Origin of the sequence: Neoroseomonas terrae (assembly GCF_018129025.1) — a bacterium.
Lineage (GTDB): Bacteria > Pseudomonadota > Alphaproteobacteria > Acetobacterales > Acetobacteraceae > Neoroseomonas > Neoroseomonas terrae.
Map to the genome: position 1 here is coordinate 112034 of NZ_JAAEDI010000013.1, position 55064 is coordinate 167097.

Genomic DNA, 55064 nt, shown 5'->3' on the forward strand with positions numbered 1-55064 from the left:
CCAGGTGATGCAATCACGCTTCGGGCGCAAAGGCGGGTTTCGGCACCCATCCTGCCAGCAGCGCACCGCGCCAAATCGAGGTTTGCAAAGGCCTTTCGGCCTTTGCTGGGGTGGCTTGGAGGGGTGAAACCCCTCCAACGGCGGCCTTCCGCGTCGAACCGAGCGCCGCCGCGCTGATCACCCCGCCCCGTCCGGCCGGGGAAACCGCCGCGCCTGGATATCCGCGCTCGCCAGCAGCACCGCGCCCTGCGTCACCCGCCCGATCAGGCTGTAGACCAGTCCTGGGCGCGTCTCGACCTCGAAGCGGTGGATCACCGGCAGGCCGGCCGGTTCGTTGATCGTCAGCTCTGCTTCGGCGGCCAGCACCGCCTCCTCGAAGCCGGGGCGGGAGGCAAACAGCCGCAGCCCAACGCGGCCCGCACCCGCCATGTCCGGTGAGGGCACGAGGACCACCTGCATCGCCGCCTGCGCCGCGCCGAACTCGACGTTGCGCGTGGCGAGCAGCGGCTGCCCGGCGGCAACGGGCGCGCCGCCCCACAGATCGAGCGACAGCCGCGCCTGGGCCGGCCGGTGCCCGAAGGGGTTGAGGCGCACCCAATCCCCGTAGCGCCGGTTGCGCTGCTCCACACGCGCCCGCTCCATCGCGGCCGTGCTCGCCGCGAGGCCACGCACCGTCACGGGCTGCACGGCGCCGCCCGGCGCAGGACGCAGCAGGAACAGCACCGGCCCGGAAATGAAGCCCGCGAGGTCGCGCATGACCAGCGCCTGGAGCATCGGCTCGGCCGGATCGTCGTGCAGGATGGATTGCAGCGGGCGCGGGCTGTTGTCCTCGGCATCCGACAGCCGCATCTCGACCGTCGGCGCGGCCTGCAGCCCGGCCTCGGCGAACAGGCGCAGCAGGTGGTCCACGGTGAAGGCGTAGTTGCCGCGCGTCCGCCGTGTCTCGGGGCCGAGCAGCACCTCTGTCGTCAGCGCGTAGAGTCCGCCGGGCTTCAGTACCCGCCGCACCTCCCGCAGATGCGCCAGGAAATCGGGATCGTCGCCGATGTGCTCGAAGGAGGAGATCGAGTAGCAGAAGTCGAAGCTGGCATCCGGATAGGTGATCGCCCGCATGTCCATGTGATGGACGGCGAGGCGCTCCGCCGGGAAGCCGCGCGGCGCCGCGCCCATGACGAAGCCCAGCGGGTCGGACGTCCGCGCCACGTCCCAGGCCGTGCCGGCCTCGTACAGATCCGTCGCCGTCAGCTTCGCGACACGCGTCCCCACGGCATAGGTCAGCGGCTCCCGCCCGCTGCCGAAGGCGATGCCCTGCGCATCCCTACGCAGCACGCCGGCCTCGGCCAGGGCGAGGAACGCCGCCGCCTGCTCCCATTGCCGCGGATGGATGCGCGGCCGCCGCCCCAGCGCGCGGCGCACGACGAGGCGAAAGCGCGGATCGGTCCAGTCCTCGGCGTCGCAGACCTTCTGCAACGCGTTGCCGTAGCGGCCCAATGTCGCGAGCTGGGCCAGAACCTCGTCGTCAGCCATCGGCAAATCCAAACGTGATGCGCGATTATGCGATCGGGTTCCGAACCGCGGAAGCGCCCCCCGGACGCGCATGCTGGCCGGGTATGCTATGGGCCTTCGCATCCCGAGAACGGACCGCATCGCCCCGTGACCGACATCCTCTTCGCGCTTTCCAAGATCCTGTGGTTCCCCGCCCGTCCAGGCCACTTCGCGATCATCCTCGGCTTCATCGGACTGTTCATGGTCTGGCGCGGCCGCCGCTTCGGCCGCTGGCTGATCCTGATGAGCCTCGGCTTCTTCCTCCTGCTCGTCGTCACGCCGATCAACCAGTGGCTGCTGCTGCCGCTCGAGGACCGCTTCGCGCGCCCCGCCGAACCGCCCGCCCGTGTGGACGGCATCATCGTCCTCGGCGGCGCGGTCGAGCAGAACATCACCGAGGCGCGCGGCATCCCGTCATTGAACGGCGCCGCGGAGCGCATGACCGAAGGCGTCATCCTCGCCCGCCGCTACCCGGATGCGCGGCTCGTCTTCACGGGCGGCCAGGGCTCCTTCGTCCATGGCGGCCTGACCGAGGCCGATGTCGCCCGCCAGCTCTGGACCGCCATGGGCGTCCCGCCCGACCGTGTCCTGTATGAAGACCAGGCGCGCAACACGCATGAAAACGCGGTGCTGACCTATCGCGCCGTGCAGCCGCAGCCGGGCCAGGTCTGGCTGCTGGTCACCTCGGCCTCCCACATGCCGCGCTCGGTCGCCGTGTTCCGTGCCGCCGGCTTCCGCGACATCGTCCCCTGGCCCGTCAACTTCCGCACCGGCCACACATGGGCTGCCTGGTACGACGCACCCTTCCCCGAACGTCTCGGTCAGCTCGAGTGGGGCATCCGCGAATGGATGGGCCTCATCGCCTACCGCCTGATGGGGCGGACGGAGAGCGTGCTGCCGGCGCGGAACCCGTAGCGGCGCGCTCGATCTCCCGCCAGCGCGCGACGTTGCGGTTGTGTTCGTCCAACGTGCGGGCGAAGGCATGCCCGCCCGTCCCGTCGGCGACGAAATACAGGTAGTCCGTCGCCGCCGGCCGCAGCGTCGCGGCCAGCGCCGCCTTGCCGGGGCTCGCGATCGGCCCCGGCGGCAGGCTCCGCACGCGATAGGTGTTGAAGGGGTGGTCACGGTCGAGATCCGCCCGGCTGATCGGCCGGTCCATCGGCGCCCCGCCGGTCGCGGCATAGGCCACCGTCGGGTCGGATTGCAGCGGCATGCCGCGGCGCAGACGGTTGATGAACACCCCGGCGACGGTTTCGCGCTCCTCCGCCTGCCCCGTCTCCCGCTCGACGATGGACGCGAGGATCAGCGCTTCCCGCGGGTTCGCCAGCGGCAGGTCCGGTGCGCGGTTTGCCCAGGCCTCGGCCAGCGCCCGGTCCATCGCCGCATCGGCACGTCTTACGATGGCGCCCCGGGTGTCGCCCCACTCATAGGCATAGGTCTCGGGCAGCAGCGCCCCCTCGTCGATCGCAGGGGTCTCGCCGGTCAGACCCTCCGCACGGTCCAGCAGGGCGCGAATCTGGTGCGCGGTCAGCCCCTCGGCGATGGTGAGCCGCCGCTGCACCGCCCGCCCCTCGCGCAGGATGTGCAGCACCTCCGACAGCGGCGCGCCGGCCGGGAAGGCAAACTCCGCCGCCCGCAGCGGCCCCGCACTGCGCGTCAGCCAGGCGGCGGCGGCGAAGGCCCGCGCATCGCGGATCACCCCGCGCTCCTTCAGAGCGCCCGCGATCCGCTCGGTGCCACCGCGCGGAATGACCACCTGCGCCGGCTCGGCCAACGGCCCGGGACCCGTATACGCGCGCCAGGCCGCCGTCGCGGCAAGGCCGCCCGCGAGCAACAGGACCAGGGCGAGCACCAGGCCAAGCAGGGCGCCGCGTAGGCGACGGGGTGAGGTGCCGCTCATGGGGCGCCTTCGCATGCCATCATCCCGAGCAGAGCGCGGGATGAGACGCTTGGTTGCCGCAGGGGGGATTGGAGAGGGGCTCTGCCCCTCTCCAAGCCTCTCCCCGCCAAAGGCCGAAAGGCCTTTGGAAACCTCAAACTGGAGGGGGGCACGATGGTTCGGACCATAGGGGATAGGGCGCGCGGGCCGAGGGGCATGGCGGGCGCGCCGGAACGGCGACGCTCACGCACTGCCCAGCGCCGAAAACCGGTTTCCAAAGGCCTTTCGGCCTTTGGTGGGGTGAGGTCCGGAGAGGGGCAACGCCCCTCTCTGGTCGCCATCCCGCTCAGGGCGCCGCGCGGAACAGGATGCTCGCGTTGGTGCCGCCGAAGCCGAAGGAGTTCGACAGCGCCACCTCGATCTTCCGCGACTGCGCTTCCAGCGCGACGCGGTCGATCACGCTCTCCCGCGATGGCTTCTCCAGGTTCAGCGTCGGCGGCGCGACGTTGTCGCGGATGGCGAGGATCGAGAAGATACCCTCGACCGCGCCGGCCGCGCCGAGCAGGTGCCCGATCGCCGATTTGGTCGAGGACATCGCGACGCCCCGCGCATCGTCGCCGAACAGCCGCTCGACCGCCTCCAGCTCCAGATCGTCGCCGAGCGGCGTCGAGGTGCCGTGCGCATTGACGTACTGGATATCCGCCGGGGCCAGATTGGCCGAGGCAAGCGCCGCCTTCATCGCGCGGAAGGCGCCCTCATGCCCCTCGGCCGGGGCGGTGATGTGATAGGCATCGCCCGACATGCCGTAGCCGATGACCTCGGCATAGATCTTCGCGCCGCGCGCCTTGGCGTGCTCGTACTCCTCGAGCACGACGACGCCCGCGCCCTCACCCATGACGAAGCCGTCGCGGCCTTCATCCCAGGGGCGGGACGCCTTGGCGGGCGTATCGTTGAAGCCGGTGGACAGCGCGCGCGCGGCGCAGAAGCCGGCGACGCCGAGCTCGCACACCGCCGCTTCCGCACCGCCCGCGACCATGACATCGGCATCGCCGAGCGAAATCAGCCGCGCCGCGTCGCCCAGCGCATGGACGCCCGTTGCGCAGGCCGTCACCACCGCGTGGTTCGGGCCCTTGAAGCCGTACTTGATCGAGACCTGGCCGGAGGCGAGGTTGATCAGCGCCGAGGGAATGAAGAACGGCGAGATGCGCCGCGCCTTGCCGGCCGCCGCGACCCGCGCCGATTCGTCGATGGTCTCGAGCCCACCGATGCCCGAGCCGATCATCACGCCGGTGCGGCAGCGCGCCTCGTTATCCTCCGGCTTCCAGCCGGAATCCTCGACCGCCTCCTCCGCCGCGACGAGCGCGAGCTGGATGAAGCGGTCCATCTTCTTCTGATCCTTGATCGGGATCCATTCGCCGAGGTCGAGCCGGCCATCGGCCTTGGCGCCGGCCGGCACCTGGCCGGCGATCTTGGCCGGCAGGGCCGAGACGTCGAAGGACTGGATGCTGCCGATGCCGGATTCGCCGGCCAGCATCCGTTTCCATACATGCTCGACACCCAGTCCGAGCGGGCAAGCGATGCCCATGCCGGTCACGACGACCCGTCGCGGCGAGAAACCGTTCTGGAACACGCGCTCTACCCCCCAGCCAGTCTTAGGCTTTTACTCGCCCTTCTGCTTCTCGATGTAGTCGATGGCATCCTTCACGGTCGTGATCTTCTCGGCCGCGTCGTCCGGGATCTCGACGCCGAAGGCCTCCTCGAAGGCCATGACCAGCTCGACCGTGTCGAGGCTGTCCGCACCCAGGTCGTCGATGAAGGACGCCTCGGGGGTGACCTTCGCCTCCTCGACGCCGAGGTGTTCGACGACGATCTTCTTCACCTTGTCGGCGGTGTCGCTCATCGCGCTTACTCTCTCCGTTCTGCCGGGCCTGACCCGTGCGAAAATGCCGAATGCGTTCCGCCCGGTACCGGCCGGACTCGCGCCCCGGGCCCCCGCGGAGCCCGGCGCTTATCATGGAAGCGTCGCACGGCCTAGGTGGTCACGCCGGTCCGGGTCAAGGTCCGTCTGGCGCCGGCCCGCCGGCACACCGCGCAAATGGTGGCTGTGCCCGGGGCGCAACACCCCGCCAACGGGGGAATTGCAGCAGGCGCCCGACTCACCGTCCCGCCTTCGGATCGCGGCGACGCGGCGATCCGGGAACGCAAAGCGCGACTGCGCCCAAACCTCCTGCCGTCCCCAGCGCACCGGCGCACGGCGAGCCGGCGCCTGAAGCCGGCAAACCCTCAGTCCACCGTGATGCTCGCCTGCCGAATCACCGTCGCCCACCGCTCCCGCTCCCACCGGATCAGCTCGGCGAACCCCGCCCCGTCCATGCTCGACGGCTCCGCCCCTTCGTCGCGCAGGCGGCGGATCACGTCCTCATTGGTCAGCGCCTGACGCATCGCGCCGAACAGCTTTGCCTTCACCTCGGCCGGCGTGCCGCGCGGCACCAGCAGCCCGTACCACGCCGTCGCCTTGTAGCCGGGGATGGTGTCGGCCACCGGCGGCACGTTCGGCAGCACGGTGATGCGTCCCTCGCCGGTCACGGCCAGCGGACGCACCTGCCCGCCATTGATCAGCCCCACCACTGACGGCAGGGTCGTGATCATGAAGTCGAGCTGCCCCGCGACCACGTCGGTCAGCGCCGGCCCGGCGCCGCGATACGGCACGTGCTCGGCACGCAGCCCCGCCATCTGCAGCATCAGCGCCGCGGCGAGGTGGCTGGCCGACCCGTTGGACGCCGAGCCGTAGGTCGCCCCGCCATTGGCGGCGCGGACCTCGTTCAGCAGCTCCTGCAGGTTCTGCGCGCGCGACTTCGGCCCCACCACGACGACCAGCGGCGCGTCGGCGACGAGGCCGATCGGCTCCAGCGCCCGCTCCGGATCGATGCGCATGTTGGGGAACAGCGAGACGTTCACGCTCATCGGCCCGTGGTTGCCCATCAGGATCGTGTAGCCGTCGGGCCGCGCCGTCGCCGCCGCCTCGGTCGCGATGTTGCCGCCGGCGCCGGGCCGGTTCTCGACCACCACGGGCTGGCCGAGCACGCCCTGCATCGCCTGCGCGACGGTGCGCGCGATCAGGTCGGTGCCGCCGCCGGGTGCGAAGGCCAGCAGGATGCGCATCGGGCGATTGGGGAAGGGGCCATCCTGCGCTGCGGCGGGCAGGACGGCCAGGGCGGGGGTGGCGGCAAGCGCGCCGATCAGGGTCCGGCGGGTGGTCATGGGGGCGGGGCCTTCTCGAATGGTGCCGGACATGCCGCCGGCGTGCGTGCGTTCCTTGGGCGGCCGGCTTCCGCCCTCGCGGGCTGCCGGCGCGTCATTCGTTGTCGCGCGGCGTGCATCGGCAGGCCGCGCGTGGTCGTCAGGCTGGGCTGCGCCGTGCGCCTGCGGTGCGGCCGGGGCCACCATGCGGGGAAGGCGCCGCGGACGCCGGCGTATAGGCCCGGTCGTTCGGAAGGTGAAGCGGGTTGAAGTGACGGATATGCAAGAACCGCCCGGCGGGGATTGATCCCGGGCGGCGGTCGCGGTCCTCTGCGCAGGAATGACCGATGAGCCCCCTCCCCGCCCCGTGCCGACGCTGCTCGACCTGTTCCTCACCTACGGCAAGATCGGCCTGATCGGCTTCGGCGGCATCAATGCCTGGGCGCGCCGCGTTCTGGTCGAGGAAAAGCGCTGGCTGACCGACCAGGAATATGCCGAGACGCTCGGCCTCGGCCAGGTTCTGCCCGGCCCGAATGCGCTGAACGCCTCGATCATGGTCGGCGACCGCTTCCACGGCGCCGCCGGCGCGATCGTCGCGCCTGGAGCGATGTTCGGTGGCCCGCTGATCCTGCTCGCCGGCCTCGCGATGTTCTACGACGCCTATGGCGAGGTCCCGGTCGTCAAGGCCGTGCTCGCCGGCATCGCCGCGGCGGCCGCGGGCATGGTCATCGGCACGGCAGCGAAGATGACGCAGAAGATCCGGCCGCCGCCGTCGCTGCTCGCGGTGGGGCTCTGCGCCCTGGTGGCCGCGGGCCTGTTCCGCGTGCCGTTGCCTTATGTCGTGCTGGGCCTCGCCCCCTTCGGCATCCTCGCTGCCTATCGGGTGCTGCGCGCGAAATGACCGCCACGATCTTCTGGCAGCTCGTGTTCGGCTTCGGGGCCATCTCGCTCGTCTCCGTGGGCGGCGGCATCGCCGTGCTGCCCGAGATGCACCGCCTGGTCGTGGACGTGCACGGCTGGATGACTGACGCAGACTTCGCCCAGCGCTTCGCCCTGGCCCAGGCCGCGCCGGGGCCGAACATCCTGGTCGTCGGGCTGTTCGGCTGGCATGTCGGCGGCGTGCTCGGCATGCTGACGGCGGTGCTGGCGATGACGCTGCCCACCTCGATGCTCGCCTTCGGCTTCTCCCGGCTGCGCACGCGCCTCGCGGGCCGGTTCTGGCTCCGCGTGGTCGAGCGCGGGCTGGTGCCCATCGCCGTGGGGCTGATCGCCGCCTCGGGGCTCATCCTGGCGCAGGGCACGGCGACCGGCTGGATGCCGGCGCTGGTGACGGCGGCCTCGACGCTGTTCGTGTGGCGGACGGATTTCTCCCCGCTGTGGGTGCTCGTCGCGGGCGCGCTGCTGGGCATCGCGCTCTTCTGACGACCTCGCGATTGGCCCATCCATTTTGATACCAGTATAGTCGATCTGGATCGACGTGGCGCGGACCGTCCCGGGACGCCAGGGCACGGCGCGGTCGACCCGGCTTGGCGTCCCTCGAGGCTTCGCATCCCACGCGTGAGGGAGATGCGCCCGGGTGCATGCCGCTCGCCGCCCGTACCGAGCGTCCGAACCGCCGAGCGGCCCCATGCGGGCGGCGCGCAGGGAAGGGCCCGGCCCGGGCCGGCAGGGGGTGCCGGGCATGCGCGCGCTCGCGGCCTTCTGGGGGGTGGTCCTGGCTGGCGCGGGCGGCGGCGCGGCGGTGCTGGAATACCTCGGCCCACCGGAACGGCCGGCCGCGGCGATAGAAGGCGTCGCCTTCCGGCTCGCCGCTTTGCCGCCGGGAATCATGGTTCCGATCGACGACGCCAGCCCGCCGGAACCCATGCTTTCGGCGGAGCCCCACCCGGGCGCACCTGCAGCGCCCTCGGCCCGGGCGCCGCCCGAGGAGACCACCGCGGGGGCGAAGGACAGCACGGTGCCGTCCCCGGCCGAACCGGAGAGCCCCACCGCCGTCCCCGAAGCCGTCATTGCGGGCGTCGCACCTGACACGCCTCCTCCCCAGGATCCGCCCTCGACACCCGCGCCCGACCCATTCGGGACCACCGATCCCGCCCCGGACGCCGCGACCGCCCCCGCGAACCTCGAACCCCCCACGCCCGTCGATGGCGACGGCCCGGTGGCACCGCCCGTACCCGACCCCACACCCGTCGAGCAGGCTGCCCGCGCCGATCCCGCGCCGACCGAGCCCGTCCTACCCCCGCCGGCGGAGCCGCCCGCAACGGCCGAGGAACCGTCGACCGGCCCCGAGCAGGCACCCGCGACCACCGCATCGCCCGCGTCCATCCCCGCCAGTCCCCCGCCCATAGCGCAGCTTCCGCCCGATCCGGCCGCGCCCGAGACGACGCCGCCGCCGGCCCTGGCAGCGGACGTCCCACTGCCCGAACCGGCGGTCCGGGCAGAACCGATCGCTGCCCAGCCGCCCGCCGCGGCGTTTGAACCGGACCAACCGGCTGATTTGCAGCCGCAATTCGCGGCAGAGTTCCCCGACCAACGCCCCCCGGCGGATCTCGCAATGCTCCCGCCCGATTCGCCCGAGAGCACCGAGGCGACGCCGGCCGCCAGCGCCCAACCACCCACGCCGGTCCCGGACGAAGACACGATGGCGCAGTCCTATACCGAGCCGGCGCGCGTCGGGCAGGTCGCACCCGCCGATCCCGGTCCCGCGCCGAACGAGCCAGCCACGCCGCCGCCGGCCGATCCGCCCGCAGCCGCCGAGCCATCGCCGCCCCGTCCCGACCAGGCGCCGACAACGGCCGCATCACCCCCGCCGATCCCGGCCAAACCCCCGCCGCTCGCGGCGCTTCCCGCCGATCCGGCCACGCCCGGGACGACGCCGCCCGTCACCCCATCCGCGCCAGTCCTGGCCGAACCCGTCCCTGAGGACACGCCGCCCCGCCCGCCCGAGGTCGCGCCACCGGCGGAAGCGCCGGGCGTGGCCACGCTCACCGGCCCTGCCCCGCCCGCCGAGGCGCCGGCCTCCGAAGCCCCGGCCGCCGGCAGTCCCATGCCGGACGCCCCCGCATCGCCAGTCACCGAGGCGCCCCCGGTCTCGCCTGCCCCGCCAGAGAGCGCCCTTCTTCCCACCCCTCCACAGCCGGCCCCCGCCGACGCGCCCGGCCCGGAAGCCCCCGCCGTTGCCGACCGCGCGCCGTCCGCCGCCCAGGCAACCCCTGACCCGCCCGAGACCGCCGCTCCTCCTGCCGCTCCCCAGCCCGCCGGCACCGCCCCGTCCAACACCCCCGGCCCCGCTTCCCCGCCCGCTGCCAGCCCCGCGCCGCCCGCTGTCGAGGCAAGCCCTATCGCGCCCGAAACCACCGCCCGTCCCACCGCGCCACAGCCTGCCCGGCCCGCTCCTTCCCCCGCCATGACCGCCGCCCTGATGCAACGCGGCCAGGCCATGCTCTCGACGGGCGACATCTCCGCCGCGCGCCTGCTGTTCGAACGCGCCGCCCGGACCGGCAGCGCCGCCGCCGCCGTGGCGCTCGGCCGGACCTACGATCCGCGCTTCCTCGCCGCACTCGGCGCCCAGGGGATCCGGCCCGACATCGCCGCCGCCGCCGACTGGTACCGCCGCGGCGCAGCCCTCGGCGACGCCGAGGCCGCCGCCCTGCTGCGCACCCTGCCCGCGCGATGAGGAGAGACGAGACGATGGACCGCTTCACCCTGCCCCGCCGCGGCCTGCTGCCGCTCACGGCGGCTCTCGCCCTCGCCCCGCCACGCCGGGCTCACGCGCAGGACGGCAGCTTCGCCGGCATCAACGCCATGACCGCCCGCGCCAATGCCGGCACGGTCGGCGTCATCGCAGGCGGCGTCGACGGCACCTACATCCGCATCGCCACCGACCTCGCCGCCGTCCTCGACGATGGCGTTCGGCTGCGGATCATCCCCATCATCGGCAAGGGATCGCTGCAGAATCTTTCGGACATCATGTTCCTGCGCGGTATCGACATCGGCATCGTGCAGTCGGATGCCCTGGCGTTCGCGCGGCGCCAGCGCCTGTTCCCTGGCCTCGACCAGCGCGTGAACTACATCGCGAAGCTTTATGACGAGGAAGTGCACCTCCTCGCCGGCCCCGCCATCAGCCGCGTCGAGGACCTCGCAAACCGCCCCGTCAACGTCGACGTCCGCGGCAGCGGCACGGCGATGACCTCGGCGGTGCTGTTCGAAAGCCTCGGCATCCCCGTCCAGATCACGAACGACGTGCAGGACACGGCGCTGGACAAGCTGCGCCGCGGCGAGATCGCCGCCATGGTCTACGTCGCCGGCAAGCCGGCGCGGCTGTTCTCTGCCATCCCGCGGGAGTCGAACCTGCACTTCGTGCCGCTGCCGATGGCCCCGAGCCTGCTCGACACCTACCTGCCCGCCGAACTCACCGCCGCGCAGTACCCGGCCCTCGTCCCCGACGCCACGCCCGTCGAGACCATCGCCGTCGGTGCTGTCATGGCCGCCTATGCCTGGCAAGCCGGCACCGACCGCCACCGCAAGGTCGCCACCTTCGTCGACGCCTTCTTCGAGAACTTCGACGCCTTCCTCCGTCCGCCGCGCCACCCGAAATGGCGCGAGGTGAACCTCGCCGCGCGCGTGCCCGGCTGGACGCGGCTGCGCACGGCGGAGGAGGCGGAGGCGCGGCTGCGGATCGTCGCGCGATGACGCGCGCCCGTACCGTCGGCGGACACTATCGCAGCGGCAGGAAAAGTTCCGCGACGGCCTCATGCTCCGGCACCTCCGGGAAGAAGCTCAGCCGCTGGCAATAGATCGGGAAGTCGCGTGCTTCCTCGCCGCTGGCCGGAAGCCAGTCGCGATAGAGGAACAGCGCCGCCGCAGCGCCCCATTCGTTGCCTTTGGACATGCTGAAATGCATGCTGCCAGCATGACGAAGATGGATGACCATGGCGCTTATATAGCCGCCGCACCGGCGCATTTTCGCGCCATGTTGGGTCAACTGCGTGCGCAGCTATCGCGAGCACTACCCGACGCTGCAGAAGTCATGAAGTACGATATGCCCGGATTTCAGGTCGGAGAAGCGATCATCGCGGGCTATGCGGCCTTCAGTAAACAATGCGGTCTATACGTCGACCCGGCTGCCATTGCCGCCCATGCCGATGAGATCGCTTCTTTGAAACTTAAGGCAACCAAGACCGGGGTGACGTTCTCGGTGAGCCATCCCATTACCGCGGAACTGGTTCACAAACTGGCCGTCAGCTCACGCAGCAAAAAGGGGCTTTGACGCCTGTTTCCGGCGACCAGGAAACACACTGATCTGCCAACCACGCGAAGTCAGAGCGGCGTCATTTGGTCCTGAAGCGTGCTGTCGGCTTCACTGGGTCCTGACGCTAATTGACGAAGGTCATCGCCACCCGCCGCGATCGCCGGACGTAGAAGACCCACGCCACAGCCGCGACCACCCCGCCGATCCATTGCGGGATGTCCTCGCGCATCGCCTCGAACAGCGCCGGCAGCCCGACCTCCACGCCGTAGACGCCATGGAGCAGGAAGCGCGCCACGATGATCGACAACGGGAAGTTCAGCACGATCCAGCCCGCGGCGATGGGGAAGACCGTCCGGAACGCCGCCGCGCGGCGCAGCATCAGCACCAGGCAGGCGGCGGAGAGCAGGATCGTGACGGCGGTGATCGCGAGGTCCGCCCTGACCAGCCACGGGAAATGCTCCGCCGCTGCGCCGTCGGCGCCGAGCATCTGACCCATTTCCGCCAGGCCGCGCAGCGGCGTCAGCCATACCGCGACGGCCAGGATGAACAGCCAGCCCTTGAAGCCCGGCGTCATCACCCCGCCCTCGGCCTGCGCCCGCCGTACCGCGACGACGATCAACGCCGCCGGGATGGCGAGCACCGCCAGGACCACCAACCAATGCCAGAGCGAGAACGAACCCATCGACGCCGCGATTCCCTGAAAGCGCGGCCAATACGTCACGGATCGCCGCCCCCATCCAGGCGGTTTCGTCACACCGCGCCCGGCCGGCCATTGCCTTCGCCCGCCCCGCGGCCCATCACGCCCGGCACACACGCAAGGGATGCCGCAGATGGACAAGGATGCGCTGACCGCCTGGGCGCTCGCGAATGGCTGGACGATGATCGCGGGCAACCCCAGCCTGACCAAGCCCACGGCGCCGAAGGAGGCGATCGTGCGCATGCTGCTCAAGGCCACGGTCGTCACCATCGAGGCGAAGAAGCCCGCGGGGAAGTGGGAGAAGATCGCCTCCGAGCCCTACGCCAAGGTCGAGGCCGACCCCGATGGCGGCCTGCCGCAGGGCCTGGGCCTGCAGAAGATCCCGAGCCTGACGATGCTGATGCAGGAAAACCGCGACCGCCAGGTCTTCGCGCGGATGACCGGCAAGGGCTGAGAGCTCGCCGGGTGCGGCACAGGTCACGGCCTCGACCCGGCCACCCGTTCCGGCGCACTGACCTGGGCGGGCCTGCGGCTTGGTGCCGGACTTTCCGAACGGTCTCCCGGCAGCCGTCCTTCAGGATGATTGACCGCCGCGAGGACCCGGCGTTTTCTCCGCCGCATGCCTGACACCCTGACGCCCGACGGCCTGCTCGCCGAACTCGCCACCCTGCTCGGCCCCGCGGGCGTGCTGACCGCCGCCGAGGACATCGCCCCGGCCCTCGCCGACTGGCGCGGCTTGTACCAGGGCAAGGCCATGGCCGTACTGCGCCCCGCGAATACGCAGGAGGTCTCGGCCTGCGTGACGCTCTGCGCCGCGGCCGGCATCCCCATCGTGCCGCAGGGCGGCAACACCTCGATGGTCGGCGGCGCCACGCCGACGGAGGACGGCAACGCGGTCGTGCTCTCCCTCGCCCGCATGAACCGCATCCGCGCAATCGACCCCGTGGACATGACCATGACGGCCGAGGCCGGCGTCATCGTGAAGGCCGCGCAGGACGCGGCGGCGGATGCGAACTGCCTGTTCCCGCTCTCCTTCGGCGGCGAGGGCACCGCGACGATCGGCGGCGTGCTCTCGACCAACGCCGGCGGCAACACCACCGTCCGCTACGGCAATGCGCGCGAGCTGATGCTCGGCCTCGAGGTCGTGCTACCGGATGGCAAGGTCTGGAACGGCCTGCGCCGCCTGCGCAAGGACAACACCGGCTACGCGCTGCGCCATTTGTTCGTCGGCGCGGAAGGCACGCTGGGCATCGTCACCGCCGCCACGCTGCGCCTGTTCGCCCCGCCGCGCGCCAATGAGGTCCTGTTCTGCTCGGTGCGCGACGAGGACGCCGCCCTCGCCGTCTTCCGGCGCTTCCGCGCCGTGGACGAAACCGCGATCCGCGCCTTCGAATACATGTCCGGCCTCGGCGTCGACTTCGCGGCGAAGCACATCCCCGGCGTCACCTGGCCGCTCGCCGAGCGCGCCGACCACACCATCCTGGTCGACCTCGCCTCCACCCGTGCCGACGCCGACCTCCAGAGCCTTGCCGAGCAGGTGCTCGGCGACGCGATGGAAGCCGGGGAGGTGATCGATGCGGTGGTCGGCGGCAGCGAGGCGAGGCGCCAGGCTCTCTGGCGCATCCGCGAGGAACATCCCGAGGCTCAGCGCAAGGAAGGGGCGTCGGTGAAGAACGACGTCTCCGTGCCCGTCTCCAAGGTGCCGGAGCTGATCCGCCGCGCCTCCGCCGCCTGCGTCGCGCTGATCCCCGGCACCCGCCCCGTCCCCTTCGGTCACATGGGCGACGGCAACATCCACATGAACCTGGAACAGCCGGAGGGCATGGACGGCGACGCCTTCCTCGCCCGCAGCCACGACATCATGGACACGGTGAACGAGGTGGTGCGCGAGCTCGACGGATCCTTCAGCGCCGAGCACGGCATCGGCCGGCTGAAGACCGACATGATGGAAGCCTGGCGCGGCGGTGCGGAACTCGATGCGATGCAGCGCATCAAGGCGGCGCTGGACCCGCGTGGGATCATGAACCCGGGGAAGGTTCTGCCGTGAGGTAGCGTTGGAGAGGGGCCCTGCCCCTCTCCAAGCCTCTCCCCGCCAAAGGCCGAAGGGCCTTTGGAAACCTCGATTTGGCTCCGGGCTCGCAGAGCCAGCGGAATGTCGAGCGCACTTCGGGCAAGCGCCCCGGAATCATCTTAGGCGCCGTGCGCAACGCCACAGCCCCGCTGCCAGACGGCCTGTTTCGCCCAACGCCAGGTCGAGGTTTCCAAAGGCCCTTCGGCCTTTGGTGGGGAGGGGTCCGGGGAGGGGCAAAGCCCTTCCCCGGCCGTCACCGCAGCGACGCGATCATCGTCAGCGCCTCCGCCGGCAGCGGCCCTTTCTTCACTGCCGCCACCGCGTGGTCGAGTTCCGCGATGCTCGACGTCCCGACCAGCGCCACCGCGATCTCCTTCGGCGTGATCGCGAAGCGCAGCGCCAGTTCCACCAGGTCCGCGGAATACCCCGCCTCGACCACCGGCAGCAGCCGCTGCGCCGCCGCGACATCCGCGGCGTAGTCCGCCCCCGAGGCGATCGGCGCCACCACCGGCACGCCGACCGGGCTGCGCGCTTCCGACCCGCTCAGTGCGCCGCCCGCGAGGATGCGGATCGCCATCACTCCGACGTCGCGTGACGCCGCGTGAGCAATGGCGCCCCCCAGATCCGGCATCGTCGACGCTGACGGCAGCGCACTGATGCCGCTCGGGTTCAGCACATTGTAAGGCATCTGCGCCGTGCTGAAGCCGCCATCCTCCAGCACGCGCCGCAGCGCCATCGCGTCGCCCAGGCCGGTGATGCCGTAGAAGCGGAACTTGCCGTCCTGCCGCAGCCGCTGCAGCGCCGGCACCGCTTCCGACAGGATCTGGGCGGGCGTGAAGGCGGGATCCTTGCCTGCCATCGTGATCGGCTCATGCAGGTGCAGGATGTCGACGCTGTCGCGGCCAAGCCGCGCCAGGCTCGCCTCGACCGACTGCGCGATGTTGCGCGCGATGTCGGCGCGCTGTTCCCCGCGCGTGCGGACCTTGGTGCCGATGGTCACCGCAGGCGCGCCCAGGGCTTTCAGCGCCCGGCCGAGATTGCTCTCCGACGCGCCATCCCCATAGGCCGAGGCAGTATCGAAATAGGTGATGCCGTGGTCGATGGCGCGGCCGATGGCGCGTTCCTGCTCGCCGGCGGCCCCCTTCACCATGAGCCCGCCGATCGCCCCGCACCCATAGCCGAGGACCGAAACGGCAATGCCCGTACGGCCGAGGCGGCGCTGTTCCATGGTGGGGTCCTCCCGTTGTCGGGTCGGATGCTGGGGCCGGCGGCGTGACGGAGCAAGGTTGGAGGCGACGCCGACTCTCCAGGCTATCCCCAGCGGCTCCCACCGGGCGTTGCTTCGCAACATCGATCTGGTCCCACAAGGGCCGGCAGGCCCCTGCACCGCGGCTCCTTGGCTCCGGACGCCGCGGTGATGGCTTGATGCAGCCGCGGGCGGCGGCATCTATGGCATCATGCAATTCCCCTTCTTCGATCGCGCACCGCGCGTCGCCGTGGTTCGCCTGGCGGGGCTCATCGCCGCCTCCGCCGGCCCCTTCTCGCCGGCGTTGAATGCCACCGGCATCGGCCCGCTGCTCGACCGGGCTTTCTCGATCAAGCGCCTCTCGGCAGTGATTCTGGTCGTGAACTCGCCGGGCGGTTCGCCCGTGCAGTCTTCCCTGATCGCGCAGCGCATCCGGCGGCTGGCGGAGGAGAAGAAGGTCCCGACCATCGCCGTGGTCGAGGATGCGGCGGCCTCCGGCGGCTACTGGATCGCCTGCGCGGCGGATGAGATCATCGCCGACCCCGCCTCGATCGTCGGTTCGATCGGCGTGATCAGCGCCGGCTTCGGCCTGCACCAGGCGATGGCGAAGCTCGGCGTGGAACGCCGGCTGCACACGGCCGGAACGCAGAAATCCTTCCTCGACCCCTTCCGCCCCGAACAGGAACCGGATGTCGCGCGGCTGGAGGACCTGCTCGCGACGCTGCACGAGGAATTCAAGGCCTGGGTGCGCACCCGCCGCGGCGTGAAGCTCACGGCACCCGAGGACACGCTGTTCACCGGCCGCTTCTGGACGGGCCGGCAGGCATTGCCGCTCGGCCTCGCGGACGGGCTCGGCGACGTGGAAGGCGAAGCGAAGCGCCGCTTCGGCGACAAGGTGAAGATCATCCGCATCGGCCCGCGGAAGCGCGGCTTCCCCTGGCGCCTGATCCCTGGCGCGCGGGAAGGCGTGGAAGCCATCGCCACCGCCGTCGAGGAACGCGCGGCCTGGGCTCGGCTCGGGCTGTAGCCTCAGATCGTCCCGTCCGCATCCTTCGCGGGCATGCGGTTGAAGAACCAGGCGCGCGCGGCCACAGGCATGGCGCCCAGGAACCGCGCCCCCGCATAGGTCGGCCACGGATACGCGACGCGCGTCCGCCCCCGCGCGATGCCCTCCAGCGTCCGACGCGCCGCTTCCTCCGCATCCATCAGGAACGGCATGCGGAACTTGTTCCTCGCCGTCATCGGCGTGCGGACATAGCCCGGGCAGACCGCATGCAGCCGGATGCCGCGCCGCCGTTCCGTGGCATCCAGCGCTTCCGCCCAGCGCTGCACTGCCGCCTTCGCCGCGCAATAGGCCGGCGCCCCCGGCGCCGCGACGAAGGCCGCGACGGACGAGACCACCGCCACCCGCCCGCGCAGCCCATCCGCCCCCGGCGCCTGCGCCGCCATCACCCCGATCGCCGGCAGCGCCGTGTTCAGCACGCCCGTCACGTTGATGTCGAAGATGCGCCGCGTCTGCTCGGCCGGCTCCGTCGCCCCGCCCGTCCCCGCCGAGACGCCCGCATTGGCGATCACCAGGTCGAGCCGCCCCGCACCGGCGATCCATGCCGCCATCGCCGCCGCGTCGCACACATCCAGCACGACCGGCCGGATCTCCGCCCCACGCGCGCGGCACGCCGCCGCGGCCTCCTCCAACCGCGCCGCATCCCGCCCCGACAGATGCAGCACGGCGCCTGGTTGCGCGCAGGCCTCGGCCAGCGCCCGCCCCAGCCCGGACGACGCCCCGGTGATCAGCACATTCGCCCAGGCACCTTGCATCCCACGCCCCCCGGGGGGACAAGCGGCGCCATGGCCGCACACCCCCTCTCCTCGATGACCGGCTTCGCCCGCGACGGCGGCACGCTACCGGACGGCACTTCCTTCCTGTGGGAACTGCGCAGCGTCAATGGCCGCGGCCTCGATGTCCGCCTGCGCCTGCCGAACGGCTTCGACACGCTGGAAGCGCCGCTCAAGGAAGCGACCGGCAAGGCGCTGAAGCGCGGCAACGTCTCCGCCACGCTGATCATCAAGCGGGAGGAACGCACCCCGCCACGCCTCACCCCCGACCCCGTCGCACTCGACCAGGCGCTGCGCATCGCCCTCGACCTCGCCGCCCGCATCCCCGGCGCGCCCGCCCCGCGCGCGGAGGCGCTGCTCACCCTTCCTGGCGTACTGCGCGCCGAATCCACCGAGCCCGATGAGGCCGAGGAAGAAGCCAAGCGCGCCGCCATCGCCGCCGGCTACGCCAAGGCGCTGCAGGGCCTCGACGCCTCGCGCCGCGGTGAGGGCGCGAAACTCGCCGATATCCTCGCCGTTCTGCTCGACGAGGTCGCCGCCCTGCGCGACGCCGCCGCGACCGAGGCTGCCGACCAGCCCGCGCTTCATCTCGCCCGGCTGCGCGAAAGCCTCGCCGCGCTGCTGGAGGGAGAGCGCCGCGTGCCCGAGGAACGCCTGGCCCAGGAAGTCGCGATGCTCGCGACCAAATCCGATGTGCGCGAGGAGCTCGACCGCCTCTCCGCGCATATCGAGGAGGCCCGCCGCCTGCTGACCTCCGGCGACGCCATCGGCCGCAAGCTCGACTTCCTCACGCAGGAGTTCGTGCGCGAGGCCAACACGCTGTGCAGCAAGTCGTCCTCGATCCCGCTGACGCGCATCGGCCTCGACCTCAAGGCCGCGATCGAGCGGCTGAAGGAGCAGTCGGCGAATGTCGAATGACGCGATCGCCCGGCGCGGGCTCTGCCTCGTCCTCGCCGCCGCGCCCGGCGCGGGCAAGACCTCCGTCTCCCGCGCGCTGCTCGCGACCGAGCCCGACCTGTCGCTGTCGATCAGCGCCACCACCCGCGCCGCGCGCCCGGCCGAGCAGGAAGGCGTCCACTACTTCTTCAAGTCGGACACCGAATTCGACGGCATGGCCGAACGCGGCGAGTTCCTCGAACACGCCCGCTTCCTCGGCCGCGCCTACGGCACGCCGCGCGCCCCGGTCGAGGCCGCCCTCGCCTCGGGCCACGACGTGCTGTTCGACATCGAATGGCAGGGCCATCGGCAGATGAAGGCGGCGATGCCGCAGGACGTCGTCGGCATCTTCCTCCTGCCGCCCTCCCTGCCCGACCTCGAGGCCCGGCTGCGCGGCCGCGGCCAGGACAGCGAGGTCGAGATCGCCCGCCGCATGGCCGCGGCGCGCGAGGAGATCATCCACTGGGACGAGTTCGACCACATCGTGGTCAACCGCGACTTCGAGGCGACCGTCGCCCAGGTGCGCGCCATCCTGCACGCCGCCCGCAGCGAACGCCGCCGCCAGCCCGGCATGCCGGACTTCATCGCGACGCTGCTGGCGGTGTGAAAGCCTGCGCCTGGATGACCGGCGAGATGGTGTTTCGTTCCGGGATGCCGTCGGTCGGCGCCGGGCATGGCTGCACGCCGTCAGGCGCGTTTTCAACGGGGTGCCGGGTACGTCCGCTGTTGTCGTTGGAGGGGCTTTGCCCCTCCAAGCCACCCCAGCAAAGGCCGAAAGGCCTTTGCAAACCTCCACTTGGTATCGTGCGCCAGTGCCAGGAACGATGCCGAGACCCGCTCCTGTGCATGAAGCGCGCGCGGAGGGAGCGGCAGACCCGCCACGCCCAACACCAACCGATTGCGGTCCAGGTGCTCCAAGCACCTGGCGGGGTGGTTCGGAGGGGCAGCGCCCCTCCGCCCTCCGCCCCCGGCACGCGCCACGTCACCAGGAAGGAGCCCTGACGCGTGGGCATCATCCTCGACATCGTAGCACCCGTCTTCATCGTCATCGGGTTCGGCTACGTCGCGGCAACGCGTGGCTTCGTCGATGAGGCCGGCTTCCGCGGCCTGACCGGCTTCATCTTCAACCTCGCCATCCCCGCGCTGCTCTTCGTCGGCGGCACCTCCGGCACTGTCGGCGGCGGCCCGGCGGCCTTCGCCTATTTCGCGGCGGCGGTCGTGCTGTTCGGCCTGTCGCTCGCGCTCGGCATGGCGCGGATCGGCCTGTCGATGGCCGAGGCCGGGCTGTTCGCGCTGAACTGCAGCTACGGGAACGCGGTGATGATGGGCATCCCGCTGGTGGCTGCGATCTATGGGCAGGCGGGCCTGCCCATCCTGATCACGATCATCGGCCTGCATTCGATGATCATGCTGACGCTGGCGACCGTGGTCGCGGAGATCGGCCTGCATCGTCAGGCACCCTGGCGGCGCATCCTGTCCGCAACCCTCGCCGGCGTGGTGCGCAACCCCATCGTCGCGACCGTCTTCATCGCGCTGGCCTGGCGGCTGCTCGGCCTGCCCGTACCCGGCGTCGCGCGCCGCACCATGGAACTGCTTGGCGCCGCGACGCCCGCCGTCGCGCTGTTCTGCCTCGGCGGGTCGCTTGCCGGCTTCCGCATCGGCCGCGCCTGGGGCGAGGTCGCCTGGGCAACCGTGCTGAAGCTCGCCGTCCTGCCGCTGATGGTCTGGGGCGCGTGCCTGCTGTTCCACCTGTCGCCGACGGAAACCGGCATCGCCGTGATGACCGCCGCGCTGCCGACCGGCGCCAACGCCTTCATGCTCGCGCGGCGCTACGCCGTCGGCACGGACGGGTCCGGCGCCACCGTGCTGGTCTCCACCATGCTGTCGGTCTTCACCCTGGCCGCCGTGCTGGCCTGGGCGCATCCCTGAGGCGGATGGCGCTCGCCATCCGCTCAGGCCGTCGCCCCGGCGAGCATCGTCACGCGCCCGAGGGTCCGGCCTGGAAAGTCCGGCACTACCGGCCCGCACCCTTACCCCGCCACCCACGTCAGTATCCTGGAATAGGTGGCCCGGCTGGGTGCGGGGCGGTGCCGGACACGGAAATCCGCCATCAGGCGCGCCCTTCCGTAATGCTGGCAAGCCAGAGCCAAGTTCATCAGATGAACAGAACGCTCAGGAACGTCGCCGCTATCTGCTATTCCGGCAACATCTGACAAACGGCGCGACATCTTCACGGTTCGTTGAGGTCGGAACTCCGCGCCCGATATCCGGGGACTCCGAAGGTATTCACGGGATTCTACCCCCCTGACAGGAGATCGCCCCGAAAAACTTCATTGATTATCGGCGTGACAGTTTCCCATGCTCTTCCATGCAATGGGAGACAACGACGATGTCAGATACGTCCTACGAGCCCTGGACCGCTGGCTGCCTGATGACCAACCGCAACAACGCGGTCTTCCTGTCGGTGGTTGAGGTGGAAGGCGTCGCACGGCGCTGCATCATCACCGTCGTCGGAGAGTCCGGCTGCGAATGGGGGCGCGACCCCGTCACCACGATCCTGCTGCCCGGGATCGACCTGAATGCCGTCATGGCCGCGGTGCAGAATCCCACGGGGAAGCACACCACCTTCAGCAGCTCGGGCAATCGCTATTCCCGCATCGCCCGCCTGGTGCAGCTCGGATACGAACGCGCGACGGGCAACACCATCTCAAGCGGCGTGCGCTTCCGGTGGACCTCCAACGACCTGATCCGCTACGCGCAGCGCTGGGTCGAGCGGGCACCCGACACCGCGGGCGTCCATGTCGGCCGGAATGTCGAGGAATCCATTCGCTTCCGCTTCGCGATGCCCGGCGTGGACGAGGTCTTCTACGAATTCGTCTCCGACGACAGGGTCGTGGTCATGACCGGCGTGCAGGCCAAGGCAGAGCGTGAGCGCCTGCGCGCGGCGGAGATGGAAGGCAAGATGGTTAATTTCTGACGCCGGATCCGCATTGACGTTCCCGGAGCGACCCGCCGACGATCCATAGCGGCGCGGCCTGCACGATCTGCAAGGCGCGTCTCGGTGTTCACACTGGCCTCGGTGCCCGCACCGATCAGGGTATAGGCTCCCCGCCCATGCTGACGCTGTTCCTCGCGCCCGGGTCCAGTTCGATGGCGCCGCACATCATGCTGCATGAGGTCGGCGCGCCCTTTGACATTCGCCCGATCTCCTTCAGGCGGCGCGAGCACCGCGACCCGGCCTTCCTGGCGCTCAATCCGGAGGGCAAGGTGCCCGTCCTGCTGCTGGACGGACATCCGCTGACCGAGGTCGCAGCCATCCTGTTCTACCTCGCACGATGCTTCCCCACGGCGGGCCTGTTGCCGCAAGGCGATGCGGGGGTGGCGCGGGTCGTCTCCTGGATGTCCTTCCTCGCCTCGACGGTCCATCCGGCGCGACGACAGGGCATCGGTCACGCCCGCGCGGCCTGGACGCTGGCCGAAGCGCGCCTCGCCGGCCGCGCCTGGGCCGAGGGCAGCGCGATGACGATCGCCGACATCCACCTGTTCCGCCTGTTCTGGCGGTTCCGGGGCTCCGCTGCATTGGCGCCGGGCGACTACCCGGCCCTGGAGGACCACCACGACCGCATGATGGCGCGTCCGGCCGTGCGCCGGGCCATCGAGGTCGAATCCGCGATCGGCTACGAACTGCCAGCCTGACGCGCCAGCAGCTCGCGCGCCAGCGTGTCGAACTCCGCGACCGTCAGCGTCTCCGCCCGCCGTGTCCCCTCGATGCCCGCCGCCGCCAGCAGCCCTTCGGCGTCGCCCAGCGACTTCAACGCCCCGCGCAGCATCTTCCGCCGCTGCCCGAAGGCCGCCGCGGTCATGCGTTCCATCGCCCGGAACAGATCCTCGCCCGGATCCTCTGCCTTCGGCACGAACCCCACCACCGCCGACCACACCTTCGGCGGCGGGCTGAACGCCCCCGGAGGCAGCCGCAGCAGCAGGTCGCACCGGCACCGCCACTGCGCCAGCACCGCCAGCCGCCCATAGGCCGGCGTATCAGGTGCCGCCGTGATGCGCTCCGCCACCTCCTGCTGGAACATCAGGGTCATGCCCTCGATCGCTGCCGCCTGGCGCAACCAGCCGACCAGCAGCGGCGAGGCGACATTGTAGGGCAGGTTGGCAATGACCCGCCGCGGCGCCGGCACCATCGCCGTGACATCGGTCTTCAGCGCATCGCCCTCGATCACCGTCAGTCGTCCGGGATGCGCCGCCGCCAGCTCGGCCAGCAGCGCAATGGCGCGCCGGTCGAGTTCCACCGCCGTCACCTGCACGGCAGGCGTCGCCAGCAGCGCGCGCGTCAGCCCCCCGGGGCCGGGCCCGATCTCGACGACATGCCGGCCGGACAGGTCGCCGGCGAGCGCCGCGATACGGGCACAGATCGTCGGGTCCAGCAGGAAATGCTGGCCAAGCGACTTGCGCGCATCCAGGCCGTGGCGCGCGATGGCATCACGGAGGGAGACGTCGCTCATCGACCGGCGCTCGAGGGGCTCTGTAGGAAGATCGGCGATAGCGGGCGGATCAGGAAGGTGCTCTGCCCCTTCCCCAACCCTACCCCGGCACGGGTATCCATTCGCATTGCCGTGGCAATGTGAATGGGGCCCGCATCGACCGAAGGGCCTTTGCAAACCTCGACCTGGCTCTGCGCAGGCAGTGTCGGGACAAGGTCGTCATCCGGCTCCGCGCACGGAACGGTTTTCAAAGCGCGAGAATTGGCCTTCGCGCGCGGCGCCAAATGATGGCGGTCCAGGCCATCCATGGCCTGGCGGGGTGAGGTTCGGAGAGGGGCAGAGCCCCTTTCCGATCCAACCTTCGCGCAAATGGGGCAACCGCCGAAGGACCATGCCACAGGGCGACACCAGCGGTAGCAGTGCCCTGCCGCGGCCCTGCGCATATCCCCCCGCCGGCGCGCCCGACGCCCACGGATTGCTGTCCAGGTGCTCCAAGCATCTGGCGCGGTGGCTCGGAGGGACAGAGCCCCTCCGCTCTCCGGCCGCGACCGTCGCTCTGCCATCGGAAACACACCCTCCGGCCTTACGCCGATGGCTCCCGCCAGACGGGCCGTCACCCCCGGCGCGGCGGCGTCTGCTGCGCGGCGGGCGCCGGCGCCGCGCGGATGTCGATCTGCGCGCGGCGCTGCAGGTCCCGCAGCACCTGGCGGGAGATCAGTTCCACCCTCTCGCGGACCAGCCGGTCGCGCGCCTGGTCGGCGGTGACTTCGGCAAGGTTGCGGGTCTCGCGCGCGCAGACGACGATTACCATCGCGCCGTCCGGGGCGATGATCGGCTGCGACGGCCGGCCGATCGGCAGGTTCGCCAGCAGCTCGCGCAGTTCGGGCGGGTTGACGGTGTCGAGCCGCACCGGCCCGGGGTCGTTCATCCGCGCGCCCTGGCCCGCCGCAGCGTCCAGCGACTCACAGGACCGCCCGGTCTCGGACAGGCGCTGCGCGCTCTCGACCTGGCGCATCTGCTGGGCGGTGGGCGCGACCGGATTGACCTGCCCTTCGAACGGGTAGACGGCCTGCCGCACGGTCAGCATTGTCGCCATGTCGCGGCCGGCGATGCGCTTCTGGCGCAGCATGGCGATCACATAGCCGCCGGGGACCCGGATCGGGTTCGAGATCGCGCCTTCGGGCATCTGGCGGATGATGGCGGCGACCTCGGGGTCGAGCCGTTCCGCCTGGGTCCAGCCGAGGTCGCCGCCCAGCATGGCCGACTGCGCCTGGCTGAACTGCGTCGCGACCATCGGGAAGGGCGCGCCGGCCCGCAGGCGGGTGATGATGTCAGCCGTGAAGCGCTGCACCTCGGCTTCCTGTCCCGGGGCCGAGATCGGCAGGAAGATCTCGGAGACGAGGTATTCCGGCTGGCCCGTGCGCGCCTGATAGGCGGCGAGGTATTCGTCCACCGCCGCCTGGCTGATGTTCGCCTGGTCGCCCAGCAGACCGCGCAGCAGGCGGTTCCAGCCGATCTGGGCGCGGATCTGGTCGTACAGCACGCGTGGGTCGATGTTGCCGCGGCGCAGATTCTCCCGCAGGCCCCCCGGCTGCAGGCCGTTGCGCGATTCGATCTCGTTGACCGCGTTCGCGATGTCCTGGTCGGTGATCGGGATGCGCCGGCGCGCGACTTCCTGGGTGCGCAACCGCTCATTGATCAGCAGCCGCAGGATCTGGTCGTTGGCGCGGCCCGCCGTGTCGCCGGTCATGCCGGCGGACAGCGCGAGCAGGCGTCGCCGGCTCTCGACCTCGTTCAGCGTGATGACGTCGCCGTTCACCACGGCGGCGATGCGATTCACCTGGGCCATGGCCGGCGTGGCAAGCGCCATCATGGCGGCCAGCGCGGCTGCGGCGAGCGTGGGCAGGCGCCCGAGGAGGGTGTGGTGCGTCGCGTCTGTCATGGCAGCGCCTTCATAGTGGCTCGGGCCCGCAGGGGCCAGCCTGACGGTGCGGCGTCGCCCACTATGTTCTTGTATTGTTCCTGTCCCTGGGGAATCTATCGGCCATGCCCGATGATCCCGCGACGTCAGCGCCGTGCGAACGGCCATGCCGGCTAGAACGCACGATGCTGCGCGCCCTGCGGCAGACGGCGAACGAAGCCGTCGCCCATGGGCCGGATGCGACCGCCGCGGCCGTTCGGGACCGCCTGGTCGGACTGTGGCCGTCGCTGCCGCTGACGATGGCGGACGAAGCGGCAGCGTTCGTGGCGACCGAGGCGCATGCCGGCACGACACCCCCACCTGACGAGCCAACCGCCCTGAGCGGCCACCTTTCCGACGAGACACCTCGCGTCGGGTCGGGAGAGCAAAGCGCGACCGCGCCCGGACCGACAGCCGCGCCCAGCAGTCCAGTGCACGGCGCGAAAGCCGAGCCCGCGAATGCGGGCGCCGGCGTCTGAGGCATTGCTGAGACTCAGCGACCGCCACGGCGGTCGCCGAGATCAGATCGCCCGGAAGCCGACGTCGCCGATCGTCTTCAGCCCGATGCGGAACAGCAGCATCGTACTGGCCGGATACAGCGAGTTGGTGGAGGTATCCTCGGCGAAGCTTTTGAGGAAACGCGCCTCGAGCAGGAAGCACTCATCCTCGTACCCGGCGGAAGCGGTGACCACGACCGGCCGGTTCAGCTCGATGTCGTAGCGGGCGAAGGCCCCGAACCGCCAATGCCCGATCTGCTGCGTGAAGCCGACAGCGACCTCGTTGCGGGTCTGCGCAGGATCGAGGAAGGGCATCGCCGGGGTGTAGAGGTAACCCGCCGTGACCGATGTTCCCGTCCCCAAGCTGGCCGTGGTCGACAGGTCCAGGAAGCGAACCGACCCGTCCTCCTGCGCGAACCGCCCGCGCCCAAGGAATTCGAGCCAGCTCACCGGCCGCAGCCGCGCCCGCCCGACATAGTCCGAAGCACGATTCTCGACACCGCTATTGGCGTAGAACGGCCCGCCATCGTTCTGGATTCGATAGGACGCGCCGGCGAGCCCCTCCAGCATCCCGCCATTCGGGAAGTACCAGGCGCCGCGAAGCGCGTAGTCGATGCGCGTGCCGCCCTCCTGCCGGTCGCGCCCGACGAAGCGGTTCAGCTGGAACAGGTTGGCGTCCGTGAACTCGAAGTCGATGCTGTCCTCGTTCGGCACCGAGGACTGGTTGCCCGTGAGCGGCCCGGCGACCACCTGGATGCGCGGCTCGATTACCTGATGACCATACTCGCCCGCCGGACGCACGAAGGGCATGCGCCAGTCGAGCGCGGCGCGGATGTTCGCCGTGCCGATCGTCCCGTTGTCGGCCGTTGTCGAATAATTCGGCGCCGCGGCGAGGTCGTTGTAGGCATAGGCCGAGAGATCGGACTGCGCCCGCACCGTCCACAGCCCGCCGGCGTGGTCGTACATTGGCAGGTTGTAGGCAAGTCGGGTCGAGGCGCGCTGCGTGCTCGTGCCCTGGTCGCGGAACACCGCGAAGTTCCAGGTGTCGATCGTGAAGGTGCCGCCCAGGCTGTCCCGCTGCGCCTGCCAATCCGCATAGATGTTCGGCAGGACGTAGGGGATCAGGCTGTTGTTGTCGGTCGAGCGCAGGCCCTGATAGGCCCGCCCGTCGATGCGGGCGTAGGCGTTGCTGCCCCAGAACCCCTCGGTAAAGGCGTTCTGGTCCAGCAGTCGCCGCGAACCGTAACGGTAGACGCGGAGGTAGTCCTCGCTGCTCGCCCAGTTGTAGTTGAAGCCGGCCCGCCAGTTCTCGTCGATCGCGAAGTTGCCGCGCGAGAAGATGTGCCCCCCGGCGCCTTCCGGCGTGTTCTCGCGCCCGTTCAGGTAGCCGAACGAACCCTCCGCCGCGACCTCGCCGAAGTTGAACCGGCGGCGGTATTCCAGGCCGAGATTGGGCAGGTTGCTGGTCGCGATCATCGGCCGCAGCAGCAGGTCCTGGCTCTCGTCGATGGCCCAGTAGTACGGCGTCTCGACGAAGCCCCCGAGATAGTCGGTGATGCCGAAGGTCGGGCTCAGGAAGCCCGACTGACGCGGCGCCGAGGCCGAGGGGTGCTGCAGATAGGGCGTCCAGAGCAGCGGGACGCCGCCGAACTCGACCGTGGCGTCGCGATAGCGCACCTGGCGGGCGGTCTGGTCGAGCGTCGCGGTGCGGGCACGCACCTGCCACACCGGCGGCGCGAGCGGGTCCTCCTGGCAGGGCTGGCAGGACGAATAGACGACGCGCGACAGGTCGAAGAAGGTCCCGCCCGTACGCCGCGCACCGGCGGCCGCCACGCGCCCGTTCTGCGCCAGCAGCCCGCGCAGCCCTTCCAGCACGCCGTCCTTGAACTCGTTCCGCAGCTCGACGCTGTCGGCGAAGATCACCTGGCCGTCGGCCTCGATCAGCTGGACGTTGCCGCGCGCCGTCGCGACGCCGGTATTGCGGTCATAGGTGAATTCGTCGGCACGCAGCACGCGGTTGCCCTGCCACGCCTCGACGCGGCCGCGGGCGACGACGAGCGCACGGTTCTGGTCGTACTCCACCTCCTCGGCGGTGAAGGTCACCGGCTGGTCCTGGGCCACCGGCGCGCCGGGCATGCCCGCCGGTGCCGATGCGGCCGGGGCGGGCGCGGGGGCCGGCTCGCCCGGCAACACCGGTTCCGAGCCCTGCGGCGCCGTGATAGGCGGCAGTGCGACGCTCTGCGACAGCGCGGGGGAAGCCCCGAGCGTGAGCAGCGCGCCGATACCGAGGAAACGCGGCAAGCCGCCCATCGACCTCATCCGTCCTCGAGATGCAGCAACAGGGCGGTGGCGAGCAGGAAGCCCGCCCCCGCCGGCGCCCAGGCGGCGAAGACGACCGGCAGCGTCCCGGCCTCCCCGAATTCCGCGGTGACCCTGTCGATCACGAACAGCGCAAAGCCGGCGGCGACGCCGCCACCGATCATCTGCCCGACGCCGCCGCGGCGCGACGAGCGCATGGAAAACCCCGCCGACAGCAGCGCCATCGCTGCCGCGAGCAGCGGCAGCGCCAGCAGCGACTGGAACTGCAGCCGGTGCCGGACCGCCGAGAAGCCGGCGTTCTCCAGCACCTCGATGAAGTCCGGCAGCGCCCAGAAGGACAGCGTGTCGGGGCTCGCGAAGGAATCCTGGATGCGCGCCGGCGTCAGGTCGGTCGGCAGCTCCAGCCGCTGCGCCGGGCTGGGCATGCGGTCGGCACCGAAGGTGACGGCGTCGCTGATCACCCAATGCCCGCGTTCGAGCACCGCGGACGGCGCCTCCACCCGCGCGAGCGGCCGATCCCCGGCGGACAGGCGCCACAGCGTCACGTCGTCCAGGCGGAATGCTTCCCCGCGCCGCAGGTCGGTGATCGGCACCGGCCGTCCGGACAGGATCGCCACCCCCTGCGGCTCGATCCCCGGATCGGCCTGGCGCAGCCACAGCCGCCCGCCCGCAAGCGCCGTGATGCCCGAGGTATTGCGCAGGTATTGCGCGTCGAGCCGCTCCGCGCGCGCGAACATCGCCGAGGAGAGCGGCGAGATCATCGTCGTCGCCAGCCCCCCCAGCAGCACCGCGACCACGACCGGCCCCGTCAGGAACCCCCAGGCCGAAATTCCGGCGGCACGCGCGACCACCAGCTCCGACGACCGCGTCAGCCGCCAGAATGCCGCGATGCCGCCGAGCAGGATGGCGAAGGGCAGGATCTGCATGGCGACGAAGGGCAGCCGCAGCGCGGCGATCTGCGCCACCAGCCCGAAGGTTGCGTCCTGGCGCGTCGCGGCGCGTCGCAGCAGCTCGATCAGGTCGAACAGCGCCACCAGCGCCGCGAGCGCGGTGAGCATCGCCACCGTCGCCGCGGCGAAGCGCCGCGACACATACAGTGTCAGCGTCCGGGTGAAGGTCATGCCGAGGCCGGCATCGGCGGCGGTGCCGGCTTCGGCCAGCCCGGCGCGCCGCTCATCCACCACAGCGCGATCACGCCCGGCAGCATCGCCTGGATCCAGACAAGCGGCACCCAGATGTTGTCGCGTGCCGCGAGGTTGCCCCCCGTCAGCCCGAAGGCCAGCAGCCCCACCACGATCGCGATGCCGACGGCGATGCGCGCCCCCCCGCCATGCCGGCGGAACTCCCCAGTCAGGGCGACGGCGAGCGCCACCAGCGCGAAGCTCAGCGTCGTCAGCGGCCCGGCCAGGCGCTGATGTGCCTCGGCGTAGTAGCGGCGCAGCTCCCGCTCCCGCAGCCCCTCGGCCGGGTCGGGATTCAGCAGCTCGGCCACCGACCGTTCGCGCGAATCGCGGGTCCGCGCCTCCTCCCCGCGCGTCGCGCGGGCAAGGTCGATGCTGTTCTCGGAAAAGGACAGAAGGTTGAGACGCAGCGGCGGCGTGCCCGGCGCCGCATTGGTGGGCGCGCGTTCCACCTGTTGCCGCACGCCGTTCAGCAGCGTGACGCGCGGGCCGGTCGGCGCGGTGATGATGCGGCCCTGCTCGGCCAGGATCGTCACCGGCGCGCCCGATTCGCGCTGGTCATGCACCAGGATGCCGCGCAGCGTGCCGTCCGGGTCGCGATACCGCGCATAGACCGTCAGGTCGTCGCCGACCTGGCTGAATACCCCTTCCTGCAGCAGCACGCCGACAAGCTGGTTGCGGATCTCGAACTGCCATTGCCGGAACGCGGTGTGCGACAGCGGCACCAGCCACAGATTCAGCGCAAAGCAGACGCCCGTCGCGATCACCGCCAGCATCACCGCCGGCCGCGCGAGCGTCCATTGCGACAGCCCCGCGGCGCGCATCACCACCAGTTCGCGGTCGCTCGCCAGCCGCACATAGACGAACAGCACTACGACGAAGGTCGTGATCGGCAGGATGACCGCGAAGAAGGAGGGCAGCATCAGGCTGGTCAGCTCGACGAACACCACCAGCGACAGGCCGCGGTCGAGCACCAGCTCGATGAAGCGCAGGGACTGCGTCAGCCAGACGAGCGCCGCCAGCCCCACCGTCACGGCGACGAGGGCGATGGACAACTGGCGCAGGAGATAGCGGTCGATACGGGTCATGAAGCCGGGCCAACCTAGTGTGTTGTCCCCCGCGCCGGAAGCCTTGCGACGGGGTCGGGGTTACAGTGTAACAGGAAGGTGCGCCCCTCTCCGCGCGCCGCCACCCTTATGGCACGCTCGCGCCGCAACATGCGCGCGGAGTCCATGATGGGACGCGACATTCTCGGCTGGCGCCGGCTGTTCGGCGTAATGGGACCGTCCACCAACACCGTCGTGCAGCCGGATTTCGACCGGATGCGCCCCGCCGGCGTGACCAATCACTATTCCCGCATCTTCACGCCGGATGCGGATGCGATCTCGAACGAAACCTTCCGCGCCGGGATCGGCCTGATCGGCGACAACACGCTCGATGCGGTGCGCTCGGTCATGACCTGCGCGCCCGACCACCTGATCATGGGCATGTCCGCCGTCACCTTCTTCGACGGGGCGAAGGGCGCCGACCGCTTCATCGCCCAGGTGCGGGACGCCTCGGGCATCGGCGTCACCGTCGGCTCCCATGCCTGCACGGCGGCGCTGAACGCCTTTGGCGGCGGGAAGCGCCTCGCCGTGCTGTCGCCCTACTGGCCGGTGATGAATGCCGAGGTCGCGCGCTATTTCGGCGACATGGGCTTCACCGTGGTGCGGGACATCGCGCTGCAATGCCGTTCCTGGACCGGCATCGCGCAGGTCACGCCGCAGCAATGCGTCGCCGCGCTGAAGCAGCTCGACGGCGACGATGTCGACGCGATCGTCCAGGTCGGCACCAACCTGTCGATGGTGCGCCTCGCCGCGATGGCGGAACTCTGGCTCGGCAAGCCGGTCATCGCGATCAACGCCGCCACCTACTGGCACGCGCTGCGCGACAACGGCATCCCGGACCGCGTCGAAGGCTGCGGCCGCCTGCTCGAGGAATTCTGATGCCGATCCGCCCCGCCACCGAGGCCGACCTGCCGGAGATCACCGCGATCTTCGCCGAGGTCGTCGCGACCTCGACCGCCATCTATGTGGACGAGCCCTTCACCGCCGAGGACCGGGCCGCCTGGTTCGCCGCGCGCCGCGCCGCCGGCTATCCGGTGCTGGTCGCGGATGACGGGAACGGCGTGCTCGGCCTCGCCTCCTTCGGCGATTTCCGCGCCTTCCCCGGTTACCGCCACACGGTCGAGCATTCCGTCCACATCCGGGCGGACCAACGCGGCCGCGGCCTCGGTCCCACGCTGGTCTCGGCGCTGTTCGACCCGGCGCGCGCGCTCGGCAAGCATGTGATGATCGCCGCCGTCGATGCCGCCAATGCCGGATCGATCCGCATGCATGAACGGCTCGGTTTCCAGCGTGGAGCATTGTTGCGCGAGGTGGGTTGGAAATTCGGCCGCTGGCTCGATGTGGAGTTCATGCAGAAGTTCCTCGACACCCCGGGAGCCCCACGATGACCGCCGACGAAATCCGCACCCTGCTGTTGAACACGCGCCGCATCGCCGTCGTCGGCGCCTCCGACCGCCCCGACCGGCCCAGCAACGAGGTCTTCGGCTTCCTCCAGGCGCGCGGTTACGACGTCGTGCCGGTGAACCCGACGCGGGTCGGTAAGACCGTGCACGGCGTCCCGGTCCTCGGCTCGCTCGCCGAGGCCGCGCCGCTCGACATGGTCGATATCTTCCGCCGCTCCGCCGATGCCGGCGCCGTGGTGGATGAGGCGATCGCCCTCGGTGCGAAGACGGTCTGGATGCAGCTTGGCGTGATCGACGAGGCCGCCGCCGGGCGCGCCCGCGCCGCCGGCCTGAACGTCGTGATGGACCACTGCCCGGTGATCGAATGGCGCCGGCTCGGCCTGCCGCCCCGGATTCCCGCGCCGGCCTGAAACGACGCGGACCCGTCACCTCCCTGCGATTGAGTATCCCGCCAGCAGCGCGTACGGCACGCCATAAGGACGCGCCGACCGGCGCTGCAACCCAGGATCAATCATGTCACAAGCTTTCGGCCGTGCTTTTTTCGGCATCGGCAATCCGTCTTTCTTCAACCTGCTCCGCCCGATGCACGGCGGCGGCTTCAGCCAGAAGTTCGGCACGGCTCTGACCGTCGGCGGCTTCGGCGTCGCCGGCTACAACATCTTCAGCAAGGCGCAGGATTACCGCGCCGGCCGCATCTCGGGGGAGGAAGCCGTCAGCGCGAGCGGTGCGCAGTTCATCGGCTGCCTCGCCGGCGGCGGGTCGCTCAAGGCCGTCATGTACAGCGGCATCACCAGCTACCTCGTAATGTTCTCCCTGGTGTCGCGGGTCGATCACTGGCGCTCCCGCAACGCGGAGGAGAGCTTCGTCCCCGAGGACCTGGTGAAGGCCCCCGACTATTTCGACCTGTTCTCCCCGGGCGCCGTCGCCGCGGTCGACGGCGTCTCCAGCCTCACGGGCGGGAAGGGCGGCATGATCGCGAAGACACTGGCGCTCAGCTACAACATGCTCAACGTCGACCTGTCGCACATCCGCCGCCGCGTCGCGGAGGAAGGCGGCACGATGGAGGTCGAGCAGCGCATCGAACCGGAAGCCCTCCCGCTCGTCTTCGGCCAGTACGGCGACCAGGCGCTTTCGGATGTCGAGAAGGTGCTGCTGCTGTCCGCCATCTGATCGCGCGGCCAGGCGCGGGCGACGCTCGATGAAGATGACGTGGCGATATTGAATTCACGCTTCCTGCGGACCACTTCCGGCGCGGCCGGGAAGAGCAAGTCGATGGCAGGCAAGCCACCGGCCATGTCGGGAAGGGACAAGTTGAGATGACTGAAGAGGAACGGCGCATCATCGCCGGTTTCGTGGAACGGATCAGCGGCAACGCTGCCGTTGCGCAGGCACCGAGCGGTCCCTGGGGCGCCGCCCCCGCGCCGCAGCGCCCCAACCTGCCGCCGGTGGACCCCGAGGCCGACGCCTTCATCGCGGACCTCTTCAACCGCTACCCCGAGGCGCGCTACCGCCTGACGCAGTCGGCCTTCGTGCAGGAAGCCGCGCTGGTCGAGGCGAACAACCGCATCCAGCGCCTGGAATGGGAAGTCGAGAACGCCCGCCGCCAGGGCCAGGCCAAGGCGGCGCAGGCCGGCGGCGGCGGCATGCTCGGCGGGCTGTTCGGCGGCCGCCAGCAGGCCAACATGCCGCCCCCGATGCCCCCGCCCCCGCAGCCGCAATACCCCGCGGGCTACAACCCGCAGGCGCTGCAGCAGCAGCAGGGCCGCGGCGGCATGGGCTTCCTCGGCACGGCGGCCTCGGCCGCGGCCGGCGTGGCCGGCGGCATGCTGCTCGGCAACATGCTGATGAACGCCTTCGGCGGCGGGGGTGCCGCGCAGGCGGCGCAGACCACGGCCGCCGACGCTCTCACCGGCGGCACGGACGCCACCCCGGCCTCCTCGCCCTGGACCGACCCGACCGGCAGCGGCGACGACAAGGCAGCCGCCGATGGCGGCTGGGGCCAGGATGCGACCCCCGCCGCCGACAATGGCTGGCAGGACCAGGGCCAGGATGCCTGGGGCAGCAGCCAGGACGACGGCGGCGGCTGGGGCAGCGACGAGGAAATCTGACCCGTCCCGCCGGCGATCCGCACCGGGTCGCCGGCCAGGGTGGCCAGGTCAACCCCGCCACGACAGGCCGGACCCCCACGCGGGTCCGGCCTTTTCATTGGCATCCCTCATTGACGCCGCGTCGCGCATGATGGTTCCTCATCGCCCATGCGCGTGCCCGATCTCGATCTCGACCTGTTGCGCGGTTTCGTAACCGTCGCCGAGCGCGGCGGCTTCACCGCCGCCGGCAGCGCGCTCGGCCTGACGCAATCGGCCATCAGCCTGAAGGTGAAGCGGCTCGAGGACATCCTCGGCAAGCGCGTGCTCGACCGCGGCGGCCGCGGCGTGGCCCTCACCCGCGACGGTGAGACCCTCCTCGCCTATGCCCGCCGCATCCTGGCCCTGAACGACGAGGCGGTGCGGCGGATGGTCGCCCCGCCGGTCGAAGGCCGCCTCCGCCTCGGCGTCGCCGACCATTTCATCCCGCGCAACCTCGCCCCCGTCCTCGCCCGCTTCGCCCAGACCTATCCCGAGGTACGCCTGGAAGTCGAAGTCGGCCGCAGCCACGACCTTCGCGCCGCCATGGCCGACGGGGCGCTCGACCTCGTCCTCGGCAAGCGCCGCGACGGCGAGACCGAAGGCCGCCCGATCTTCACCGAGACCATCGTCTGGGTCGCCGCCCCCGGCTGGGAACCGCCCGCCGACCGACCGCTGCCGATCGCCATGCTCCCGCAGGGCTGCATGTTCCGCGACCGGGCGCTCGCCGCCCTCGCCCGCGCGGGAATGGCCTTCGAGGTGGTCTTCACCTCGGCCTCCCTCCCCGGCGTGGCCGCCGCGGCCCAGGCGGGCTTTGCGACGACCGTGCTCGGCCGCGCCGGCCTGCCGCCGGGCCTCGTGGAACTGCCCGCCCTGCCCGGCTGCGGCACCGCCGAGATGTGCCTGTTCGGGGACGCCGAAGGCCGCTCTGCCCTCGTCGAGCCGCTGGTCGGCATCATCCGCGCCAGCCTTGACGCGACCGCCAACTGACGCACGATCCGCCTCCGTTCCGGAGGACCCGCGCGTGCCAGGCTTCGCCACCAACATCGTCCTGCTCAGCGAGTACGAATACGGCTACTCGCCGACGCGGATCGGATTCCCCAGCATCAGCGCCTGCCGCGCCATTCTCTACCAGACCACTACCGGCCTGTTCGGCTTCCACCAGGCGACCGGCTACGGCCCGACCAAGATCGACCGCGACGCCGACAAGTTCGCCCGCTTCGTCACCGGCCACCGCGGCGGCGCCGGCACCGGGCTGAACCTCTATGTCGGTGCCAAGATCGGCGCCGGCTCGACCTACTCGCAGGGCCTGCCCGGCCTGCAGGAAATGGTCGCCGAGATCGGCGCCATCGCCCGCGCGCTCCGCTTCGACGGCCCGGCGCGCCTCTACGACCTGTCCTACAACACGCCCGGCGCGCAGGGCGTCTACATCGAGTTCGACGCGCGCACCGACAGTTGCGACGTGCTCATCAACAACTGGGTCGACCACCACGACGACACCCACAAGGGCGCGCCGCACGGCAACCCCGGCGACCACCTGTACTGCCACGCCAGCAAGACGGACTTCACCACGCCAGCGCGCGTGTTCCTCCAGGCCGACACCACCGGGCAGCACCAGGTGGAACCGATCCCGATTCCGCTCGCCTGACGGCGCCGGAGAGGGGCCGCGCCCCTCTCCCGTCACCTCACCGCTGCGCCCAGGGCGTCCGCTGCCACAGCGTCTGATAGCCTTCCTGCAGCCCACGCAGCCGGGTGAACCACGCCTCGCCATCCTCGAAGCTCGGCTCGGTGAAGCGCGTCTGCAGCACCCGCACGAATTCCGGGTCCTTCACCACATCCGCCATCGCCTCGCGCAGCTTCGCCAGCACCGCCGGCGGTGTCGCCGCCGGCGCCACCACGCCGCGCTCGGACCCCATCACGACATCGATGCCAAGTTCCTTCAGCGTCGGCACCTCCGGCCTGAATCGGCTGCGCGTCGCCCCAGCCATCGCCACTGTCCGCAGCTTGTCCGGCTGCGCCGTGACGGGCCCGAGGTTCAGCCCCAGCACATCCACCTGCTTGCCGAGGATGGCGGTGATGAGCTGCGGGTCGCCCTGGAACACCACATGGGTGAAGCTCGTGCCCGTCTGCTGCTGCATCAGCACCAGCATCAGGTGATCATCCGTGCCGATGCCGGTGGACGCGAAGGTCAGCCGGTCCGGCTGCGCTTTCGCCGCGGTCAGGATGTCCTGGATCGACCGGTACGGGCTGTCCTCATGCACGGTGATCGCGTTCGGGTCGGTCACGACATTCGCGACGCCCGCGAAATCCTCGAGCTTGAACTGCGCCCGCCGCTCGATCGGAATCGTCAGCAAGCCCGGCATGTTCGTCGTGCCGAGCATGTGCCCATCCGGCCGCGACCGCGCGACGGAAGCGAGCGCGACCTCGCCGCCCGCGCCCGGCCGGTTCACCACCACGACGGACCCGCCGATGCGCCGTTCCAGCAACATCGCGACGGCCCTCGCATCGAGGTCCGTCGCCCCGCCCGCCGTGAACCCGACGACGAGTTCCACGGGCCGGTCCGGATATCTGTTCGTCTGCGCCAGCGCGGGCGCGATGCCGGGCGCTGCAAGTCCGGCGGCGATCAGGCCGCGGCGGCTGATGGTGGTCATGACGTCTTCCCCTCGTTGCTGTCGATCCACGCCATCAGGCGCTGCAGCCCTTCTTCCATCTGGACTTCCGGCTTCCAGCCGATCGCCTTGAAGGCTTCCTCATGCGCGATGCGGAACGCCCCACCCGACGTCAGCCGCACCTTGCCCGGCGTGTCGCCGACGAATTCCGGCTCGACCGACGATCCGGCGAGCTTCGTGACCATTTTCACGAGTTCCAGCGTCGTCACCGGCTTGGGTCCAGAAGTATTCACGGCGACATCCGTCGCCGCCGATTCAAACGCCATGCGGTTGGCGCGCGCGAGGTCGCCGACATAGACGAAGTGCTTCGTCTCCGACCCGTCACCATAAACCTGCGGGCGCTCGCCCTTCTTCACCTTGTCCCAGGTCTCGATGATGTAGAGCGCGTTCGCTGCGCGGTAGTGCTGCCGCTCCCCGTACACGGTCGAATACCGCAGCACGACGTAGTCCAGCCCGAAGCGCCGCTTCGCATCGCGGCAGAGCTGCTCGCCGATGATCTTGGTCGCGCCGTACAGGATCGCGGCCGGCGGCGCGCCGACGGAGAAGAACGGCGTCTCCTCCACCAGGTCCCCCTTCACCCCGGGCCCGTAGCCGTACACGGCGTTGGACGACGCGAAGACGACCTTCTTCACCCTGTTCGCCCGCGCCGCCTCCAGCGCGTTCTGCACGCCGCGGACATTCACATCCAACCCGCCCCACGGGTCGTTGTTCATGTTCAGCGTCATGTAGGCGGCGAGCAGCAGCGCCCCGTCGCAGCCCTCCATCGCGCGCAGCAGGTCCGGCAGCCGCATCACGTCCCCGCGCACGAGGCGGAGCCGCGGATTGTCGCGGATATGCGCGATCGCCTGTTCCGACCCCATCGAGAAATTGTCGAACAGCACGACTTCCGACGCACCGGCGTCGAGCAGCTCGGCCGCGGTCGCGGACCCCACGAGGCTGGCCCCGCCCACGATGATGAAACGATGGCCCTTGATGGGCACGGCAGCAGTCATGAGCCTGGCGATCCTTCCCGATGTTCTGATGGCCGGGATGATTGCGCGGGGCCGCCCCGGTGCCTAGAGCAGATAGCGTCCGGATCGGGTCATCCGGACGCGCAGGATGCCCCGCGGAAGCGACCGCCCTGGCACACCCCTTCAACGCGCCGACGAACGCGGCATGCCGCGGTGTCACGCCGCACCACCGGGAAGGAAAAGCCGATGAAGATCTACGTCACCAGCGTCTTCGTTGACGACCAGGCGAAAGCCCTGGACTTCTACACACGCAGGCTCGGCTTCAGGCTGAAGAACGATATTCCCGCCGGCGACTATCGCTGGCTGACCGTCGTCTCCCCCGAAGACCCGGACGGCACCGAGCTGCTGCTCGAACCCAGCGCCCATCCGGCGGTCGGCCCCTACAAGGCGGCGCTGGTCGCAGACGGCATCCCCGCCGCGTCCTTCAGGGTCGAGGACCTCGATGCCGATCACGCAAGGCTGGTATCGGACGGCGTGCGCTTCGCCGCGCCCCCGACGGATGCCGGTCCGGTCCGCATGGCCATCCTCGATGATACCTGCGGCAACCTGATCCAACTCATCCAGATGAAGGCCTGACCCGCGGAGGACCGGCGTGCGGGGCGCGAAGACTACCCCCCGCGCACCGCGCCGATCGCCGCGACCGCGAACGCGTTGGCATCCGCCGGCCGGGGGCGGCTGTCGGCCATCGTCACTTGGATCTTCACGAAGCGCCCCGCCGCCCCGCCGACGCAGACCTGCCGCATCACCGGGGCGCGGCCGAAGGCGCCCGTCATCACGGCGCAGCGCAACCCCGCGTCGGGCAGCGTCATCCTCTCGCGCTCCGCGAGCCGGCGCCCCGTGCGCCCCTGCGGCGCCTCCGACAATTCGGCAACGGCGGCCGTCAATTCCCGATCGATCGCCGGCGCGGCAGGATCGGCCGGCGCCCGCTCACCAGCCCCGTCGTACACGAGCACCGTGCCGACGGCGCTTCGGCTCGGCGTCGCGTAGTCCAGCGATAGCGACGGCCCCGGCCGCTCGGCCGTCTCGCCCAGCACGAAGCCGGCCAACTCCTGCGGCATCCGTTCGGCGATGGTGCGCAGGGCCGGTGCCTGCGCCTGCTCCATCATGGCGCAACCCGCCGCGGCGACCAGCACGCCGGCGGCGATGCCGCGGCAGCCTCTACGGCCGATGTCAGCCCAGTTCATGATGCCCCCTCCAGTCATGGCCGCGCCCGCCGCTGCGCCGTAGCGCAGAAAGGCAGCCGATTCCGGCCAAACCGTGACAGTTTCAGCGGCCGGATCGCTCGCCGCGATCCGACCGCTCATCCTGTCACGCCATGGCGGGCGGCCCTGTGGGGACCGGGACGGCCCCCCGCGGGCCGTGCCCGCCCACCTTCCGGCCGTCAGGCCGTGTCGTTGCGCCGCGAGGCGTCGCGGATCGCGCCCGCCACCAGCGTGATGATCGTCGTGTAGACGACCATCTGCATCACCGTGGCACCCACCCAGAACCACACCGAGAAGGCCCCGGCCACCGCCGGCGCCAGGAAGCCGAGCGGCAGGAACAGGTAGGCATAGGCCTCCGGCACCTCGGTCGCGATCTCATGCGTGCCCTGGTAGATCATGTCGCCGGCCACGTAGAGGATGACGAGCAGGCCGACCCAGGCGATCCAGCGGTGCTTGTGCAGCAGGTTCGCGATCAGCGTCGCCGCCACGCCCATCAGCACGACCGAGAAGGCGAGGCCGATGATCAGGATGTAGGGGTGATCCTTCGCCGCGCCGGCCACCGCCAGCACGTTGTCGAGGCTCATCGACACGTCGGCGACCAGGATCTGGATGATCGCCTGTCGTAGCGTTTTCTTCGGTGCGCCAGGGGTCGCCCCGCCCTCGATCGCGCTAACGCCCTCATGCTGCTCGGTGGTGTCGTCATGCCCACCATGGCCGTCCCGCAACTCGCGGTACATCTTCCAGCAGACCCACAGCAGCAGCACGCCACCGGCGAAGACGATGCCGACGATGGACAGCAGCTGAACCGTGATGGACGCGAAGCCGATACGCATCAGCGTCGCGGCGATGATGCCCCAGAAGATCGCCTTCCTGCGCTGTTCGGGCGGCAGGCCCGCCGCGGCCATGCCGACGACGATGGCGTTGTCGCCCGCAAGGACGATATCGATGAACAACACCATGGCGAGTGGCTGAAGCCACTCGGGCAGCATTTCCAACATCGTACGATGGCCCCAGAGATGTGTTGAGAAGGACGTTGCCTGAATGTAACCCGGACGCAGATACCGGGGCGCCCTTCCGGCCGCAACCCCGAATGGCGGTCCTGCGGCGCGCGCGCTTGCGCCCCGGCGCCCCTCGCGCCAAACCCCGCCTCGATCACGTTCCCGGAGCCCGCCCCATGGTGCCGCGCTATTCCCGTCCGCAAATGGAAGCCATCTGGTCCCCTGCCGAGCGGTACCGCATCTGGTTCGAGATCGAGGCCCTGGCCGCCGAGGCGATGGCCGGCCTCGGCACCATCCCCGCCGAGGCCGCGAAGGCCATCCGCGACAAGGGCGGCCCTCGCGCCGCCGCGATCGGTGAAGCCGAGGTCGCGCGCATCGACGAGATCGAGCGCGTCACCCGCCACGACGTCATCGCCTTCCTGACCTTCATGTCGGAGGGCATCGGCCCCGAGGCGCGCTTCATGCACCAGGGCATGACGAGTTCCGACGTGCTCGACACCTGCCTCGCGGTGCAGATGACGCGCGCGGCGGACCTGCTGGTCGCGGACCTGGACGCGCTGCTCGCCGCGCTGAAGGCGCGCGCGATGGAGCACAAGCTCACGCCGACCATCGGTCGCAGCCATGGCATCCATGCCGAGCCCTCCACCTTCGGGCTGAAGCTCGCCGGACACTACGCCGAATTCGCCCGCGGCCGCGCACGACTTGTTGCGGCGCGCGCCGAGATCGCGACCTGCGCCATCTCGGGCCCGGTCGGCACCTTTGCCTCCGTCGACCCGCGCGTCGAGGAGTTCGTCGCCGGCAGGCTCGGCCTCGCGGTCGAGCCGGTCAGCACCCAGGTCATCCCCCGCGACCGCCACGCCGCCTTCTTCTGCGCGCTGGCCGTGGTCGCCTCGGGCATCGAGCGCCTCGCGACCGAGGTGCGCCACCTGCAGCGTTCGGAAGTCCGGGAAGCGGAGGAATACTTCCACCCCGGCCAGAAGGGCTCCTCCGCGATGCCCCACAAGCGCAACCCGGTGCTGAGCGAGAACCTGACCGGCCTCGCCCGCCTGGTCCGCGGCTACGCCACGCCGGCGCTCGAGAACGTCGCGCTGTGGCACGAACGCGACATCAGCCATTCCTCGGTCGAGCGCGTCATCGCGCCCGACGCGACCATCGCGCTCGACTTCGCCCTCGCCCGCCTCACGGGGATGATGGAGAAGCTCACCATCTACCCGCAGCGCATGGCGGCGAACCTCGAATCGCTCGGCGGGGTGGTGCACAGCCAGAAGGTGCTGCTGGCGCTGACCCAGGCGGGCATGAGCCGGGAAGACTCCTACGCCGCCGTGCAGCGCGCGGCGATGGCGACCTGGGAAGCACTCGGCACGCCGGGCGGGCGCGACTTCCGCGCGAACCTCATCGCCGACCCCACCGTCTCCGCGGTGTTGAGTGCCGCCGCGCTGGAGACGGCGATCGACCCGGCGCGAGACTTCGCCCATGTGGACACGGTCTTCCGGCGCGTCTTCGGCGAAGCCTGAGTGCCAGCCCTGAGATCCGGCACGCCGCATGGCGCCGCGCCGGAACGCCCATGAAATCGCTTCCTCGTGAAGTCACTGAGGAAAAACAAAGGCAAGACGGCCCTCTTTCAGACAAGGACGCACGTTACGAAGGAGCATGACTGAAGGAGGTTGGCCATGCGCCTGACCCGCATCATCGGAGCCCTCGCCCTGGCTGCCGGCGCCGCACTGGTGGTCGTACCGACCGAGGCCTCGGCCGGCGACGGTTGGCGCGGCCGCGGCCACGGCCACCACGGTCATCCCGGCCGTGGCTGGGGCCCGCCGCCCCGGTACTATGCGCCGCGGCCGCGCTACTACGCACCGCCGCCCCGGGTGGTCTATGCCCCGCCGCCGCGCGTGTATTACGCGCCGCCGCCGCCTGTGTATTACGCGCCACCGCCGGCCTATTACGGCCCGCCCGGCGTCTCGCTGAACTTCCGCTTCTGATCCGGTCCGGCCGCGCCTCGGGCGCGGCCGCCGCACAGCTCCGCGCTGCGGCCCATTGCCGCCGCGCCGCCGTCACAGCAGCCTGCCGGCATGTGCACCGTCATCGCCCTGCGCCGGCCCGGCCACTCCTGGCCCCTGCTGATTGCCGCCAATCGCGACGAACGCCTGGATCGCGCCTGGGACCCGCCCGCCACTTGGTGGCCGGAGCATCCGGCGACCGTCGGCGGCCGCGACCGGTCGGCCGGCGGCACCTGGATGGCGCTCGGCCGAGGCGGGGTCCTGGCGGCGGTGCTGAACCGGCCCGGCAGCCTCGGCCCGGCGGCCGGCAAGCGCTCCCGCGGCGAGTTGCCCCTCATCGCGGCCGCGGCGGAAACCGCGGAGGCAGCCGCCGCCGCCATCCTTTCCCTGAATGCCGGTGCTTGGCGGCCCTTCAACATGGTGATCGCCGATTCGCGCCTCGCCGTCTTCATCCGCGGCCTGGGCGAAGGCCCGCCGGAGGCAACGACGCTGCCCGAAGGGTTGTCCATGGTGACGGCCCACGACCCCAACGATCCGACCAGCCCCCGCACCCGCCGCCACCTCCCCCGCTTCCGCGCCACGCCACCGCCCGATCCTGGCACGGGGGATTGGTCGGCGTGGGAGGCGCTGCTGAGCGACAGCCGATTCGACCCCGCGATCGGCCCGGCCGAGACGCTCAACGTCCCGCCGACCAACGGCTTCGGCACGGTCTGCGCCAGCCTGCTCGCCTTCGGGGCGGACGGCATGCGGCACTGGCGCTTCTGCCCCGCCGCGCCCGGCACCGCGCCCTTCGCGGCCTTGGACCTGCCGGCCGGCCGCTGAAGACCGAATGCGGAGCCGGAACAGGACGGCTCCCGTGCCCGTTCCCTCACCGCGAAGCAGCGGCAAGGCACTGCGTACAAAGCCTCAGACTGCTTTCGCACCACGCTTCCGCGCAGCATCGTGGCGCGGTGACGGTCGGAGAAAGCCCCCCTCCGACTTTCCGTCGCACGACCTTCGCGCCCTACCCCACCGCCAACCCAGTCCACCGCGCCGCGAACGCCCACATATCCGCATGCAGCGCGATCGCCTTGTCGAGCGGCATCCCGCCGCCATGCCCGGCGCGGGTTTCGATGCGCGCCAGCCGCGGCCTGCGCCCTAGATCCACCGCCTGCAGCGCCGCCACGTATTTGAAGCTATGCGCCGGCACCACGCGGTCATCGGCATCTGCCGTGGTCACGAGGATCGCCGGATAGTCCCGCCCCGGCCGGATGGCGTGATACGGCGAGTAGCCGAGCAGGTTGGCGAAGTGGGCCTCCTCCGCCGGGCTGCCGAACTCCGGCATCCACAGCACGCCCCCGGTGAATTGGTCGTAGCGCAGCATGTCCATCACGCCGACGCCGGGCAGCGCCGCGTTGAACAGGTCCGGCCGCTGGTTCGTCACGGCGCCGACCAGCAGCCCGCCCCCCGACTCACCCTGGATCGCCAGCCCATCCGGCGGGGTGATGCCCTCAGCCTTCAGGAACTCGGCGGCCGCGATGAAATCATCGAAGGCGTTCTGCCGCATCTCGCGCCGCCCGGCGCGATGCCAGGCCCGGCCGTACTCGCCACCGCCACGGATGTTGGCCACCGCCAACACCCCGCCCTGCTCGACCCAGGCGATCTGCAACGGGTTGTAGACTGGGATCAGGCTGATCCCGAACCCGCCATAGCCATACAGCAGGGTGGGCGCCGCCCCCGTCACGTCGCGCCGGCGAACCAGGAACAACGGCACCTTCGTCCCGTCCTTCGAGGAATAGAAGCGCTGCTCCACGACGATCGCGCCGAGGTCGATCGGCACCACGGGCTCGGCCCAGGGCTCGGCCCGGTTGGCCGCGACCTCATAGCGGTAGACCGTGGTCGGCCGGTCATAGCTGGTGAAGACGAAGAACGCCTCATTCTCCGCCGGATGCCCGCGCAGCCCGCCGGCGGTGCCGATGCCCGGCAACGTCACGACCCCATCCGGCCGGCCATCCATGCGGAAGCGGCGGACCTCCGTCTTCACATCCACCAGGTAGCCGACCAGCAGCCGCCCGCCGAGGATCGCCGCATCGTTGACCACGGCCTGGCCCGCGGCCTCCGGCACGATCTCGACCGGCGTCGGCTCTGCCTCCGCCATGTCGAGCGACACCACCCGGCGGCGTTCCGCGCCCTCAGTCGTCAGCAGGACCAGCCTGGTTCCGACATTCCCGAGCACCAGCCACTCGGCCTCCATGCCGGCGACGACGGTGCGGGGCGTCCAGTCCTCCGCCTCCAGATCCACGACGGCCAGCGCGCTCTCATTCGTGCCGGGCGTCGAGGAGATATGCAGGTAGCGCCCGGCATCGGCGCGGCCTGCGATGTTGAGCAGCGCGGGGCGATCCGGCGTGGCGAAGATCAGGCGATCCTCTTCCTGCGGCGTCCCGAGCCGATGGAAGCAGATCGCATGGTCGGCCGCGGGCGCATTCATCGCCTCCGGTTCCGGCCTCGGGTAGCGCGAATAGAAGAAACCGGACCCGTCCGGCGCCCAGGCGATCTGGGTGAACCGGGCCCATTCCACCCTGTCCTCCAACTCCCGCCCCGAATCGACATCGAGCACCCGTATGGTCCGCCAATCCGTCCCGCCGACCTGCACCCCGAAGGCCAGCAGGCGCCCGTCATCCGACGCGCTCCATTCGCCCAGCGCATCGGCGCTGTCGTCGGACCAGGCATTCGGGTCGATCAACAGCCGGTCCAGGCCCTCACTGCCCTCCCGGACAAACAGCGAGGGCTGGTTCGCTCGCCCGCGGTTCAGCGTGAAGAAGTACCGCCCACCCCGCTTCACCGGCGCCGTGTACCGCTCGTAATCGAGCAGCGCAGCCATCCGCTCGCGAAAGACGTCCCGCCCCGGCAGCGCCTCCAGATAGGCCGCGCTCACCGCATTCTGCGCCTCGATCCACGCGAGGATCCGCGGATCGCTCCCCGCATCCCCCTCCAGCCAGCGATAGGGATCGGTGACCGTGCGGCCGAAACGCTCCTCGATCACGTCGATACGTGCCGTCTCGGGGTAGTGCATGTCCGGCATGGGGACCTTTCCGTGAGCGATGGGCCGGTGGAACCGGCCGCCTAGCTCACATGGAAGGGCATGCAACGTCGGCCAAGGCCCGTGGGATGCCGGCCGGGCGTCACAATGGCGCTGGCAGCGCTGCCGTCAGGGCGGGCTTGAACCGCCCGGTACCTATGTAAGGGGGCGGCCAAGGCCGCCCCCCGTTCCAGCCGCCTAGGACGACTGCGCGCTCGCGGAACCCGCCCCGCTACCCGCCCTCCGCGACCGCCACCGTCTTGCCGCGTCTGATCGCGGGGCTCGCCATCAGCAGCAGGGCGATCGCCGCGAGCGCCAGCAGGCTCGCGCTGATCGGCCGTTCGAGGAATGTCATCGGGTCGCCACGCGACAGCAGCATGGCGCGTCGGAGATGCTCCTCCATCATCGGCCCCAGCACGAAGCCGAGCAGCATGGGCGCGGGCTCGAACGCCAGCTTCGACAGCAGGTATCCGAGCGCCCCGAATGCCGCGACGGCGTAGACATCGAAGACGTTGTTGTTGATGCTGTAAGCGCCGATCACGCAGAAGATCATGATCGACGGGTACATGAAGCGGTACGGCACCTGCAGCAGCTTCACCCAGACGCCGATCATCGGCAGGTTGATCACCAGCAGCATCAGATTGCCGATCCACATCGAGGCGATGAGGCCCCAGAACAGTTCAGGCTGTGCCGTGACCATGCGCGGACCAGGCTGGATGCCCTGGATGATCAGGGCGCCAACCATCAGCGCCATGACGGAATTCGACGGGATGCCGAGCGTCAGCAAAGGGATGAACGCGGTCTGCGCGCCGGCGTTGTTGGCGCTCTCGGGCCCTGCCAGCCCCTCGATCGCGCCATTGCCGAACTTCTCCGGTCGCCGTGTCAGGCGCCGCTCCAGCATGTAGGACCCGAAGGAGGAGAGCGCCGCCCCGCCCCCCGGCAGGATGCCGAGCATGCTGCCGAGGGCGGTACCGCGCAGGCTCGCCGGGATCGCGTAGCGCCATTCCTCCTTCGTCAGCCAGAGCGAGCCGCGCACCGGAACGGTGCCGCTGCGCATCTCCGGCTTCTCGAGGTTCAGGATGATCTCGGCGATGCCGAACAGGCCCATGGCGAGCGCCACGAAGTTTAGCCCATCCGAGAGTTCCGGCACCCCGAAGGTGAAGCGCTGCTGCCCGGTCTGCACATCCGTACCGACCATGCCGAGGCAGACGCCCATCACCACCATGGCGATCGCCTTCAGCACGCTCCCGCGGGCGAGCACGCAGGCGACGACGAGGCCGAGCAGCATGAGCGAGAAATAGTCGGGCGGCCCGAAGGACAGCGCGACCGAGGTCAGCGCCGGCCCCGAGGCGGCGACCACGATGGTCGCGACGCTGCCGGCGAAGAACGAACCGAGGGCCGCCGCCGCCAGGGCGGCGCCGGCACGGCCGTTCTTCGCCATCTTGTGCCCCTCGATCGCGGTGACCACCGCCGAAACCTCGCCGGGCAGGTTCAGCAGGATCGCCGTGGTCGAGCCGCCATATTGCGACCCGTAGTAGATGCCCGCGAGCATGATGATGGCCGTGGTCGGCTCGATCCCGAAGGTCAGCGGCAGCAGCAGGGAGATGGTGGCGGTCGGGCCGAGGCCCGGCAGCACGCCGATGGCCGTGCCGATCAGCGCGCCAAGGAAGGCGAAGGTCAGGTTGTTGAGGCTCAGGGCGACATCGAAGCCGAGCGCCAGGTTTTCGAGCATGCGAACGCTTTCCCGGTTGCAGGTCGACGCCCGCGAATCCACGCCTTGTCCCGCAGCATCTGCGGGCGGATTCGAGATAAGGACGGGTAGCCTGTCGCCTGTTGTTGCTTGTCGGTCAGTAACCATGCGGGCATGGGCAGCCCATCAGCTCACCTGTTCGTGACTGTTCTCCGCAATTCCCGGCTTGTGCACCGCGTCGGAACAATTGCCGGCGCGATGCCCCGGCATTCATTCGTCACGGCTTGCGGCACCTCCCTCTTTGTCCTGACGGAGGGCGCCACATTACTGGGATGCAAGCTGCCTGATGGATTAACCGCATTCAATCGAATATGTTTGCTGTTTCAATGCATATTCTCTGCATTAAAAGGCGCTCATATGGACATCGAGCTCGTCCGCACCTTCCTTGCCATCGTCGCCGCCGGCAGCTTCGTGCGCGCGGCCGACCGCCTCAACGTCAGCCAGACCGCCGTCAGCGCCCGCATCCGCACGCTCGAGGCCCAGCTCCGCCGCCGCCTCTTCATCCGCAACAAGGGCGGCGCCAGCCTGACCTCCGCCGGCGAGCAGTTCCTCCGCCACGCCCCGTCTCTCGTCCAGCTCTGGGAACGCGCGCGGCAGGAAGTGGCGGTGCCGGAAAGCCGGCGCGCCGTCCTCAGCGTCGGCGCCGAGCACAGCCTGTGGGACCCGCTGCTGCTGCGCTGGCTGCTATGGCTCCGGCGCCACCAGCCGGATGTCGCGCTGCGCGCCCATGTCTTCCTGTCGGAACGGGTGCTGGACCAGGTCGCCGACGGCATCATCGACATCGGCATCGTCTATGCCGCCCGCCACCGCCCCGGCCTGCGCGTCGAGCTGCTGATGGAGGAACGCCTGGTCCTGGTCCGCGGCACCGCCGCCGGCATCGGCCGCGACGACTACGTGCAGGTGGATCGCGGCGACGAGTTGCTGTCCGGCAATGCCCCGGGGCAGCAGGAACCGAGCCTGGTGGTGGACCTCGGCCCGCTCGGCCTGGGCTACATCCTGGAAGCCGGCGGCACGGGGTACTTCCGGCTCAGCTCCGTGAAGCCGCATCTGCGGAGCGGCCGGCTCGAACTCGTTCCGAATGCGCCGGATTTCCTCTACCCCGCCTATGCGGTGTTCAATGAGGCCAGCAGCGATCCCTCTTTGGTCGCCTCGGCACTCGACGGCCTGCGGAAGATTGCGCGCGAGGAGGCCAGCCCGGTCCGCGCCCGCCGCGGCGGCCGGCCATGAAGGATCGCCGGCAGCAGCTTATCCGCCACAATCCCCCGCGCACGCCCGCACCCCGCCCGGCGCGGCCCTGCCCCGGCCCCAGAGCGGTGGCCCTCCCCCGATCCCGCTGCTATATCCCGCCGCTCCATCGCCACAGCCGCCCCTCGGCATGGCGACTGCAAGGATTCCCCCGCGATGGCGCGACGCCGACAGCTTTATGAGGGCAAGGCCAAGATCCTGTTCGAAGGCCCCGAACCCGGAACCCTGGTCCAGTACTTCAAGGACGACGCCACCGCAGGCAACGGCGCGAAGAAGGGTACTATCACCGGCAAGGGCGTCCTGAACAACCGCATCAGCGAATACCTGATGACGCGGCTGATCGAGATCGGCATCCCGACCCACTTCATCCGCCGCCTCAACATGCGCGAACAGCTTATCCGCGAAGTCGAGATCATCCCCCTCGAAGTCGTCGTCCGCAACGTCGCCGCCGGCTCGCTGGCGACGCGCCTCGGCATCACCGAGGGCCAGCGCCTGCCGCGCTCGATCATCGAGTACTACTACAAGAACGACGCGCTGAACGACCCGATGGTGGCCGAGGAGCACATCACCTGCTTCGGCTGGGCCGCCACCCAGGACCTCGACGACATCGTCGCCCTGACGCTGCGCGTGAACGATTTCCTCACCGGCCTGTTCCTCGGCGTCGGCATCACCCTCGTCGACTTCAAGCTGGAATTCGGCCGGCTGTGGGAGAATGACGAGATGCGCATCGTCCTCGCCGACGAGATCTCCCCCGACAATTGCCGCCTGTGGGATGCGAAGACCGGCGAGAAGATGGACAAGGACCGCTTCCGCCGCGACCTCGGCAAGGTCGAGGAAGGCTACCAGGAAGTCGCCCGCCGCCTCGGCATCCTGCCCGAGGCCGGCCCGCGCGACATGACCGGCCCGGAGCTAATGCAGTGACATCCGATCGTCGGAGTACGCAGCCGAAGGCGAGCACCAGAGACCTGAATGGGATGTCCCAGCCATGAAGGCCCGCGTCTATGTGATGCCGAAGGCCGGCGTCCTCGACCCGCAGGGCAAGGCGATCTCCCACGCCCTCGACGGCCTCGGCTTCGCCGGCGTCAACGACGTGCGCGCCGGCAAGGTCATCGAGCTCGACCTCGCCGAGACCGACCCCGCGAAGGCCAAGGCCGCCGCCGAGGACATGGCGCGCAAGCTGCTCGCCAACACGGTGATCGAATCCTTCCGGGTCGAGCTCGCCTGACATGATCCGCTTCAGCCTCTTCGCGATGGTGGCCCTCACCATCCTCATCGCGATGGGGCTGCGCTGGCGAGAACAGCGCGTCGCCGCCATGCCGCGGCTCGGCGTCGCCGGCCGCGCCAAGCGGACCGTGAACCGCTGGGTCACCGCCGCCGCGCTGGCCGCGGCCACCACCATGATCGTCCTCGGCGGCCTGCACTGGCTGCGCATCGCCATCGGCTGAACCGGAAGCCCCGCCCATGAAAGCCGCCATCGTCGTCTTCCCCGGCACCAACCGCGAACGCGACATGCGCATCGCGCTGAAGCGCGTGACCGGCCGCGACCCGCTGATGCTGTTCCATCGTGAGGAACTGCCGCGCGACCTCGACCTCGTCGTGCTGGCGGGCGGCTTCTCCTACGGCGACTATCTCCGCTGCGGCGCCATGGCCGCGCAATCGCCGATCATGAAGGACGTGAAGGCCTTCGCCGAGAAGGGCGGCCACATCCTCGGCGTCTGCAACGGCTTCCAGATCCTGATCGAGACGGGCCTCCTGCCCGGCGGCCTGCTCCGCAACGCGTCGCTGCGCTTCCTGTCGATGGACTGCCACATGCGCGTCGAGCGCGCCGGCACGCCCTTCACGTCGCGCTGGCAGAAGGGCGCGGTCTTCCGCAGCCCGATGGCCCATGGCGACGGCAACTACTTCGCCGATGACGCGACGCTCGACCGGCTGGAAGGCGAAGGCCTCGTCGCCTTCCGCTACACCGACGAAGCCGGCACCGTCACGGATGCCGCCAACCGCAACGGCTCCGCCCGCAACATCGCCGGCATCCTCTCCCCGAACCTCCGCATCTGCGGCCTGATGCCGCATCCGGAGGACCTGGTGGACCCGCTCATGGGCGGCACCGACGGCTTGCCGATGTTCGAAAGCCTGGCGGAAGCCTTCACCACCGCCTGACCAAACTCACCCGGCCCGATGCCCGGCATCGGGCCGCCAACGCAAGGCGCGGCCTGGGTGCGCCGTCACCCCGCCAGCTTCGTCGCGATCCGCGCCACATGCGCGCCCTGGTACTTCGCCCCGGCCAACTCGGTCTCGGACGGCTGCCGCGACCCATCCGAATTGGCGATGGTGCTCGCGCCATACGGGGACCCGCCGACGATCTCGTCGTTCCGCATCTGCCCCTGGAACGCATAGGGCAGCCCGACGATCACCATCCCATGGTGCAGCAGCACGATATGCGTCGACAGCAGCGTGCTTTCCTGCCCGCCATGCTGCGTCGCGCTCGAGGTGAACACGCTGCCCACCTTCCCGACCAACTTGCCCTGCGCCCACAGCCCGCCGGTCTGGTCCAGGAAGTTCTTCATCTGCGCGGGCATGTTGCCGAACCGCGTCGGCACGCCGAACACCACCGCATCGTATTCCGGCAGCTCATCCACCGTCGCCACCGGCGCCGCCTGGTCCAGCTTGAAGCCGGACTTCTTCGCCACATCCTCCGGCACCAGTTCCGGCACGCGCTTGATCACCGCCTCGGCCCCGGCTTCCCGCACGCCCTCGGCCACCGCCTGCGCCATCTGCTCGATATGCCCGTAGCTGGAATAGTACAGCACCAGAACCTTGGTCATCGGTTCGAATCCCTCATCTGCCATCGTGACTGCCATCCACGCCCGAAGGCGCGGCTAGGCCACTCTATGCATCCGCCTGGACGCGCCTTGCCAAACGCCACTGCCAATGGCGACCATCACTGCATCGCATAACGATCCCGCACCGACCCGGCGCGCGCTGCCCGCAGGTCCATTTCCTGTCCTTGCACCGCGCCCCGATCTGTCATTCGCTGCCCCACGGCGCCCCAAGCGCCGCACCCCCGGGAGCCCCGCCCATGCTCGCCTCCGCCGCCGCCGCGCGCTTCGCCCGCCTCGGCATCCATTACGGCTGGGTGATGGTCGCCCTCACCTTCCTCGTCTCCGTCTGCACCTCCGCAGCCGTCAGCCTCCCTGGCGTCCTGCTCGTGCCGATGACAGAGGAATTCGGATGGGGCCGGGCCGCCGTCTCGGGCGCGATGGGCGTCATGTTCTGCCTGTTCGCCCTCATGGCCCCCTTCGCCGGCGCGCTGATGATCCGCTACGGCCTGCGCCGCGTCGTCTCCACCGCCACAGTGATCGCCGTCACCGCCGTCATCGGGCTGACGCAGGTCGCCACCCCCTGGCAGGTCTGGACCTGCCTCGCCGCCCTGGGCGGCGCCGCGGGCATGGTCGCCCTCGTCCTATCCGCCACCGTAGCCAATCGCTGGTTCGCCGAGCGCCGCGGCCTCGTCATGGGCATGCTCACCGCCGCCTTCGCCGCCGGGCAGCTCACCTTCCTGCCCGCCGCCGCCGCGCTCGCCGCCAACCACGGCTGGCGAATGGCGATCCTGCCCGCCATCATCGGCCTCGCCATCTGCGCCGTGCTCTACCTGCTGTTCGCGCGGGATTTCCCGGCCCAGATCGGCCTCGCCCCCTACGGCGCGAAGGCCATCGCCCCGCCGCCCGCCGCCTCGGCGCAGAACGTCGTCACCCTCAGCCTCTCGGTCCTCGGCGAATCCCTGCGCAACCGCGTCTTCTGGATCCTCGCCGGCACCTTCTTCATCTGCGGCCTGTCCTCGACCGGCATCGTCAACCAGCACTTCATCCCCTTCTGCGGCGACATGGGCGTGTCCGCCGTCACCGCCGCCTCCTTCCTCGCCATGATGGGGATCTTCAACTTCATCGGCACCGTCTGCTCCGGCTGGCTGTCCGACCGCTTCGACAACCGCGCCCTGCTCGCCTGGTACTACGGCCTGCGCGGCCTCTCCCTGATCTGGCTGCCCTTCAGCAGCTTCGACATGTATTCGCTGACCCTGTTCGCCATCTTCTTTGGCCTGGACTACGTGGCGACCGTTCCGCCCACCGTGAAACTCGCCGGCCTCCACTTCGGCCCGGAGAAGGCCGCCATCGTCTTCGGCTGGGCCTTCGCCGCACACCAGCTCGGCAGCGCCGTGTCGGCGGCGATGGGCGGCGTGTGGCGGGACGCGGCCGGCAGCTACGGCCCGGCCTTCATCACCGTCGGCATGATCAGCGTCAGCGCAGCCCTCGCCGTGCTGACACTGCACGATGCGCGGACGCGCGCGGTGAAGGCGGCCTGAGGCCGCCCTCCCGCACCTCTACTTCGGCAGCACGACCGTACAGGCCAGCCCACCCCGGTCCCAGGCGAACTCGATCGTCCCATCCCGCGCCGCGGTCATCTGCTCCATGATGCTCGTGCCGAACCCGCTCTTCGTCGGCGGCGTCACCGACGGTCCCCCGGCTTCGACCCAACGCAGCTCGAGGCGATCCCCCTCGATCTCCGCCCATTCGACATGAACACGGCCCGCCGCATCCGACAGCGCCCCGTACTTCGACGCATTCGTCACCAATTCATGGATGATGATGGCCAGCGCCTGCGCACTCGCGGTCTCCGCCATCAATGGCGGCCCCTCGAGCACCACCCTGCCGCCGCGCTGCTGCCGATACGGCAGGAGCTCCTGCCTGACGATGGCGCCCACATCCGCGCCGGACCACCGCGACTTCACGAACAGCCCGTGCACATCCGACAATGCGCGAACGCGGCCTTCCAGCAGGCTCCGGAGATCTTCCACCGTATCCGCTTCCGTCAGCCGCACCGTCGCCATCACCGTCGCGAACACGTTCTTCGTCCGATGCTCGGCCTCCATCGCCAGCATCTCCACCAGCTTCTCAGCCCGCTTCCGCTCGGTGATGTCGCGCGCGATCTTCGACGCGCCGATGATCGTCCCGGCATGGTCTCGGACTGGCGATATGGTCAGCGAGACATCGAACGCCGTCCCGTCCTTCCTCATCCGCATCGTCTCATGATGCTCGATCGGCTCGCCGCGCCGGATCCGCTCCAGGATGAGCGGCTCCTCGACCTCGCGCCCCGGCGGCATCAGCACGGTCACCGGCCGGCCGACGATCTCCTCGGCCGCATAGCCGAACAGCCGCTCCGCACCCGCATTCCAGCTCGTGATGACGCCGTCGAGGTCCTTCGTGATGATCGCATCGTCGCTGGACTGCACTACCGCCGCGAGCAGCCTGGCCCGGTCCTCCGCATGCCGCCGCTCGGAAACGTCGCTCGCCGCCCCCAGCCACTCGACGACATTGCCATCCGCATCCTTGATCGGAACGGCACGCGATATGGTCCAGGCCAGCGTGCCATCGCTGTTCCGCACCCGATGCTCCAACTCGAACATCGTCCCGGTCTCGATGGCCCGCGCGATGGCCGCACGCACCTCCGGCACGTCCTCGGCCGGGATGTAGTCCGCCATCCACGCCGCATTGGCGGGCTGGGCATCGGAAACGGCGCCCTGCCCGTCCAGCCGCCGCATCTCCGACCAGTCGGGGCTCATCCGATAGACGACGTCCGAACTCGCCGTGACGAAGGCCCGGAACTGCTCCTCGCTCCGCTTGATCGCCGCCGCCCTCTGCACATGCGCCGTCGTCTCGACCACCGTGTCGATCATGCCGGCCACGAGCCCGTCGCCGGTCCTGACCGGACTGTAGGAGAAGGTGAAATACGCCTGCTCCGGCCGGCCGGACCGGTCGATCAGCAGCGGAAAATCCTCGATGAAGGTCGACCGTCCGTCGAACGCGCCCTCCACCATCGGGGCGATCTCATCCCACGCCTCCCGCCATATATCGGCGAAGGACCGCCCCAGCGCCTCCGGCTTCTCACCCAGGATCGGCCGGAACGCATCGTTGTAGATGGTGACGAGGCCAGGACCCCAGACCAGCGCCGCCGGAAAGCGGTTCTCCAGGACGAAGGCGGCACTCGACCGCAGCTCCATCGGCCAGGTCTCAATCGCGCCAAGCGGAGTCGCCGCCCAGTCATGCGCGCGCACAAGCCTCGCCATCTGGCTGTCGCCAGGCGGCCAGGCCTGCAGCGGCGCCACAGGTTGCTGATCCAACCGTTAAGCCCCATCCCTCGATGCCCTGCCCAGGCCCGGATTCTGCCCGGGGCCGGTGCAGAAGCCGATAGCTATCCTGGCGCCGTGACGGTGCATAGGCCGTATGTGAGCAGGCAAGGCGTGGGGTCGGGGCTCGCAGGGGCGCTGCCCCCCGCACCCCGGCAGGAAACTCAGTTTCCTGCACCTTCGAACCGCTGGACTGATGCTCGAATGAAACGGCGCGATCCATCCTCGATGCAGGGTGCGGATGAACTCGTGGGACGACGCCGCCACCGCAGCACAGGGGATCCCACCGGCGCCTCCCGGCTGCACCTCATCAGGGTCAGGATGGACCCGACCCGCCGGCGCCCGGCACACCGCTGCGATCGCCGCAACATAGGCTCAGCCTACGCGGCCCAACTCGGCAGCGCCGTGTCCGCGGCGAACAACGGCGAGCGGGAAGACATCTCCGGCAGCTGCGGCCCAGCCTTCATTACCGTGCGCACGAGCAGCGTCGGCGCGGCCCATACCGCCAACGCTGCGCGACCGAACGCAGGAGCTGAGGGCGGCGCAGCGCGCCCCGGCCCCGACCGCGGGCCGTCGCACCCTCGCACTGACCCCGGCCGTTGAATCGTCATGATGTAACCGACTTCGCACCGATTGTTTGCGCCGATGCACAGCACTAGTCTATCGCCTCGCGGAACAATCCCGCCGCCCTGACGATGCCGCTTCGGTCAGGTCGGCTCCGCCGATCGCTTCAGGATCGGACCGAGACGATGGCAGCTACTCAACCAACAGGCCTGGGCGTACCGGCAAAGCTCGTCCTCGTCCTTGCCGCCGCCCTGATCGTCCTCGGGATCGTCTGGCACGGCGTCACCGTCGCGACCTTCCAGCGCATCTGGCACGACATGGTCGAGCGCCCCGACGGTCCCGTCTCCTTCCGCTTCATCCTGCAACCCGCGATGGCCGCGCTCGCCGGCTTCCGCCAGGGCCTGCAGGACGCGCGCAGCGGCCACACCCCCTACTTCGCCTCAATGCTGCGCGAACGCCAAAACCGCGTCGCCCACCTCCGCGACGGCGTGAACGCCACCGCCCGCATCGTCCTGCTCGGCATCGTCATGGACATGATCTACCAGGCGCTCGTCCTGAAGACCTTCTACCCGAACGAAGCCCTCATCATCGCCCTGATGCTCGCCGTCGTTCC

54 protein-coding genes and 1 pseudogene (1 of these 55 cut by a window edge) are annotated in these 55064 nt (G+C 70.2%); 33 read left to right on the forward strand and 22 right to left on the reverse strand.

The window, feature by feature from the left end; genetic code table 11:
* Positions 1–177 precede the first annotated feature (177 nt).
* Entirely contained in the window at positions 178–1527 is a 1350-nt protein-coding gene (locus GXW78_RS13455) for a class I SAM-dependent methyltransferase (protein WP_211869335.1), read from the reverse strand.
* A gap of 126 nt (positions 1528–1653) precedes the next feature.
* Here GXW78_RS13455 and GXW78_RS13460 point away from each other — a divergent pair, with 126 nt between their 5' ends.
* The gene (locus tag GXW78_RS13460) at positions 1654–2460 is read left to right on the forward strand and encodes a YdcF family protein (RefSeq protein WP_211869336.1); all 807 of its coding nucleotides are present in this window, start codon (positions 1654–1656) and stop codon (positions 2458–2460) included.
* Here GXW78_RS13460 and mltG read toward each other — a convergent pair.
* From mltG to GXW78_RS13480, 4 genes are all read right to left on the reverse strand, one after another.
* Positions 2402–3445, reverse strand: a complete 1044-nt coding sequence (gene mltG, locus GXW78_RS13465; RefSeq protein ID WP_211869337.1) for an endolytic transglycosylase MltG — start codon at positions 3443–3445, stop codon at positions 2402–2404. The two genes, GXW78_RS13460 and mltG, sit on opposite strands and share 59 nt — an antisense overlap.
* A 325-nt stretch (positions 3446–3770) precedes the next feature.
* Positions 3771–5054, reverse strand: coding sequence for a beta-ketoacyl-ACP synthase II (gene fabF, locus GXW78_RS13470; RefSeq protein WP_211869338.1), 1284 nt, complete (start codon positions 5052–5054; stop codon positions 3771–3773).
* Positions 5055–5084: 30 nt separating this feature from the next.
* Complete coding sequence (locus tag GXW78_RS13475) at positions 5085–5324, reverse strand: acyl carrier protein (RefSeq protein ID WP_211869339.1); 240 nt, start codon at positions 5322–5324, stop codon at positions 5085–5087.
* A 383-nt stretch (positions 5325–5707) separates the two neighbouring features.
* Entirely contained in the window at positions 5708–6685 is a 978-nt protein-coding gene (locus tag GXW78_RS13480; protein WP_211869340.1) for a Bug family tripartite tricarboxylate transporter substrate binding protein, read from the reverse strand.
* Positions 6686–7031: 346 nt separating this feature from the next.
* On the opposite strand from GXW78_RS13480, the gene GXW78_RS13485 reads away from it, so the two are divergent.
* The 4 genes from GXW78_RS13485 to GXW78_RS13500 all read left to right on the forward strand — a co-directional run bounded on the left by GXW78_RS13485 (position 7032) and on the right by GXW78_RS13500 (position 11356).
* Entirely contained in the window at positions 7032–7565 is a 534-nt protein-coding gene (locus tag GXW78_RS13485) for a chromate transporter (protein ID WP_211869341.1), read from the forward strand.
* Positions 7562–8086, forward strand: coding sequence for a chromate transporter (locus tag GXW78_RS13490; protein ID WP_211869342.1), 525 nt, complete (start codon positions 7562–7564; stop codon positions 8084–8086). Before GXW78_RS13485 ends, GXW78_RS13490 begins: the two co-directional genes overlap by 4 nt.
* Before the next feature lie 259 nt (positions 8087–8345).
* Positions 8346–10340, forward strand: a complete 1995-nt coding sequence (locus GXW78_RS13495; RefSeq protein ID WP_211869343.1) for a hypothetical protein — start codon at positions 8346–8348, stop codon at positions 10338–10340.
* A gap of 14 nt (positions 10341–10354) precedes the next feature.
* On the forward strand, positions 10355–11356 hold the full coding sequence (locus GXW78_RS13500) for a TAXI family TRAP transporter solute-binding subunit (protein ID WP_211869344.1): 1002 nt from the start codon (positions 10355–10357) through the stop codon (positions 11354–11356).
* A 25-nt stretch (positions 11357–11381) separates the two neighbouring features.
* Here GXW78_RS13500 and GXW78_RS13505 read toward each other — a convergent pair whose 3' ends face one another.
* Complete coding sequence (locus GXW78_RS13505) at positions 11382–11555, reverse strand: GyrI-like domain-containing protein (RefSeq protein ID WP_246522146.1); 174 nt, start codon at positions 11553–11555, stop codon at positions 11382–11384.
* A 21-nt stretch (positions 11556–11576) separates the two neighbouring features.
* Between GXW78_RS13505 and GXW78_RS13510 the strand changes: the two genes are divergently transcribed.
* The gene (locus GXW78_RS13510) at positions 11577–11933 is read left to right on the forward strand and encodes an iron chaperone (RefSeq protein WP_211869345.1); all 357 of its coding nucleotides are present in this window, start codon (positions 11577–11579) and stop codon (positions 11931–11933) included.
* Positions 11934–12039: 106 nt separating this feature from the next.
* On the opposite strand, the gene GXW78_RS13515 is transcribed toward GXW78_RS13510, so the two are convergent.
* A complete protein-coding gene (locus GXW78_RS13515) occupies positions 12040–12597 on the reverse strand; it encodes a DUF2569 family protein (RefSeq protein WP_211869346.1) in 558 nt (185 codons plus the stop codon).
* Between the two features lie 148 nt (positions 12598–12745).
* On the opposite strand from GXW78_RS13515, the gene GXW78_RS13520 reads away from it, so the two are divergent.
* Positions 12746–13066 carry a hypothetical protein gene (locus GXW78_RS13520; RefSeq protein WP_211869347.1) on the forward strand — a complete coding sequence of 107 codons (321 nt, stop codon included), beginning with the start codon at positions 12746–12748 and terminating at the stop codon, positions 13064–13066.
* Between the two features lie 165 nt (positions 13067–13231).
* The gene (locus GXW78_RS13525) at positions 13232–14659 is read left to right on the forward strand and encodes an FAD-binding oxidoreductase (RefSeq protein WP_211869348.1); all 1428 of its coding nucleotides are present in this window, start codon (positions 13232–13234) and stop codon (positions 14657–14659) included.
* 277 nt (positions 14660–14936) lie between these two features.
* On the opposite strand, the gene GXW78_RS13530 is transcribed toward GXW78_RS13525, so the two are convergent.
* The gene (locus tag GXW78_RS13530) at positions 14937–15911 is read right to left on the reverse strand and encodes an aldo/keto reductase (RefSeq protein WP_211869349.1); all 975 of its coding nucleotides are present in this window, start codon (positions 15909–15911) and stop codon (positions 14937–14939) included.
* A gap of 229 nt (positions 15912–16140) precedes the next feature.
* Between GXW78_RS13530 and GXW78_RS13535 the strand changes: the two genes are divergently transcribed.
* Entirely contained in the window at positions 16141–16956 is an 816-nt protein-coding gene (locus GXW78_RS13535; protein WP_211869350.1) for a S49 family peptidase, read from the forward strand.
* A 2-nt stretch (positions 16957–16958) separates the two neighbouring features.
* On the opposite strand, the gene GXW78_RS13540 is transcribed toward GXW78_RS13535, so the two are convergent.
* Positions 16959–17747 (reverse strand): SDR family NAD(P)-dependent oxidoreductase, encoded by a 789-nt coding sequence (locus GXW78_RS13540; RefSeq protein WP_211869351.1) that lies wholly within the window; start codon positions 17745–17747, stop codon positions 16959–16961.
* 30 nt (positions 17748–17777) lie between these two features.
* On the opposite strand from GXW78_RS13540, the gene GXW78_RS13545 reads away from it, so the two are divergent.
* The 5 genes from GXW78_RS13545 to GXW78_RS13565 all read left to right on the forward strand — a co-directional run bounded on the left by GXW78_RS13545 (position 17778) and on the right by GXW78_RS13565 (position 22397).
* A complete protein-coding gene (locus GXW78_RS13545; protein WP_246522147.1) occupies positions 17778–18683 on the forward strand; it encodes a YicC/YloC family endoribonuclease in 906 nt (301 codons plus the stop codon).
* On the forward strand, positions 18673–19308 hold the full coding sequence (gene gmk / locus GXW78_RS13550) for a guanylate kinase (protein ID WP_211869352.1): 636 nt from the start codon (positions 18673–18675) through the stop codon (positions 19306–19308). The genes GXW78_RS13545 and gmk overlap by 11 nt, the downstream gene beginning before the upstream one ends.
* Before the next feature lie 398 nt (positions 19309–19706).
* Positions 19707–20630 (forward strand): AEC family transporter, encoded by a 924-nt coding sequence (locus GXW78_RS28495; protein WP_211869353.1) that lies wholly within the window; start codon positions 19707–19709, stop codon positions 20628–20630.
* A gap of 460 nt (positions 20631–21090) precedes the next feature.
* Positions 21091–21678: a hypothetical protein gene (locus GXW78_RS13560; protein ID WP_211869354.1), complete on the forward strand. Its 588-nt coding sequence runs from the start codon at positions 21091–21093 to the stop codon at positions 21676–21678.
* A 137-nt stretch (positions 21679–21815) separates the two neighbouring features.
* Positions 21816–22397 carry a glutathione S-transferase family protein gene (locus GXW78_RS13565; RefSeq protein ID WP_211869355.1) on the forward strand — a complete coding sequence of 194 codons (582 nt, stop codon included), beginning with the start codon at positions 21816–21818 and terminating at the stop codon, positions 22395–22397.
* Here the strand turns inward: GXW78_RS13565 and rsmA are convergent.
* Both rsmA and GXW78_RS13575 read right to left on the reverse strand, forming a co-directional pair.
* Positions 22379–23212, reverse strand: a complete 834-nt coding sequence (gene rsmA / locus GXW78_RS13570) for a 16S rRNA (adenine(1518)-N(6)/adenine(1519)-N(6))-dimethyltransferase RsmA (RefSeq protein WP_211869356.1) — start codon at positions 23210–23212, stop codon at positions 22379–22381. The two genes, GXW78_RS13565 and rsmA, sit on opposite strands and share 19 nt — an antisense overlap.
* A 592-nt stretch (positions 23213–23804) precedes the next feature.
* On the reverse strand, positions 23805–25133 hold the full coding sequence (locus GXW78_RS13575) for a peptidylprolyl isomerase (RefSeq protein WP_211869357.1): 1329 nt from the start codon (positions 25131–25133) through the stop codon (positions 23805–23807).
* A 104-nt stretch (positions 25134–25237) separates the two neighbouring features.
* Between GXW78_RS13575 and GXW78_RS13580 the strand changes: the two genes are divergently transcribed.
* On the forward strand, positions 25238–25630 hold the full coding sequence (locus tag GXW78_RS13580; protein ID WP_211869358.1) for a hypothetical protein: 393 nt from the start codon (positions 25238–25240) through the stop codon (positions 25628–25630).
* 42 nt (positions 25631–25672) lie between these two features.
* Here GXW78_RS13580 and GXW78_RS13585 read toward each other — a convergent pair whose 3' ends face one another.
* The 3 genes from GXW78_RS13585 to lptF are packed head-to-tail and all read right to left on the reverse strand — an operon-like array spanning position 25673 to position 30236.
* Positions 25673–27958 carry an LPS-assembly protein LptD gene (locus tag GXW78_RS13585; protein ID WP_246522148.1) on the reverse strand — a complete coding sequence of 762 codons (2286 nt, stop codon included), beginning with the start codon at positions 27956–27958 and terminating at the stop codon, positions 25673–25675.
* A gap of 5 nt (positions 27959–27963) precedes the next feature.
* Positions 27964–29088 (reverse strand): LPS export ABC transporter permease LptG, encoded by a 1125-nt coding sequence (lptG, locus tag GXW78_RS13590; RefSeq protein ID WP_211869408.1) that lies wholly within the window; start codon positions 29086–29088, stop codon positions 27964–27966.
* Positions 29085–30236 (reverse strand): LPS export ABC transporter permease LptF, encoded by a 1152-nt coding sequence (lptF, locus tag GXW78_RS13595; protein WP_211869359.1) that lies wholly within the window; start codon positions 30234–30236, stop codon positions 29085–29087. Before lptF ends, lptG begins: the two co-directional genes overlap by 4 nt.
* A gap of 129 nt (positions 30237–30365) precedes the next feature.
* Here lptF and GXW78_RS13600 point away from each other — a divergent pair, with 129 nt between their 5' ends.
* The 7 genes from GXW78_RS13600 to GXW78_RS13630 all read left to right on the forward strand — a co-directional run bounded on the left by GXW78_RS13600 (position 30366) and on the right by GXW78_RS13630 (position 35428).
* A complete protein-coding gene (locus tag GXW78_RS13600) occupies positions 30366–31133 on the forward strand; it encodes a maleate cis-trans isomerase family protein (protein WP_246522150.1) in 768 nt (255 codons plus the stop codon).
* Positions 31133–31642: a GNAT family N-acetyltransferase gene (locus GXW78_RS13605; protein ID WP_246522151.1), complete on the forward strand. Its 510-nt coding sequence runs from the start codon at positions 31133–31135 to the stop codon at positions 31640–31642. The genes GXW78_RS13600 and GXW78_RS13605 overlap by 1 nt, the downstream gene beginning before the upstream one ends.
* Complete coding sequence (locus GXW78_RS13610) at positions 31639–32067, forward strand: CoA-binding protein (protein WP_211869360.1); 429 nt, start codon at positions 31639–31641, stop codon at positions 32065–32067. The genes GXW78_RS13605 and GXW78_RS13610 overlap by 4 nt, the downstream gene beginning before the upstream one ends.
* A 103-nt stretch (positions 32068–32170) precedes the next feature.
* Positions 32171–32827 (forward strand): hypothetical protein, encoded by a 657-nt coding sequence (locus tag GXW78_RS13615; protein WP_211869361.1) that lies wholly within the window; start codon positions 32171–32173, stop codon positions 32825–32827.
* Positions 32828–32973: 146 nt separating this feature from the next.
* A complete protein-coding gene (locus tag GXW78_RS13620; protein ID WP_211869362.1) occupies positions 32974–33765 on the forward strand; it encodes a DUF2076 domain-containing protein in 792 nt (263 codons plus the stop codon).
* Positions 33766–33912: 147 nt separating this feature from the next.
* On the forward strand, positions 33913–34770 hold the full coding sequence (locus GXW78_RS13625) for a LysR family transcriptional regulator (RefSeq protein ID WP_211869363.1): 858 nt from the start codon (positions 33913–33915) through the stop codon (positions 34768–34770).
* A gap of 34 nt (positions 34771–34804) precedes the next feature.
* A complete protein-coding gene (locus GXW78_RS13630; protein WP_211869364.1) occupies positions 34805–35428 on the forward strand; it encodes a hypothetical protein in 624 nt (207 codons plus the stop codon).
* 37 nt (positions 35429–35465) lie between these two features.
* On the opposite strand, the gene GXW78_RS13635 is transcribed toward GXW78_RS13630, so the two are convergent.
* Positions 35466–36431 carry a tripartite tricarboxylate transporter substrate binding protein gene (locus GXW78_RS13635; RefSeq protein ID WP_211869365.1) on the reverse strand — a complete coding sequence of 322 codons (966 nt, stop codon included), beginning with the start codon at positions 36429–36431 and terminating at the stop codon, positions 35466–35468.
* Complete coding sequence (locus GXW78_RS13640; protein WP_211869366.1) at positions 36428–37441, reverse strand: NAD-dependent epimerase/dehydratase family protein; 1014 nt, start codon at positions 37439–37441, stop codon at positions 36428–36430. Before GXW78_RS13640 ends, GXW78_RS13635 begins: the two co-directional genes overlap by 4 nt.
* Positions 37442–37645: 204 nt before the next feature.
* Between GXW78_RS13640 and GXW78_RS13645 the strand changes: the two genes are divergently transcribed.
* Positions 37646–38035, forward strand: coding sequence for a VOC family protein (locus GXW78_RS13645; protein WP_211869367.1), 390 nt, complete (start codon positions 37646–37648; stop codon positions 38033–38035).
* A gap of 32 nt (positions 38036–38067) precedes the next feature.
* On the opposite strand, the gene GXW78_RS13650 is transcribed toward GXW78_RS13645, so the two are convergent.
* The gene (locus tag GXW78_RS13650; protein WP_211869368.1) at positions 38068–38643 is read right to left on the reverse strand and encodes a hypothetical protein; all 576 of its coding nucleotides are present in this window, start codon (positions 38641–38643) and stop codon (positions 38068–38070) included.
* 377 nt (positions 38644–39020) lie between these two features.
* A pseudogene (locus GXW78_RS13655) lies at positions 39021–39659 on the reverse strand (TerC family protein); the annotation flags it as partial.
* Positions 39660–39835: 176 nt separating this feature from the next.
* Here GXW78_RS13655 and purB point away from each other — a divergent pair.
* The 3 genes from purB to GXW78_RS13670 all read left to right on the forward strand — a co-directional run bounded on the left by purB (position 39836) and on the right by GXW78_RS13670 (position 42478).
* Positions 39836–41173, forward strand: a complete 1338-nt coding sequence (purB, locus tag GXW78_RS13660; protein ID WP_211869370.1) for an adenylosuccinate lyase — start codon at positions 39836–39838, stop codon at positions 41171–41173.
* Between the two features lie 156 nt (positions 41174–41329).
* On the forward strand, positions 41330–41638 hold the full coding sequence (locus tag GXW78_RS13665; RefSeq protein WP_211869371.1) for a hypothetical protein: 309 nt from the start codon (positions 41330–41332) through the stop codon (positions 41636–41638).
* A gap of 90 nt (positions 41639–41728) precedes the next feature.
* Complete coding sequence (locus GXW78_RS13670; protein WP_211869372.1) at positions 41729–42478, forward strand: NRDE family protein; 750 nt, start codon at positions 41729–41731, stop codon at positions 42476–42478.
* A gap of 181 nt (positions 42479–42659) precedes the next feature.
* Here the strand turns inward: GXW78_RS13670 and GXW78_RS13675 are convergent, their stop codons facing one another.
* Both GXW78_RS13675 and GXW78_RS13680 read right to left on the reverse strand, forming a co-directional pair.
* A complete protein-coding gene (locus tag GXW78_RS13675; RefSeq protein WP_211869373.1) occupies positions 42660–44717 on the reverse strand; it encodes a prolyl oligopeptidase family serine peptidase in 2058 nt (685 codons plus the stop codon).
* 229 nt (positions 44718–44946) lie between these two features.
* Positions 44947–46446 carry a tripartite tricarboxylate transporter permease gene (locus tag GXW78_RS13680; RefSeq protein WP_211869374.1) on the reverse strand — a complete coding sequence of 500 codons (1500 nt, stop codon included), beginning with the start codon at positions 46444–46446 and terminating at the stop codon, positions 44947–44949.
* Positions 46447–46821: 375 nt separating this feature from the next.
* On the opposite strand from GXW78_RS13680, the gene GXW78_RS13685 reads away from it, so the two are divergent.
* The 5 genes from GXW78_RS13685 to purQ all read left to right on the forward strand — a co-directional run bounded on the left by GXW78_RS13685 (position 46822) and on the right by purQ (position 49866).
* Positions 46822–47691 (forward strand): LysR family transcriptional regulator, encoded by an 870-nt coding sequence (locus tag GXW78_RS13685; RefSeq protein WP_211869375.1) that lies wholly within the window; start codon positions 46822–46824, stop codon positions 47689–47691.
* 174 nt (positions 47692–47865) lie between these two features.
* Positions 47866–48630, forward strand: coding sequence for a phosphoribosylaminoimidazolesuccinocarboxamide synthase (gene purC, locus GXW78_RS13690; protein ID WP_211869376.1), 765 nt, complete (start codon positions 47866–47868; stop codon positions 48628–48630).
* A 64-nt stretch (positions 48631–48694) separates the two neighbouring features.
* Entirely contained in the window at positions 48695–48934 is a 240-nt protein-coding gene (gene purS / locus GXW78_RS13695; RefSeq protein ID WP_211869377.1) for a phosphoribosylformylglycinamidine synthase subunit PurS, read from the forward strand.
* Between the two features lies 1 nt (position 48935).
* The gene (locus GXW78_RS13700; RefSeq protein WP_211869378.1) at positions 48936–49154 is read left to right on the forward strand and encodes a hypothetical protein; all 219 of its coding nucleotides are present in this window, start codon (positions 48936–48938) and stop codon (positions 49152–49154) included.
* Between the two features lie 16 nt (positions 49155–49170).
* Positions 49171–49866 carry a phosphoribosylformylglycinamidine synthase subunit PurQ gene (gene purQ, locus GXW78_RS13705; RefSeq protein ID WP_211869379.1) on the forward strand — a complete coding sequence of 232 codons (696 nt, stop codon included), beginning with the start codon at positions 49171–49173 and terminating at the stop codon, positions 49864–49866.
* Between the two features lie 65 nt (positions 49867–49931).
* Here the strand turns inward: purQ and wrbA are convergent, their stop codons facing one another.
* Positions 49932–50531 (reverse strand): NAD(P)H:quinone oxidoreductase, encoded by a 600-nt coding sequence (gene wrbA, locus GXW78_RS13710; RefSeq protein ID WP_211869380.1) that lies wholly within the window; start codon positions 50529–50531, stop codon positions 49932–49934.
* 254 nt (positions 50532–50785) lie between these two features.
* Between wrbA and GXW78_RS13715 the strand changes: the two genes are divergently transcribed.
* Entirely contained in the window at positions 50786–52066 is a 1281-nt protein-coding gene (locus GXW78_RS13715) for an MFS transporter (RefSeq protein ID WP_211869381.1), read from the forward strand.
* 18 nt (positions 52067–52084) lie between these two features.
* Here the strand turns inward: GXW78_RS13715 and GXW78_RS13720 are convergent, their stop codons facing one another.
* Positions 52085–53881, reverse strand: a complete 1797-nt coding sequence (locus GXW78_RS13720) for a PAS domain S-box protein (RefSeq protein WP_211869382.1) — start codon at positions 53879–53881, stop codon at positions 52085–52087.
* A gap of 755 nt (positions 53882–54636) precedes the next feature.
* Between GXW78_RS13720 and GXW78_RS13725 the strand changes: the two genes are divergently transcribed.
* Positions 54637–55064, forward strand: the 5' portion of a protein-coding gene (locus GXW78_RS13725) for a hypothetical protein (RefSeq protein ID WP_211869383.1). 64 nt of this gene lie beyond the right edge of the window; 428 of the gene's 492 nt are visible here — the first part of the coding sequence; its start codon is at positions 54637–54639; its stop codon lies beyond the right edge, outside the window.

Coding starts and splice junctions, on each gene's coding strand:
- GXW78_RS13685 (WP_211869375.1), top strand. CDS start 46,822: ATGGACATCGAGCTCGTCCGCACCTTCCTTGCCATCGTCGCCGCCGGC.
- GXW78_RS13715 (WP_211869381.1), top strand. CDS start 50,786: ATGCTCGCCTCCGCCGCCGCCGCGCGCTTCGCCCGCCTCGGCATCCAT.
- GXW78_RS13540 (WP_211869351.1), bottom strand. CDS start 17,747: ATGCAAGGTGCCTGGGCGAATGTGCTGATCACCGGGGCGTCGTCCGGG.
- GXW78_RS13615 (WP_211869361.1), top strand. CDS start 32,171: ATGTCACAAGCTTTCGGCCGTGCTTTTTTCGGCATCGGCAATCCGTCT.
- gmk (WP_211869352.1), top strand. CDS start 18,673: ATGTCGAATGACGCGATCGCCCGGCGCGGGCTCTGCCTCGTCCTCGCC.
- purQ (WP_211869379.1), top strand. CDS start 49,171: ATGAAAGCCGCCATCGTCGTCTTCCCCGGCACCAACCGCGAACGCGAC.
- GXW78_RS13635 (WP_211869365.1), bottom strand. CDS start 36,431: ATGACCACCATCAGCCGCCGCGGCCTGATCGCCGCCGGACTTGCAGCG.
- GXW78_RS13670 (WP_211869372.1), top strand. CDS start 41,729: ATGTGCACCGTCATCGCCCTGCGCCGGCCCGGCCACTCCTGGCCCCTG.
- GXW78_RS13545 (WP_246522147.1), top strand. CDS start 17,778: ATGGCCGCACACCCCCTCTCCTCGATGACCGGCTTCGCCCGCGACGGC.
- GXW78_RS13610 (WP_211869360.1), top strand. CDS start 31,639: ATGACCGCCGACGAAATCCGCACCCTGCTGTTGAACACGCGCCGCATC.
- GXW78_RS13520 (WP_211869347.1), top strand. CDS start 12,746: ATGGACAAGGATGCGCTGACCGCCTGGGCGCTCGCGAATGGCTGGACG.
- GXW78_RS13490 (WP_211869342.1), top strand. CDS start 7,562: ATGACCGCCACGATCTTCTGGCAGCTCGTGTTCGGCTTCGGGGCCATC.
- GXW78_RS13620 (WP_211869362.1), top strand. CDS start 32,974: ATGACTGAAGAGGAACGGCGCATCATCGCCGGTTTCGTGGAACGGATC.
- GXW78_RS13640 (WP_211869366.1), bottom strand. CDS start 37,441: ATGACTGCTGCCGTGCCCATCAAGGGCCATCGTTTCATCATCGTGGGC.
- wrbA (WP_211869380.1), bottom strand. CDS start 50,531: ATGACCAAGGTTCTGGTGCTGTACTATTCCAGCTACGGGCATATCGAG.
- GXW78_RS13510 (WP_211869345.1), top strand. CDS start 11,577: ATGACGAAGATGGATGACCATGGCGCTTATATAGCCGCCGCACCGGCG.
- purB (WP_211869370.1), top strand. CDS start 39,836: ATGGTGCCGCGCTATTCCCGTCCGCAAATGGAAGCCATCTGGTCCCCT.
- GXW78_RS13495 (WP_211869343.1), top strand. CDS start 8,346: ATGCGCGCGCTCGCGGCCTTCTGGGGGGTGGTCCTGGCTGGCGCGGGC.
- GXW78_RS13625 (WP_211869363.1), top strand. CDS start 33,913: ATGCGCGTGCCCGATCTCGATCTCGACCTGTTGCGCGGTTTCGTAACC.
- GXW78_RS13515 (WP_211869346.1), bottom strand. CDS start 12,597: ATGGGTTCGTTCTCGCTCTGGCATTGGTTGGTGGTCCTGGCGGTGCTC.
- GXW78_RS13650 (WP_211869368.1), bottom strand. CDS start 38,643: ATGAACTGGGCTGACATCGGCCGTAGAGGCTGCCGCGGCATCGCCGCC.
- GXW78_RS13665 (WP_211869371.1), top strand. CDS start 41,330: ATGCGCCTGACCCGCATCATCGGAGCCCTCGCCCTGGCTGCCGGCGCC.
- GXW78_RS13530 (WP_211869349.1), bottom strand. CDS start 15,911: ATGGAACAGCGCCGCCTCGGCCGTACGGGCATTGCCGTTTCGGTCCTC.
- lptG (WP_211869408.1), bottom strand. CDS start 29,088: ATGACCTTCACCCGGACGCTGACACTGTATGTGTCGCGGCGCTTCGCC.
- GXW78_RS13480 (WP_211869340.1), bottom strand. CDS start 6,685: ATGACCACCCGCCGGACCCTGATCGGCGCGCTTGCCGCCACCCCCGCC.
- GXW78_RS13525 (WP_211869348.1), top strand. CDS start 13,232: ATGCCTGACACCCTGACGCCCGACGGCCTGCTCGCCGAACTCGCCACC.
- GXW78_RS13535 (WP_211869350.1), top strand. CDS start 16,141: ATGCAATTCCCCTTCTTCGATCGCGCACCGCGCGTCGCCGTGGTTCGC.
- GXW78_RS13585 (WP_246522148.1), bottom strand. CDS start 27,958: ATGGGCGGCTTGCCGCGTTTCCTCGGTATCGGCGCGCTGCTCACGCTC.
- GXW78_RS13580 (WP_211869358.1), top strand. CDS start 25,238: ATGCCCGATGATCCCGCGACGTCAGCGCCGTGCGAACGGCCATGCCGG.
- GXW78_RS13560 (WP_211869354.1), top strand. CDS start 21,091: ATGTCAGATACGTCCTACGAGCCCTGGACCGCTGGCTGCCTGATGACC.
- GXW78_RS13675 (WP_211869373.1), bottom strand. CDS start 44,717: ATGCCGGACATGCACTACCCCGAGACGGCACGTATCGACGTGATCGAG.
- GXW78_RS13505 (WP_246522146.1), bottom strand. CDS start 11,555: ATGTCCAAAGGCAACGAATGGGGCGCTGCGGCGGCGCTGTTCCTCTAT.
- GXW78_RS13600 (WP_246522150.1), top strand. CDS start 30,366: ATGCGCGCGGAGTCCATGATGGGACGCGACATTCTCGGCTGGCGCCGG.
- GXW78_RS13565 (WP_211869355.1), top strand. CDS start 21,816: ATGCTGACGCTGTTCCTCGCGCCCGGGTCCAGTTCGATGGCGCCGCAC.
- rsmA (WP_211869356.1), bottom strand. CDS start 23,212: ATGAGCGACGTCTCCCTCCGTGATGCCATCGCGCGCCACGGCCTGGAT.
- GXW78_RS13500 (WP_211869344.1), top strand. CDS start 10,355: ATGGACCGCTTCACCCTGCCCCGCCGCGGCCTGCTGCCGCTCACGGCG.
- GXW78_RS13645 (WP_211869367.1), top strand. CDS start 37,646: ATGAAGATCTACGTCACCAGCGTCTTCGTTGACGACCAGGCGAAAGCC.
- GXW78_RS13455 (WP_211869335.1), bottom strand. CDS start 1,527: ATGGCTGACGACGAGGTTCTGGCCCAGCTCGCGACATTGGGCCGCTAC.
- GXW78_RS13680 (WP_211869374.1), bottom strand. CDS start 46,446: ATGCTCGAAAACCTGGCGCTCGGCTTCGATGTCGCCCTGAGCCTCAAC.
- lptF (WP_211869359.1), bottom strand. CDS start 30,236: ATGACCCGTATCGACCGCTATCTCCTGCGCCAGTTGTCCATCGCCCTC.
- GXW78_RS13605 (WP_246522151.1), top strand. CDS start 31,133: ATGCCGATCCGCCCCGCCACCGAGGCCGACCTGCCGGAGATCACCGCG.
- purS (WP_211869377.1), top strand. CDS start 48,695: ATGAAGGCCCGCGTCTATGTGATGCCGAAGGCCGGCGTCCTCGACCCG.
- GXW78_RS13575 (WP_211869357.1), bottom strand. CDS start 25,133: ATGACAGACGCGACGCACCACACCCTCCTCGGGCGCCTGCCCACGCTC.
- GXW78_RS13700 (WP_211869378.1), top strand. CDS start 48,936: ATGATCCGCTTCAGCCTCTTCGCGATGGTGGCCCTCACCATCCTCATC.
- purC (WP_211869376.1), top strand. CDS start 47,866: ATGGCGCGACGCCGACAGCTTTATGAGGGCAAGGCCAAGATCCTGTTC.
- GXW78_RS13475 (WP_211869339.1), bottom strand. CDS start 5,324: ATGAGCGACACCGCCGACAAGGTGAAGAAGATCGTCGTCGAACACCTC.
- mltG (WP_211869337.1), bottom strand. CDS start 3,445: ATGAGCGGCACCTCACCCCGTCGCCTACGCGGCGCCCTGCTTGGCCTG.